Annotated in this window: 43 protein-coding genes and 1 pseudogene (2 of these 44 cut by a window edge); 34 read left to right on the top strand and 10 right to left on the bottom strand. The window is 54.3% G+C overall.

Features of this window, described 5'->3' with window-relative positions; translation table 11 throughout:
• The 7 genes from ACOBR2_RS21425 to ACOBR2_RS21395 all read left to right on the top strand — a co-directional run.
• On the top strand, positions 1-1,228 hold the 3' end of the coding sequence (locus ACOBR2_RS21425; protein WP_420240067.1) for a Tn3 family transposase. 1,859 nt of this gene lie to the left of the window's left edge; the window shows 1,228 of its 3,087 coding nt (coding positions 1,860-3,087); its start codon lies off the left edge, out of view; the stop codon is at positions 1,226-1,228.
• 28 nt (positions 1,229-1,256) lie between these two features.
• Positions 1,257-3,002: an oligogalacturonate lyase family protein gene (locus ACOBR2_RS21420; RefSeq protein WP_420240078.1), complete on the top strand. Its 1,746-nt coding sequence runs from the start codon at positions 1,257-1,259 to the stop codon at positions 3,000-3,002.
• A 261-nt stretch (positions 3,003-3,263) separates the two neighbouring features.
• Entirely contained in the window at positions 3,264-5,510 is a 2,247-nt protein-coding gene (locus ACOBR2_RS21415; RefSeq protein ID WP_420240077.1) for an RHS repeat domain-containing protein, read from the top strand.
• 32 nt (positions 5,511-5,542) lie between these two features.
• Positions 5,543-6,037, top strand: coding sequence for a hypothetical protein (locus ACOBR2_RS21410; RefSeq protein WP_420240076.1), 495 nt, complete (start codon positions 5,543-5,545; stop codon positions 6,035-6,037).
• Between the two features lie 528 nt (positions 6,038-6,565).
• Positions 6,566-6,958, top strand: coding sequence for a hypothetical protein (locus tag ACOBR2_RS21405; RefSeq protein ID WP_420240075.1), 393 nt, complete (start codon positions 6,566-6,568; stop codon positions 6,956-6,958).
• A 19-nt stretch (positions 6,959-6,977) separates the two neighbouring features.
• Positions 6,978-7,979: a thioredoxin domain-containing protein gene (locus ACOBR2_RS21400; protein ID WP_420240074.1), complete on the top strand. Its 1,002-nt coding sequence runs from the start codon at positions 6,978-6,980 to the stop codon at positions 7,977-7,979.
• Positions 7,976-9,898: an oligogalacturonate lyase family protein gene (locus tag ACOBR2_RS21395; RefSeq protein ID WP_420240073.1), complete on the top strand. Its 1,923-nt coding sequence runs from the start codon at positions 7,976-7,978 to the stop codon at positions 9,896-9,898. Before ACOBR2_RS21400 ends, ACOBR2_RS21395 begins: the two co-directional genes overlap by 4 nt.
• Before the next feature lie 108 nt (positions 9,899-10,006).
• On the opposite strand, the gene ACOBR2_RS21390 is transcribed toward ACOBR2_RS21395, so the two are convergent.
• Positions 10,007-10,138, bottom strand: a complete 132-nt coding sequence (locus ACOBR2_RS21390; protein WP_420240137.1) for a transposase domain-containing protein — start codon at positions 10,136-10,138, stop codon at positions 10,007-10,009.
• A 78-nt stretch (positions 10,139-10,216) separates the two neighbouring features.
• Here ACOBR2_RS21390 and tnpA point away from each other — a divergent pair, with 78 nt between their 5' ends.
• The 3 genes from tnpA (at position 10,217) to ACOBR2_RS21375 (ending at position 11,781) form a co-directional block, all read left to right on the top strand.
• Positions 10,217-10,657, top strand: coding sequence for an IS66-like element accessory protein TnpA (tnpA, locus tag ACOBR2_RS21385; protein WP_420240072.1), 441 nt, complete (start codon positions 10,217-10,219; stop codon positions 10,655-10,657).
• On the top strand, positions 10,654-10,833 hold the full coding sequence (tnpB, locus tag ACOBR2_RS21380; protein ID WP_420240071.1) for an IS66 family insertion sequence element accessory protein TnpB: 180 nt from the start codon (positions 10,654-10,656) through the stop codon (positions 10,831-10,833). Before tnpA ends, tnpB begins: the two co-directional genes overlap by 4 nt.
• Before the next feature lie 294 nt (positions 10,834-11,127).
• The gene (locus ACOBR2_RS21375; RefSeq protein ID WP_420240070.1) at positions 11,128-11,781 is read left to right on the top strand and encodes a hypothetical protein; all 654 of its coding nucleotides are present in this window, start codon (positions 11,128-11,130) and stop codon (positions 11,779-11,781) included.
• Here the strand turns inward: ACOBR2_RS21375 and ACOBR2_RS21370 are convergent.
• The 3 genes from ACOBR2_RS21370 to ACOBR2_RS21360 all read right to left on the bottom strand — a co-directional run bounded on the left by ACOBR2_RS21370 (position 11,751) and on the right by ACOBR2_RS21360 (position 16,172).
• Positions 11,751-12,368 (bottom strand): hypothetical protein, encoded by a 618-nt coding sequence (locus tag ACOBR2_RS21370; protein WP_420240069.1) that lies wholly within the window; start codon positions 12,366-12,368, stop codon positions 11,751-11,753. The two genes, ACOBR2_RS21375 and ACOBR2_RS21370, sit on opposite strands and share 31 nt — an antisense overlap.
• A 95-nt stretch (positions 12,369-12,463) precedes the next feature.
• Positions 12,464-12,964 carry a hypothetical protein gene (locus ACOBR2_RS21365; protein ID WP_420240068.1) on the bottom strand — a complete coding sequence of 167 codons (501 nt, stop codon included), beginning with the start codon at positions 12,962-12,964 and terminating at the stop codon, positions 12,464-12,466.
• 121 nt (positions 12,965-13,085) lie between these two features.
• Entirely contained in the window at positions 13,086-16,172 is a 3,087-nt protein-coding gene (locus ACOBR2_RS21360) for a Tn3 family transposase (RefSeq protein WP_420240067.1), read from the bottom strand.
• A 458-nt stretch (positions 16,173-16,630) separates the two neighbouring features.
• On the opposite strand from ACOBR2_RS21360, the gene ACOBR2_RS21355 reads away from it, so the two are divergent.
• The 11 genes and pseudogenes from ACOBR2_RS21355 to ACOBR2_RS21305 all read left to right on the top strand — a co-directional run bounded on the left by ACOBR2_RS21355 (position 16,631) and on the right by ACOBR2_RS21305 (position 29,342).
• Complete coding sequence (locus ACOBR2_RS21355) at positions 16,631-18,310, top strand: Mu transposase C-terminal domain-containing protein (RefSeq protein WP_420240066.1); 1,680 nt, start codon at positions 16,631-16,633, stop codon at positions 18,308-18,310.
• A 2-nt stretch (positions 18,311-18,312) separates the two neighbouring features.
• A complete protein-coding gene (locus ACOBR2_RS21350; RefSeq protein WP_420240065.1) occupies positions 18,313-19,221 on the top strand; it encodes a TniB family NTP-binding protein in 909 nt (302 codons plus the stop codon).
• Positions 19,218-20,424, top strand: a pseudogene (locus tag ACOBR2_RS21345) (TniQ family protein). The gene ACOBR2_RS21350 and the pseudogene ACOBR2_RS21345 overlap by 4 nt, the downstream one beginning before the upstream one ends.
• A 79-nt stretch (positions 20,425-20,503) precedes the next feature.
• Positions 20,504-21,115, top strand: a complete 612-nt coding sequence (locus ACOBR2_RS21340) for a recombinase family protein (protein ID WP_420240064.1) — start codon at positions 20,504-20,506, stop codon at positions 21,113-21,115.
• A 146-nt stretch (positions 21,116-21,261) separates the two neighbouring features.
• Positions 21,262-21,825 carry a recombinase family protein gene (locus tag ACOBR2_RS21335; RefSeq protein ID WP_420240063.1) on the top strand — a complete coding sequence of 188 codons (564 nt, stop codon included), beginning with the start codon at positions 21,262-21,264 and terminating at the stop codon, positions 21,823-21,825.
• Between the two features lie 167 nt (positions 21,826-21,992).
• Positions 21,993-22,370 carry a type II toxin-antitoxin system RelE/ParE family toxin gene (locus tag ACOBR2_RS21330; protein ID WP_420240136.1) on the top strand — a complete coding sequence of 126 codons (378 nt, stop codon included), beginning with the start codon at positions 21,993-21,995 and terminating at the stop codon, positions 22,368-22,370.
• On the top strand, positions 22,351-22,686 hold the full coding sequence (locus ACOBR2_RS21325) for a helix-turn-helix domain-containing protein (RefSeq protein WP_420240062.1): 336 nt from the start codon (positions 22,351-22,353) through the stop codon (positions 22,684-22,686). The genes ACOBR2_RS21330 and ACOBR2_RS21325 overlap by 20 nt, the downstream gene beginning before the upstream one ends.
• A 619-nt stretch (positions 22,687-23,305) precedes the next feature.
• Complete coding sequence (locus tag ACOBR2_RS21320; protein ID WP_420237743.1) at positions 23,306-23,956, top strand: PadR family transcriptional regulator; 651 nt, start codon at positions 23,306-23,308, stop codon at positions 23,954-23,956.
• A gap of 14 nt (positions 23,957-23,970) precedes the next feature.
• Positions 23,971-25,485, top strand: coding sequence for a methyltransferase domain-containing protein (locus tag ACOBR2_RS21315; protein ID WP_420237744.1), 1,515 nt, complete (start codon positions 23,971-23,973; stop codon positions 25,483-25,485).
• A 170-nt stretch (positions 25,486-25,655) separates the two neighbouring features.
• Positions 25,656-26,291, top strand: coding sequence for a recombinase family protein (locus tag ACOBR2_RS21310; RefSeq protein WP_420240059.1), 636 nt, complete (start codon positions 25,656-25,658; stop codon positions 26,289-26,291).
• A 54-nt stretch (positions 26,292-26,345) separates the two neighbouring features.
• Positions 26,346-29,342 carry a Tn3 family transposase gene (locus tag ACOBR2_RS21305; RefSeq protein WP_420237746.1) on the top strand — a complete coding sequence of 999 codons (2,997 nt, stop codon included), beginning with the start codon at positions 26,346-26,348 and terminating at the stop codon, positions 29,340-29,342.
• A 715-nt stretch (positions 29,343-30,057) separates the two neighbouring features.
• Here ACOBR2_RS21305 and ACOBR2_RS21300 read toward each other — a convergent pair.
• A complete protein-coding gene (locus tag ACOBR2_RS21300) occupies positions 30,058-32,439 on the bottom strand; it encodes an RHS repeat-associated core domain-containing protein (protein ID WP_420240058.1) in 2,382 nt (793 codons plus the stop codon).
• Between the two features lie 619 nt (positions 32,440-33,058).
• Between ACOBR2_RS21300 and ACOBR2_RS21295 the strand changes: the two genes are divergently transcribed.
• From ACOBR2_RS21295 to ACOBR2_RS21270, 6 genes are all read left to right on the top strand, one after another.
• Positions 33,059-33,481, top strand: coding sequence for a recombinase family protein (locus ACOBR2_RS21295; protein WP_420240061.1), 423 nt, complete (start codon positions 33,059-33,061; stop codon positions 33,479-33,481).
• Complete coding sequence (locus ACOBR2_RS21290; RefSeq protein WP_420240060.1) at positions 33,465-33,608, top strand: helix-turn-helix domain-containing protein; 144 nt, start codon at positions 33,465-33,467, stop codon at positions 33,606-33,608. Before ACOBR2_RS21295 ends, ACOBR2_RS21290 begins: the two co-directional genes overlap by 17 nt.
• A gap of 310 nt (positions 33,609-33,918) precedes the next feature.
• Complete coding sequence (locus tag ACOBR2_RS21285; RefSeq protein WP_420237743.1) at positions 33,919-34,569, top strand: PadR family transcriptional regulator; 651 nt, start codon at positions 33,919-33,921, stop codon at positions 34,567-34,569.
• 14 nt (positions 34,570-34,583) lie between these two features.
• Positions 34,584-36,098, top strand: coding sequence for a methyltransferase domain-containing protein (locus ACOBR2_RS21280; RefSeq protein WP_420237744.1), 1,515 nt, complete (start codon positions 34,584-34,586; stop codon positions 36,096-36,098).
• A gap of 170 nt (positions 36,099-36,268) precedes the next feature.
• Positions 36,269-36,904: a recombinase family protein gene (locus ACOBR2_RS21275; RefSeq protein WP_420240059.1), complete on the top strand. Its 636-nt coding sequence runs from the start codon at positions 36,269-36,271 to the stop codon at positions 36,902-36,904.
• 54 nt (positions 36,905-36,958) lie between these two features.
• Positions 36,959-39,955 carry a Tn3 family transposase gene (locus ACOBR2_RS21270; RefSeq protein WP_420237746.1) on the top strand — a complete coding sequence of 999 codons (2,997 nt, stop codon included), beginning with the start codon at positions 36,959-36,961 and terminating at the stop codon, positions 39,953-39,955.
• Between the two features lie 715 nt (positions 39,956-40,670).
• Here ACOBR2_RS21270 and ACOBR2_RS21265 read toward each other — a convergent pair.
• Positions 40,671-43,052 carry an RHS repeat-associated core domain-containing protein gene (locus ACOBR2_RS21265; RefSeq protein ID WP_420240058.1) on the bottom strand — a complete coding sequence of 794 codons (2,382 nt, stop codon included), beginning with the start codon at positions 43,050-43,052 and terminating at the stop codon, positions 40,671-40,673.
• A 619-nt stretch (positions 43,053-43,671) separates the two neighbouring features.
• Between ACOBR2_RS21265 and ACOBR2_RS21260 the strand changes: the two genes are divergently transcribed.
• Positions 43,672-44,220 carry a recombinase family protein gene (locus tag ACOBR2_RS21260; RefSeq protein WP_420240057.1) on the top strand — a complete coding sequence of 183 codons (549 nt, stop codon included), beginning with the start codon at positions 43,672-43,674 and terminating at the stop codon, positions 44,218-44,220.
• Here ACOBR2_RS21260 and ACOBR2_RS21255 read toward each other — a convergent pair.
• Positions 44,197-45,207: a PDDEXK nuclease domain-containing protein gene (locus ACOBR2_RS21255; RefSeq protein ID WP_420240135.1), complete on the bottom strand. Its 1,011-nt coding sequence runs from the start codon at positions 45,205-45,207 to the stop codon at positions 44,197-44,199. The genes ACOBR2_RS21260 and ACOBR2_RS21255 overlap by 24 nt on opposite strands.
• 72 nt (positions 45,208-45,279) lie before the next feature.
• On the opposite strand from ACOBR2_RS21255, the gene ACOBR2_RS21250 reads away from it, so the two are divergent.
• The 6 genes from ACOBR2_RS21250 (at position 45,280) to ACOBR2_RS21225 (ending at position 52,934) form a co-directional block, all read left to right on the top strand.
• On the top strand, positions 45,280-48,006 hold the full coding sequence (locus ACOBR2_RS21250) for a DEAD/DEAH box helicase (protein WP_420240056.1): 2,727 nt from the start codon (positions 45,280-45,282) through the stop codon (positions 48,004-48,006).
• A gap of 3 nt (positions 48,007-48,009) precedes the next feature.
• Entirely contained in the window at positions 48,010-49,128 is a 1,119-nt protein-coding gene (locus ACOBR2_RS21245) for a hypothetical protein (protein ID WP_420240132.1), read from the top strand.
• 111 nt (positions 49,129-49,239) lie between these two features.
• Positions 49,240-49,551: a helix-turn-helix domain-containing protein gene (locus ACOBR2_RS21240; RefSeq protein WP_420240131.1), complete on the top strand. Its 312-nt coding sequence runs from the start codon at positions 49,240-49,242 to the stop codon at positions 49,549-49,551.
• Positions 49,523-50,752: a type II toxin-antitoxin system HipA family toxin gene (locus ACOBR2_RS21235; RefSeq protein WP_420240134.1), complete on the top strand. Its 1,230-nt coding sequence runs from the start codon at positions 49,523-49,525 to the stop codon at positions 50,750-50,752. The genes ACOBR2_RS21240 and ACOBR2_RS21235 overlap by 29 nt, the downstream gene beginning before the upstream one ends.
• 122 nt (positions 50,753-50,874) lie before the next feature.
• Complete coding sequence (locus tag ACOBR2_RS21230; RefSeq protein WP_420240130.1) at positions 50,875-52,002, top strand: endo-1,4-beta-xylanase; 1,128 nt, start codon at positions 50,875-50,877, stop codon at positions 52,000-52,002.
• Positions 52,003-52,166: 164 nt separating this feature from the next.
• A complete protein-coding gene (locus tag ACOBR2_RS21225) occupies positions 52,167-52,934 on the top strand; it encodes a glycosyl hydrolase 53 family protein (protein ID WP_420240129.1) in 768 nt (255 codons plus the stop codon).
• A gap of 6 nt (positions 52,935-52,940) precedes the next feature.
• On the opposite strand, the gene ACOBR2_RS21220 is transcribed toward ACOBR2_RS21225, so the two are convergent.
• The 3 genes from ACOBR2_RS21220 to ACOBR2_RS21210 form a co-directional block, all read right to left on the bottom strand.
• On the bottom strand, positions 52,941-55,937 hold the full coding sequence (locus tag ACOBR2_RS21220) for a Tn3 family transposase (protein WP_420237746.1): 2,997 nt from the start codon (positions 55,935-55,937) through the stop codon (positions 52,941-52,943).
• Positions 55,938-55,991: 54 nt separating this feature from the next.
• On the bottom strand, positions 55,992-56,627 hold the full coding sequence (locus ACOBR2_RS21215) for a recombinase family protein (protein WP_420240059.1): 636 nt from the start codon (positions 56,625-56,627) through the stop codon (positions 55,992-55,994).
• Positions 56,628-56,797: 170 nt separating this feature from the next.
• A protein-coding gene (locus ACOBR2_RS21210) for a methyltransferase domain-containing protein (RefSeq protein WP_420237744.1) crosses the window boundary here: on the bottom strand, positions 56,798-57,671 show its 3' portion. The gene runs 641 nt beyond the window's last position; the window shows 874 of its 1,515 coding nt (coding positions 642-1,515); the start codon falls outside the window, past its right edge; it ends in the stop codon at positions 56,798-56,800.

Genomic DNA, 57,671 nt, shown 5'->3' with positions numbered 1-57,671 from the left:
CCGTTACGTGAAACAGGAGGCCGATCCGCGTCATCTCCTTGCCTGCATCGTCGCCATGGGAACCAACATGGGCCTCTGGAAGATGGCGGAGGTCTCCGGCCTCAGTTACTCGGCGCTTGTGACGACGGCGCGCAATTTTCTGCGGGCGGAGACGCTGCACGCGGGCAACGACGAGATTGCTAACGCCACTGCCAAGCTATCCATGTTCGACCAATACGACATCGGTGATCTGAAGCATTCCAGCAGCGACGGCCAGCGCATCGAAACCCAGATCCACACCATCAATGCCCGGCACGGCAGCAAATACTTTGGATTGCAGAAAGGTGTGAGCTCCTACACGCTGGTCGCCAACCAGGTGCCTTGCAACGCGCGCATCATCGGGACGCACGAGCACGAGTCGCACTTCGTCTTCGACATCCTGCACAACAACACGACCAACATCCGCCCGAAACGGCATTCCACCGACACCCACGGCACCAACCAGGTGAACTTCTTCTTGTTGTTCTTTGCTGGCTACCAATTCGCGCCGCGGTATCGCGACCTGCACAAGAAGATCGCCAGTCTGGTCGGCTTCCAGCATCCGAACCACTATGCCCACTACCTGATCAAGCCGGCGCGGAAAACCTTCGATGCGTTGATCGTCAAGGAATGGCCTAACATCCAACGTATCCTGGCATCTCTTGCACAAAAGGATGTAACCCAGGCGACGGTCGTGCGCAAACTGAGTTCCTATGCCCGTCAAAACCAGACCAAGAAGGGGCTCTGGGAGCTGGACAACATCCTCAGAAGCATCTACATCCTTGACTTCATCGACAATTCCACTCTGCGGCAGAGCGTGCAGAAGGCGCTCAATCGCGGCGAGGCTTACCACCGGATGCGGCGCGCAATCTCCTATGTCAACTCCGGCAAATTCCGCGTGAAGACCGAAGCGGAGCAGCAAATTTGGAACGAATGCTCGCGGCTGATCGCCAACGCAATCATCTACTACAACACCCTGCTCCTCTCGCGGGTATACGAGCAGAAGCTGGCAGCAGACGACTTGGAAGCGGTCAAGGTTCTCAAGAGCACTTCACCCGTTGCTTGGCGCAACGTCAATCTAATCGGCAACTTCGACTTCACGACCAGTTCGACGCCGGTCGATATCGAAGCCCTGGCTGCACGTTATCAAAATGAAGATTTCTGGCGACTCTCCATGCAGGAAGAAGATGAGGAGGGTCCAGAACGGTAGTCGAAGCCAATTTTACCTTTTCGAGGGGTTGGGCAAAAATAGCCATATTCCTGGTTCTAAAGGACTTTATTTTAACTATACTGCTTTTACTCAAGACGGCAAGGAGATGGTATATGCAGCAAACCATAGCATCTATGTCGTCAATATTCATTCCAGAGAATCTCGGCTTCTTGTAAGCGGAAGCGTGAAATCCGTAATAGTCGATAAAAACTCTCTGAAAGCGTATTTTCAGAAAACGGACGATACACGTGTTTATTCAGTGAATGCAGTCACCGGAGAAATACTAAAAGTTGCGGACTTGCCGTACAAAAATGTCACGATACATTCTGTCAATGCAGATGGAACTTTGTTGTCAGGAACTTATACGGAGGGTGAGGGGGAAGAATACCATGAGATTACTTTGCCAAAGGGAGTTCTCCCGACAGAGTCGGCTAAGGCGAGCGTTCGCAGCGAATCTAAAATAGGGATGGTGCTATTCACTCTTAATTTGTCTAGCCAAAAAGTAAGGCCGATATTGCACTCGACAGATTGGTTGGGGCATGTCCAATTCTCGCCGAGGGACCCTTCCTTGCTCCTGTATTGTCATGAGGGGCACTGGGAAGATGTTGATCGTATATGGACGATAAAAGCAGATGGAACTGGCAATACTCTAGTCCATAAACGCGCGCAGCCGATGGAAATCGCAGGACACGAATTCTGGGATGAGGACGGAAAAACTGTATGGTATGATTTGCAGGTTCCTATGGGAAAGACGTTCTTCCTGGCTAGCTATAATACCCAGACCGGTGAGCGCAGGCACTACCAGATGGACGCAAACCAGTGGTCGATCCATTTTAATGGGGAAGGATCGAGCGGTATATTCTGTGGAGACGGTGGCGATTCCTCTAAAGTCGCAAAAGCTGCCGATGGAAAGTGGATCAATTTGTATCGCCTGAAATTGAGTGGTGATCAGGGCGAAGATGCCAATGGATACTTTACCAAAGGCACGATTGAGTCTAGACATCTTGTCAATCTATCTAGTCATAAATATAGCCTTGAGCCAAATGTTCGGTTTAGTCCGGATCATCGTTATGTAATATTTTCTTCCAATATGTATGGTGCGACATATTTGTTTTCAGTTGATACTCATTCAACGCGAAAATCTTCCTCGTGGAGACCATTTGCACCGTTGTTAGAGAGCAAGCTCTCTGGTGAAAAGACCGCTATTCAGGTCGTCGATCAGGATCAAAAACCAGTGTCGGGAGCTATTGTAACGATCAAGAATCTTGAAAGCACGCATGGCGCTCAGGTTTATAGTACTGGCGATGACGGTAAGATTCAGTCAGTAGATTTTTATCATGGGCTATTTCGCTTTATGATCGTATGCCCGCACGGAGAATGTGCAAATACGGTTCACGAGGTCGCTGCAGAGCAGATTCAAGGAAAGACTCTTAGTCTTCAGGCTAATGCAAAATCATACGTCAGTGAGTATGTGGCGAACAGCTCGTCCAAAATTTTTCTTACCGTTTTAAATAATAAACGCGAGCCTCTTTCAGGAGTCCGTGTTCTTGTGCGTACAGGAGATGCTGCGCAAGAGGTTTGGGGCAAGACTAACGAGAAGGGTATCTACGAGTTCGCCCCTTATTCCGATCCTGCGACGGTGGTCATCCTCCATAAAAAAATTGCACATAAATATGTCGTTTCTTCAAATTGCTCTAGTGCCAACAGTCAAGAGGCCAATTCTCTAGGCTGTATTGATTCGAGCACGGCAGGTACAGTGATTCTACCCGAATAGGGATGAGCTATTGTTGATTTTTCGTGAATGGAGAAAAGATGCATGGCTTTACGCTATGCATCTTTTTTTATTCACATATCCCTCAATGTAAATAATTAACGCCGCAACAAAGCGAAAAGCATGAAAAAATTCTTGTATTTTTGAGAAAGGATTCGTATGATTGGTCCACCGTTTCGCATGTACATATTTTGAATGTGAAATTGACCTCTTGCTGGCCATGGCAGAGGCAGTTTGTGCGAAAACGTTTTGTGGGGGGATGTAATGTACTGTGCGGGCCGGAGCACTGTTCTTGTTCTCGCTGTTTTTACAGGTTCATATGCATATAGTCAATTGCAGGCTCCTGTAGCTGCGCCGGCAATTACAGGCCAATCCACGCGCTTGTCGACATGGGCAAATGACAAATCAAGTGGACGAGCACGGCAAGGACGAATGGGAAGTAAAGATTCAGTCCGCACCTATGATGCCCACAAGCGCCTTGTAAAGGTCATGGAGCCTGGGCCAGACGGTCAATTAACAGTAGAGACGGATTATCAATGGAGTGACACAGGAAAGCTTCTACAGGTCGTTCAGCATGGATCAAATGATGATGCAGAAAGAGTGCGCACTTTTAAATATGATTCGCAAGATCGTCTAATTTACGAAACTAGCCCAGAAGGTGGGACAAATACATATACATATGACAATAAGTACATGCTTACTAAGACAAATGCTCGAGGAATCATAACAACCTACACTCATGACAGTAATGGAAACCTAGTTAAGAAGAAGTACTCAAATGGAGATCCATCTGCCATCTATGTTTATGATGATTCAGGAAAGATGACTGAGTCGTATCTTGAGACGGTCAAGGGGCGTCTAGCAGAAAAAACGTATCACTATAATGAACAAGGGAAACTTGATAGTGTGACACAAAAAATTGATGTAAAGCATAAAGTTTCATTTACCTATGACAGTGAAGGAAACGTCGCAAGCATTACATATCCTGATGGCTATGTTGTACGCCAGTCGTGGGGTTCAAATGGGCATATTGAATCAATTGAAAACCAAACAGGAACATCTATTTTATCTGGTGCGCAATATAATTCCGACAATAATCTGATATATGCGAAATTCGGAAATACCATGGCAGCAAATATTGAATATGTAGATACTGATAATATCTACAGCTTAAAAATAAGCAAAAATGGTGACAATATTCAATACAAAAAATACAGCTACACCGCAGATGGAAGTGTTTCTCAAATAGACGATTTATTGCGTCCGGAAAATGGATTTACATACACGTATGACAGCCTACAGCGCGTCATAGGCTACAAGAGCGCAGATGAACATTACAAGCAGGTTTATGGGTATGATGCGTTTGGCAATATGTGTACTTCATCGCCATGTATATACAGCGCATACAATCAATTATTTGAAAAGCAAAAAATAAGATATGACGCATCTGGCGATATGACTAGCGACGGTCGGCACAGCTATTCGTATGACGCCGAAGGAAGAATCATTAACGTTGATAGTGGTTCAACTAAATATCTATACTCTGCGGAAGGGTACAGAATTCAAAAGCAGTCTGGCAAGAACCTTGCCGAGGAAATCTGGGTAGGAAATCAGCTGCTAGCTGAGATGCAACAGGATAAAACGTGGACAGACTATGTGTATGCAGAAGGAAGGCGTGTTGCGGCGATACGCGATTCCAAGGCTACGTACTATGTGTCAGATCCGCTTGGCATAATGCGGATGGAATTATCTGCTTCAGGTGAGATTCTTGCGCAAAGTGCAATGACTCCGTATGGAGTTCCACTCAAACGACAATCTGATGCGGAAGAGATTCCATTTACCGGCGGTGAGCAATATGACCCAGAAACAGATCTATATAGCTATCTTTATAGAAGCTATAACCCACTAATTGGTCGATGGATGTCGCCCGATCCTTCCAATGAAAAATATGCTACATTGCGTAATCCACAGACACTCAACTTGTATTCTTATGTTATCAATGATCCGCTGAAATATATTGACGATTTAGGGTTATCATCAAATACGTTTTCATGCGAAAGGCTGTTAGATTTTCTAGAAAGCATCAGAGATGGCGTAAAAAATGCAGTGGATGCATATAATTACGCAAAACAAATTGCCAATGCTAGATATTGGGTAAATGCCGCTAGAGTAGACAATGCATTAAGGTGTAATGCTGACTATATGATAAACGCGGATAATGATGCTACGCTAGTGAATGCTCGATATATGATGGAATATGCCAAAGCGTCTCAGTCTGTTATATCTTTTGCGTACGATATATATCAAAGTGTAATGACCGCTGAAGTCCCAGATAAGGTTTTTAATGCACTGTATGCAGATGTCGTAAGTAACACTCTAAATGTAGCTACGTCGTATGCAACAACATCTATTAATGACAGCGTCAATACGGCAACTCAAAATTACCTAAGTGCTCTTTCGGCACATATAGCTACGTATCACGATAATGGAGATCCCCCAACGGGAAAATAGTGCGCAGAAAATCAAGCATTTAGGAGATGGAGATGAATTGTAAAATGGTAAAATCGGTGAAATTTCTGCTTGTAATAGCATGTTTGCTGTTCGGCGGCACTCTGGCATATGGCATTGGAAATGCGGCTATTTCGATATTTATGCACGTTGTGCGCGGGTCAAAAGTGTACGTAGGTGAATACTCAATGAATCTTCCTCTCCTGTGGAGAGTTACAAACGTTACTCCAAAAGAAAAGATCTTAATGATCTCAAAGGCAGAATTCGGAACATATAAAGGACCGTTTATTTTAGTTTCGGTTATGAATGACAAAAGCTATTTATTGCATAACATTGGGAATAATAACTATACGAAATATATCGCTCAATTTCCGGTTGTAGTTCGCGGCGATAAAATGAATTTTTATTGCAGAAATGTTGTCGACCATCATCTTTATTGTGTTAGTGATTATCTCGTTGTTCATTTTGATTATATTGGAAACAACCCTCAGAAAGATGATGCCTACTCGATATTGAGGTCGATTCAGTAGCTTCGCGTGAAATGTGATGTTAATCAATGTGTCGCATGCAAATGCATATTGATGGAGGTAGCTTGATGGGTGGAGAGAGAATCATTTCAGGCAAGCAAAAAGTAATGCTATCGTATGTGCCGTTTCGCCTCATCATGCTAGTGACCATACTTGTGGCGTCGCGGGAAATGGTAATAGCGCAAGCATCTGTAGATGCAGACAGCACCTGTACATCTAGTGGAATTGCTCTTTCGTGCGAATGTGGAGATTGCTGTAGTGGATCTGTTGATGCTGATGGTCTGTGTGGCGTCAGCGATAACGGAGGGACGTGTGCTACAGATGATGATTGTTCAGGCGGTCTGTCTTGTATGAGTGGTACATGCGGATGCAGCGATGCATGCGATGATACGTCATGCCCAGGATATACGTGTGATAATTGCGGATCTAACTGCGGAGAGCCATGCTCAGGTAATAGTGACTGTGAAGATGGTTTTGTGTGTTTAGGTGACACGTGCGGGTGCGCCGATGTATGTGACGATACATCGTGCGATGGATACACCTATTGTGGTTGCAATGATGACCCTTGCAGATGCGATGGAGAGTGCGATGATGACTGCAGTGACGTTTGCAATAGTTCATCGTGCGTTGGATATACTTATTGTGCTTGTCATGACGATCCGTGTACTTGCGATGGAAACTGTAATGGGAGTGGTACTTGTAGCGACGTTTGTGATAGTTCATCGTGTACGGGGTACAGCTACTGCGATTGTAACGATGATCCGTGTACTTGCGATGGGGAGTGCGGTGATGGTAGCGATGGCGGTGGAGGAGATGGCGGTGGCGGCGGCGGCGGAGGTGGCGGCGGTTGCTATCCATATGAGTGTGGCCAGTATATCTGCGATTGATTATTCTGACCTCGCCATGTATTCTTTGCGCTCGTAAAAGCTATTGAGGAGTTGGTATGTTAAACAATGTTTTTTCGCAATTCTTCCTGGCATTGGCGGTTGGGATATCGTTTCTGACAAGCCTTAACGCACAGGCAAACAAGTGTACTATCCCTAGTGATAGTATACGCGCAAAGGTACTTGAATATGTCAGTGTGCGTTACAAAATAGCCTCGAAGGCCGATCTTACACTGATTGAAAATAAGCAGGCCAATGATGCTTGTTTCTGGATATTTAAATATCAAGCACCTCAAAGAGAAATATCTATATACCTCAGCCCAGATGGATCATACTTAGCGCCAACGCTATACGACATGCGGGTCGATCCGCGAATTGAAGAAGAGGCCAACAGGGAGCGGATTGCTAAAAGCCTGACGGTTGGTGCATCTCCAAGTATCGGGCCAAAAGATGCTGGCGTGACTATCGTAGAGTTTTCAGATTTTCAATGTCCATTCTGCAAACGCATGGCAGACATGCTCATGAAAGTAAATCAGGATGGAAAGGTAACCCCAACGCGCATTGTATACAAGTTTTTTCCACTCTCGATGCATCCATGGGCAATGGACGCGGCCAAGGTAGCGAAATGTGTGTCCATGCAAGATTCAGACGCATTCTGGAAAGTTCATGATTACATCTTTGCGAACCAGCAACAGTTGAATGCTGGTAACGTGAAGGATCGAGTTTCTAGTTTTGTCGTAGAGAATTTAAAGATCGATCAGGAGCAATATCATAGTTGCATTGAAAACGATTTGTCTCTTGGCCCGGTGAACAAGGATGTGAATTTAGGAAAAAGCCTCGGGGTCTCAGGCACACCAACCTTGTTTATTAACGGAATGATCTATCGCGGTATTAAGGACGTAACACAGTTGCAGAATATTATTGATGGAATATCAAAAAATCCATCTAAATCTTCTTCTGCTTCTGACAATGATCTTATTCATACGGGGAGACTCATTTCGTCTGCAACAACCGCACCTAAAAGAGCAAATGAGTGTGTCAGTAAGGAGAGAGTGCAATGAACAATATTTTTGCATCTTCCGCTCGATTTAGAATCAACCTATTTTGGCTTGTTTGCCTTGTTGCTGCCCAAGCACAAGCGATGTCTAGCCGTAGGGCAGCAAGTGAAATCCCCTCGCATTCGTGGATTGATCAAGCTACAGGGCATCGGATTATTCAACTGTCCGAACAGCCCGGCTCCAGGGGGCTTTATTTTAACAATAACGCGTTCACTCCTGACGGGAAGCAGATGGTCTATTTTGCAGAGGATGGTATCTATGTCGTCGATATGGCGACATTTAAATCTCATTTGTTGGCGTCAGGTTCAATAAGAGCCATCGTAATGGCTCGCAGGTCTTCGGCCGTTTACTACATGAAACACAATGACCAGGGAGTGTATAAAGCCAATATCTCTACCGGAGAATTGCAACGTCTTGGAGTCCTGCCTTCCAAGGCAACTATCAATACAATTAACGCTGATGACACTCTGCTTGCCGGTGCGTACATTGATACATCCGATCCAAATTTCACTATTCCAACCGTAGCGGACGGGATTAAGAACTCCAAGAAGGCATTGGAAAGAGTGCGCTTTGATTCGCATCCGCCGACGATTCTTTTTACCTTCAATATTCAAACCGCTGCTGTTTCTGCGATTCTGCATACCAATAACTGGCTAAATCACGTTCTCTTTTCTCCTACAGATTCTTCATTGTTGATGTACTGCCATGAAGGCCCATGGAATGAAGTCGATCGTATATGGACGATTCATGCTGACGGATCAGGGAATCAAACCCTTCATAAGCGAAGTCTGGATATGGCGAAAGAAACGGCCGGACATGAGTTTTGGGACCGTGATGGAAAGACAATATGGTACGACCTACAGACGCCCAAGGGGCAAGCGTTTTATCTGGCAGGCTACAACACTGCAACAGGAGAACGGCAGCGGTATCAGATGGACCGCGATCAGTGGTCTATTCACTTCAACGGAGATCTAGAATCCGGGGTATTTGCTGGGGATGGTGCCAGCGAGTATATGGCGGCAAGTTCTTCTAATGGGCAATGGATTCAGTTGTATCATTTGTACGGTGGCGCAAAAAATGAGAGGGGAAAGGTCCGCTTTAAAGAAGGTATTGTTGAATCGGAACAGCTCGTTGACCTGTCCAAGCACGATTACAACGTTGAGCCCAATATCCAGATTAGCCCAGATCACAAATACGTTATTTTCACATCGAGCATGCTTGGCCCCACATATGTCTTTGCTGTAGAAATTGCTCGAGCAGATCGGGCAAAGGGTGCAGCGAGAAAGCATGCCTTTGAGCCGTCGTCCTGGACAACAGGATCGAACACTGCGCAGGCGACAATTCAGGTAGTGGATTCATCCAATACTCCTATGTCTAATGCTCTCGTGATTGTGAAATCGCTGGATACAGGTGCGCAGGTAGGTCAATATCTTACCGGGCAGGATGGAACGACGCAGCAGATTTCTTTGGATAAAGATCTGCATCGCTTCACTATCGCTTGCCCAAATAATGCTTGTTCAACGACGATTCGAGAGATGTTTACGGCACCATCGCAAAACAAGATTACCCTGCATGCAAATACCCCATCTGCGATAGTGGCTTCTGCTGCAGTGGCGGAAGAAAAGAGAGCGGATAAAATGGTGATTGTTTTGCAAGATGCGAACCGCAATTCTGTTCCACAGGCGCCGTTTTTGGTGCGCACGAGTGACGCCATCAAAGAAGCCTGGTATAAAACCAGTATGAACGGAGCTGCGGCTGTTAAACTTCCGGCTGATCCGTCTGTTGTTACGTTTTTTGTCAACTGGAAGCACTATGCTTACAAGTTTTCCTCATCGTGCGGAACGACTACGAGTGATGATCCAGAGGTTATTGGCTGTATCCAGACCGGTTCTACAGCAACTGTGATATTGCCTGCGCGCTAGTGTTTTGTGCTTCGAACGTAAGCGTCATCCGCAGGCCGTATTGCGGGGGAGCTCATCTTGTGAATCGAGATCTCAAGTGTCCACGTATTTTTAAGTGGACACATGAGATCAGGCGGGGTTGGTCAGAGATTCCGAGAAGTTCCAGGGCAGAAGTTCGGAGATACGCGAGATAGGCCAATCCGGAATCTTTTCAAGGACGCGCTGCAGATAGAGTTCCGGCTCAAGTAAGCGTCGACGTATGGCCGTCTGGACGAGTCTGCATGCGGATGGGCATTCTTGATTGCAGGGCGGCAGAAGCTGTCCAGCGAAAGGGCGTCCATGGATACAAGCTCACAGGCTATTGCTGGTACGAAAACGACACGGCGGTACCGCACACAGGCAGAGCGTCGTCGGATTGTAGAGGAGACTCTATCCGCCGGGGTATCGGTGGCAACGGTGGCGCGGTCGCATGGGGTGAACGCCAACCAGCTCTTTCATTGGCGTAAGCTCTATCATGCCGGGATTTTGGATCAAGCACCCAGCGCAGCCTCGGTCAGCGAAGTGCATCTATTGCCGGTGGTGGTCCACGACGAGTCTGGCGCAGATGAACAAGACACGTCTGCACAGGAAGAAAAGTCGACGGTGCCTCCAGTTGCATCCATGGCGGCGTCCTCAGCGGCAGCAGTGCATATTGAGTTTCCCGGTCGTGCCTTCGTGAGCGTGGTTGGCAGTGCCGATTCAGCGGTGATCCGTGCCGTGTTGGAGAGCCTGCGAGGATGATTCCCGCCAACACGCAGATATGGGTTGTCGCCGGAGTGACAGACATGCGGCGAGGTTTCACTGGGCTGAGCGCTATGGTACAGACAACGCTTCAGCAGAGTCCTTTGGGCGGTCAGGTTTTTGTTTTTCGCGGCCGCCGAGGGGATGTAATCAAGTTCACCCCCGGTAAGGATTAGTGCGGAATTGTCACACTCGTTGTGTGAAACGAGACCAATTGGGCGTCAGCGCGCTCCTGCTGATAGGGTGTGCCACAAACGGTCGTTTTTGCCCACACGATTCGAGACTCTCATTCCTGCGAAATCATTGAGTTTTTAACGAAACCACGAACAACCCCTTTCTGGCACACTGGCTCCAACAAGATCAAAACCCCTGCATGGCCGACCAGCTGAGAGTGAAGCTAAACGACTTCGAGTTGGATCAAAGAAGTAGGATGTAATGGTCGTGTTTTCTCGTGCAAGGTGAAATTTCCAATGAAATCCATTGCTCTGTCCTTTGTACTGATTCTCGGCTGGGTGCCGATCTGTATCGCACAGAACAAGCCCACTGAAGCCTGCCGCTTTCCATACGACGGCTGGGTCACGCCGCCAGAACAGAAACTGCTCATCGCGGAGGTGGCCCAGCGCGCAACGCGACTGGCGTTTTGCGAATCCAAGAAAGGCTGCGTTGCCTCTTCCGCCGCGCCGGGAACGCCGATCCTGATCTATCGGGAGAGCGGAGACTGGACGTGCGGCTACTTCTCTACCTCCACCTACGGTGGGCCGGCGTGGATTCGCACGGCTGAGTTGCGCGTTGTTCCATCTAACCCGCAACCGCCCTTAAAGGTATGGGAGGGGATCTGGGTAGGTGGCGAGGACCGGGTTGCAATCCGCGCTGGGGAAAAGCCAGGCATGCTGCGCTTGGAGGGCAGTGCTCAATGGAAGGGAGCCGGCGACAATGCGCATTTCGGTGATATGAAAGGCACGGCTACGCCCGACGGCAACCGGCTGCACTTTGTCGAGAGTGGGCCCGACAGCTGCATTATCGATATGACGCTGCTGGGCCACTATATCGTCGCCAGCGACAATGGACTTTGCGGAGCCCTGAACGCCCGCTTTCAGGGCATCTGGAAGCGCACCGGGCCGTAGCTTCTTCTCCTCGCCGGTACCTCAATTCGACAAAATGCTCCTGCGGCCTGAGTGAGTGTGACAATCCAACATGAATCCTTACCGTGGGTGTACATGTGGTAGCTGTCGTAAAAATCAGACAAATCGATGACCGAGCGTTCATGCGTCACATGGCCGCTGATCTTGTTTCGCATCTTCCGAAATCTTTCCGCGAATTCCGGGGGAACCTTCTCTGGAAGATCGCTAATATGATTCTCCCAAGCCGGAGCAGTTCCATTAAGTATCGCTTGACGCCTGCCAGTCAGGATGCGCTGGGCACAGCCGCCGATGTAACGATCTTTCAGGCTCGCATCCAGCGGCACGGTATCGCCTCTGTCTCTTGCCACCGCACCGAGTATGAATTCGTAGAGATGATGGATGAAACGCGCATAAGCATTGTAGGTTTTGTAAGCTATCAGGCGTGTTTCGTCGGCGGGTGCTGGAGTAGCCCCTCCGGCCTCAGCTTGCGCCCGCATGATCATGACGGTTCCATACGTCTCGAAATCCTTAAACGCATCTTCGCAACGCAAAAATTCATGCTTGAGCGCAACACAATGCGCCGTATCCATTGCATCTCCAGGCTTGAATTTCATGAATGCCTACGATCGGAATACGTGTAAAAGTAGCCACAGCATGGTTTCAAATACAGTTCACTACAGCTAGGTTAAGACAAGAAGCCTATCCCCGTGGGTCGATATGTCTTGCCTTTGGTTAATACTTCGAGGCTAGCGGTTGCTATCCTTTCGAATGCCTCATTGTAGCTACCGATTTGGTTTGATGGAATTCGCCACTCCTTATTTTCGAACCCAGTTTTGAGCAATACGTCTTTCTCGTCTTCCTTGAGCATGATTGCGAAACCATACCAAAGCGAAGGGAATACACCAGGCTTGGACAGAGTGATTGCTAAACCGAGGTGCCAATACCCGTCTTCCTCACAAAATTGGATGGCACCCATCTCTGTGTAGTCCGCGCCTTCTTCTGCGGGTAAATATCGCACCTCATTATCGACTTTCTTTAGCCACTTGATTCGGTCATCTGGGATACCGATGTATTGAGTTAGACCTTTAGTAAACTTTCCGAAATAGCCATAGCAACGATCTTTCATTTCATTCCAATCCCGTTGCTTACCCATTACTACTTCCCGCATTTCTTCGTATTTCGTCACGTGGGCGGAGCTCCTTACTACGCGCATTGAATTGTATTCCATCGTCCCCTAAATAAAGATGACGATATGCCTATATAGGCTATTTTTGCCCAACCCCTCGAAAAGGTAAAATTGGCTTCGACTACCGTTCTGGACCCTCCTCATCTTCTTCCTGCATGGAGAGTCGCCAGAAATCTTCATTTTGATAACGTGCAGCCAGGGCTTCGATATCGACCGGCGTCGAACTGGTCGTGAAGTCGAAGTTGCCGATTAGATTGACGTTGCGCCAAGCAACGGGTGAAGTGCTCTTGAGAACCTTGACCGCTTCCAAGTCGTCTGCTGCCAGCTTCTGCTCGTATACCCGCGAGAGGAGCAGGGTGTTGTAGTAGATGATTGCGTTGGCGATCAGCCGCGAGCATTCGTTCCAAATTTGCTGCTCCGCTTCGGTCTTCACGCGGAATTTGCCGGAGTTGACATAGGAGATTGCGCGCCGCATCCGGTGGTAAGCCTCGCCGCGATTGAGCGCCTTCTGCACGCTCTGCCGCAGAGTGGAATTGTCGATGAAGTCAAGGATGTAGATGCTTCTGAGGATGTTGTCCAGCTCCCAGAGCCCCTTCTTGGTCTGGTTTTGACGGGCATAGGAACTCAGTTTGCGCACGACCGTCGCCTGGGTTACATCCTTTTGTGCAAGAGATGCCAGGATACGTTGGATGTTAGGCCATTCCTTGACGATCAACGCATCGAAGGTTTTCCGCGCCGGCTTGATCAGGTAGTGGGCATAGTGGTTCGGATGCTGGAAGCCGACCAGACTGGCGATCTTCTTGTGCAGGTCGCGATACCGCGGCGCGAATTGGTAGCCAGCAAAGAACAACAAGAAGAAGTTCACCTGGTTGGTGCCGTGGGTGTCGGTGGAATGCCGTTTCGGGCGGATGTTGGTCGTGTTGTTGTGCAGGATGTCGAAGACGAAGTGCGACTCGTGCTCGTGCGTCCCGATGATGCGCGCGTTGCAAGGCACCTGGTTGGCGACCAGCGTGTAGGAGCTCACACCTTTCTGCAATCCAAAGTATTTGCTGCCGTGCCGGGCATTGATGGTGTGGATCTGGGTTTCGATGCGCTGGCCGTCGCTGCTGGAATGCTTCAGATCACCGATGTCGTATTGGTCGAACATGGATAGCTTGGCAGTGGCGTTAGCAATCTCGTCGTTGCCCGCGTGCAGCGTCTCCGCCCGCAGAAAATTGCGCGCCGTCGTCACAAGCGCCGAGTAACTGAGGCCGGAGACCTCCGCCATCTTCCAGAGGCCCATGTTGGTTCCCATGGCGACGATGCAGGCAAGGAGATGACGCGGATCGGCCTCCTGTTTCACGTAACGGCCCAGGACGTGGGTAAAGGCACTCAGAAAGTTGGTCTTTTCGGCGACGAATCGCAAGAGGTCAGCAACACCAATACCCGGCAAATGGCCATAAAACGGACTATTGATGGGCTCTTCTTCTGTGGGATAGATCAGCGTCCAACGGCGCTTATCGCCGGTGCCGGTGATCTTGATATGTTTGTTCTCGCCGTTCTCGATGCGCCGATTGACGTGCTCGTACTTTTCTTCCAGTTCTGCGCGCAGGGTGGCAAGCGTTTCCTCGATCGGTGCCAGCAGAACAGGAGAGCCAATCTCGCGCAGCACGGCATCCTTGTCTTTCCAGCGCTCGGCACTGATCAGATCGTCCTCAAAGCTGCGAAAATCGTTACTGTCGCGGATGTACACGTTGCCTGCCTCCAGCGCATTGCGTAGCTGACGATAGACAAGGAATTCGTAGCGATCAACCTCCAGACGCTTGTCTTTGCGCTTCTCGGCCGCAGTGTACATATAGCGCAGCGCCCCTTTGGCAATAACGCCTGTCGGGAAATCGGCAGGAGGTACCTGCCGAAGTGATTTGCCATCGCGGAGAAGACTCTGCAAGAAGGCTACCGCTTCGAGCAGCGGCGCATCCTCGACCAAGCCCGCGAAGTCCAGGTTGCAGAATAGATGCCTCAGGTTGAGCTTGAACTTAAAATGGAGAGTGCCATAGTAGGCCCATTCGAACGCGGTCCTGTCGAACTCGATCTTCCGCATATACTCGGAAACCTGAACGAAGCGTTCGGGATTGAGTAAGGAGAACGCCTTCTGCCTGACCATGGAAAATGGAGTCCAGTCCGCAATGGATGGGTCAAGAAACAGGTTCAGGACCTGCCCGCCAGCTTTCAGATTGGTGCTCGCTTCCGTTATCGCTTTCACGGCGGCTGCCTCGGCCGCGAGCTTGGCCTCCTGCTCGTATTGATGAATGAGATGAATGAAGGCCTCGATCAGGTTGTCGTTTATCTGGCGGAAGCGGTGCGCGGCGAAACACAACAGATACAGGCGGACCGTTGGGGTGGCCATCCGCTGTAGCTTGTAGACGGTGTAGAACTGGACCAGCGAGGCATAGTACTTCACACTCTCTTTGGACAAGCCAGCCGCTGCCAAGAAATTATGGCCGAACTCAAATAGCGGCTGGAAGAACTTGCGGCGCTCCACCTCCTGGCGCAACTCTCCATAGCTGAAATCCTTCGGCTCGTGCTTGAGCAAGCTGATTTGGTACATGCCCTCGCCGGCCTCGATCAGCGCCTTGAGTTGCCGCTCGACTTCCGGGGTCAGTGCTCGGTCGAGCAAGCCGGTCATTCGCTGGAGTTCGCTGGAGACAGTCTGCCCAACCATATCTTGCAGGTACGTGTACCCTGGGGTGACGATGCGTTGATGGGCCAGATACTGCAGGGCTTCGCGCAGAATGAAGATGGGCTGCGCCGACAGCATCGCAACTCGCTGCGCCTTCTGTTCGAGGTCTTCCTTGGCGGCGGCAGTGCATAACCGATAGTCGAAAAGCTTGAGAATTACCTGCTGTTGCTCCAGGCGTGTCGGTTTGGAGATCGCCTTGATTTCACTCCTATCCCGCGTCGGAAAATAGCGGCGGAGGATATGTTCCAGATCGTCTGCTATTGCATCGAGCGAGTAAACAAAGAACTGCCGCTTAGCCTTGAAGTATCCAAGCTGAAGGACGAGATGAACCGCCACCGAGATGGTAAATACGCCGTCGGCCAACTCGCGTTCCGTCGGGCTCAGATCGAAGTAAAGGCGGCGGTCATCTTCCGAGAAGCGTGGCAAACCATAAAGATCATCGATCTCCTGTGCGGTCAGGATGGACAGGCGACGGGAGTCAGAGGCCATGCGCGAGTGACTTTCGGCGAGTGCAAAAAATGCACTTTCTGCACGGCAATTGGAAATTGCATTTCATGGTGCTGAAGATGTCATTGAAATCGGTCATATTCATGCGGTCTGGGACGGAGATGACCCGGATTCCATAGGGCTAACATGGCGAAGTGCCGCGCGGAAAATCAGGCGTTTGAAAGCGGTCTCTTCGATCATCGACTCCGGCATCCCTCCCAGATCCACATCTTCCCAACCATACATAGTGCTTACTATGAGCGGCCAGCCGTACTTGGCAATGTACGGCTCTCTCAATAGGGCAAGGTCCAGTGAGGGTGTCATTTTCAGAAGACGACTGCACCAATATCTAGGGTTTACCGCCTGTAGTGCAGGCGACTCCTGACAGCTAAATTTCAGAAGTCATGTGCACCAAACTCCTCTATGCTCAATACTCATATGCACCGAAGTGAGGTGTGGGCATGGCATCCGATTCACCACCAATCACTGAGCGAGGGGTAGCCACCCTGTCGGCCGCAGTATGGAATGTGGCTCGGCACAGGGCAGAGATCATCGGCGAGCTGGCAGCGCTCGAAGAGGTCGGTCATCAGGCGGCCGATGCCGCCGCTCAAACGCTTGGCCTATCCCGGCGTCAGGTTTATGCCCTGCTCTGCCGATTCCGGCAAGGCGAAGGTCTTGTGACGGATATGACGCCAGGGCGATCCGACGGCGGCAAAGGAAAAGGGCGTTTGCCGGAATCGGTTGAGAGCATCATCCGCGAACTGCTCAAGAAGCGGTTCTTGACCAAGCAAAAGCGCAGTCTGGCGGCGTTCAGCCGCGAAGTTGCGCAGTTGTGCAAAGCGCAAGAGCTGCCCGTGCCTGCACGCAACACATTGGCTTTGCGGATAGCCCGTCTCGACCCGGTAAAAACCATGCGCAGCCGGGAAGGCCGGGATGCCTCCCGAAAACTGCAAGGCGCTGGCGGTGTGCCTCCCGCAGTTGCCGAGCCGCTGGAGCAAGTGCAGATCGATCACACGGTCATCGACGTGATCGTCGTGGACGAGCGCGACCGTCAACCGATTGGCCGCCCATACCTGACCATCGCCATTGACGTATTTACACGCTGCGTACCGGGCATGGTGGTTACGCTGGAAGCTCCGTCCGCCGTTTCGACCGGCCTGTGCCTCGCACATGCCGTCAGCGACAAACGTTCCTGGCTGGAAGGTTTGAACGTGGAGACGGACTGGCCGATGGGAGGCAAGCCCAGGCAGCTTTATCTGGATAATGCGGCCGAGTTCAAGAGCGAAGCCCTGCGCCGTGGTTGCGAACAGCATGGCATCCGGCTGGACTATCGTCCGCCCGGACAGCCGCACTATGGCGGCATCGTGGAGCGGATCATCGGCACGGCGATGCAGATGATCCACGACGAACTGCCGGGAACGACCTTCTCGAATCCCGATCAGCGCGGGGAGTACGCGTCCGAGAAGATGGCCGCCCTGACGCTGCGCGAGTTGGAACGATGGCTCGTGCTGGCCGTCGGCACCTACCACGGCTCGGTGCATGGCGGTCTGCTCCAGCCGCCTGCCGCAAGCTGGGCCGCGGCCGTGGCTCGTGTCGGCATGCCGGGCGTCGTCACCCGGCCCACCACGTTTTTGGTCGATTTCCTGCCCGTCATTCGCCGCACTCTAACCCGCAGCGGCTTTGTCATCGACCACATCCATTACTATGCAGACGTGCTCAAGCCGTGGATCGCGCTGCGCGACCGCCTTCCCACCTTTCTGATCCGTCGCGACCCGCGCGACATTAGCCGCATCTGGGTGCTGGAACCGGAGGGGCAGCACTATTTGGAAATTCCCTACCGCACCCTGTCGCACCCTGCCGTCACCCTCTGGGAGCAACGCCAGGCGCTGGCGAAATTGCGTCAGGCTGGCCGCGAACAGGTTGACGAGTCGGCGCTGTTCCGCATGATCGGGCAGATGCGCGACATCGTGACCACCGCCAAGAAGGCCACACGCAAGGCGCGGCGCGATGCGGATCGCCGCAAGCACCTCAAAGCGTCGGCCCCGCCTGATAAGCCCGTTCCGCCAGACTCGGGCATCGCTGATTCGCAGACCGAAAGACAGTCGCCAGCCCAACCGTTCGACCAGATCGAGGAGTGGTAGCCGTGGACGAATATCCCATCATCGACTTGTCTCATCTGCTGCCAGCCGCACAGGGAGTGGCCCGGCTGCCAGCGGACGAGCGCATCCAACGCATTCGTGCTGATCGTTGGATTGGCTATCCGCGCGCCGTTGAAGCATTGAATCGTCTGGAGGCTTTGTATACATGGCCAACCAAACAACGGATGCCCAACCTTCTGCTGGTTGGCCCAACCAACAACGGCAAGTCTATGATCGTCGAGAAATTCCGGCGCACCCATCCAGCCAGTTCCGATGCGGACCAGGAACACATCCCGGTGCTGTGCGTACAGATGCCATCCGAACCGTCTGTGATTCGCTTCTATGTTGCGCTACAGGCCGCCATGGGAGCGCCGTTGCGCCCACGTCCGCGGTTGCCGGAAATGGAGCATCTGGCGCTGGCGTTGCTGCGAAAAGTCGGCGTACGCATGTTGGTAATCGACGAACTGCACAACATCTTGGCCGGAAACAGCAGCAACCGGCGCGAGTTCCTCAACCTGCTGCGTTTTCTCGGCAACGAATTACGCATTCCATTGGTTGGGGTCGGCACGCGCGATGCGTATCTCGCCATCCGCTCGGACGACCAGTTGGAAAACCGCTTCGAGCCGATGATGCTGCCTCCGTGGGAGGCCGACGAGGACTGTTGTTCGTTGCTGGCCAGCTTCGCCGCGTCGCTCCCGCTGCGGCACCATTCCCCAATCGCCACGCCGGATATGGCCCTCTATCTGCTCACACGCAGCGAGGGGACCATCGGCGAAATGGCGCACCTGCTCATGGCGGCGGCCATCGCCGCCGTGGAAAGCGGCGAAGAGGCCATCAACCATCGCACACTCAGCATGGCCGAATACACTGGCCCCAGCGAGCGGCGCAAACAATTCGAGAGGGAACTGATGTGACGCCCATGCCGCGCTGGCCCCTGCATCCGGCACCCAGGGAAGGCGAAGCCTTGTCTTCGTGGCTCAACCGCATCGCCGCTTGCTATCAGATGGACATACGCGACCTGTTGGAACACGATCTCGGTCACGGCCAGATCGATGACCTGGATACCGCGCCACCGATCTCCCTGCTGACACTGCTGGTTCAACGAAGCGGCGTCGATCTGGATCAACTGCGCTGTATGAGCTTTGCCGGCTGGGTGCCGTGGCTGCTGGATAGCCTCGATGATCGTATTCCGGTCGCTCTCGAAACCTATGCCTTCCAACTATCCGTATTGCTTCCGAGATTTCGCCGTAAGAGGAGATCGCTCAAAAGCTGGCGCGCGTGGCTGTCCGGCCAACCGATCCATCGTGCGTGCCCACGCTGCCTGAATGATCCGGCAAATCAAGCCATGCTGCTTGTGTGGAAGCTGCCCTTGATGCTGAGTTGCCCTATACATGGTTGTTGCCTGGAATTCTATTTGGGAATCCCCGGACATTTTTTCGGATGGGAGCACACCGGTTCTTCACCACGCATGGCCACCAACGCAATTGCGGCGATGGATCGGCGCACCTGGCAGGCACTGACGACTGGCTATGTCGAGTTACCGCGCAGGCGCATCCATGCCGGTCTTTGGTTCCGGCTGCTGCGCACCTTGCTGGAGGAACTGAACACCCCGCTATCGCAATGTGGGTCTTGCGGTGAAAGTATCCGCTCGGTTTGGGAACGCTGCGGACACCCTCTGCGTGCTGGACAAAGTATGTGGCGCTCCTATGAAGTTCTGGACTCTGCCGTGCAGTTGCAAATGCTGGAGGCTGCCGCCACCGCAATTCACCTGATCGAATCGGGAGAGTTGGCTCCACGCGGAGAACAGGCAGAGTTGTTCTTGCAAGAGCCGCAGATCGAATTCACCACCGGCTTGCCAGCCGATATGCAGCAGAAGAAACTTATCAACCACTGGCAGAAAGCCATGCAAGCGATCAACGAAGCGATTGTCGCAGCGCGGCGCGACCCTGAGACCGCGCGTTCTTTGTTCGCGTTAGCATCCTACGGACGGCGAGATCCCGCGTCTCTCGAGCATTTGCGCACCATGTTTTTCGAGATGCGAATTCCTCTGGATTTTTTGTCACATTATGACTCCAATGAACCCTTTTTCATGTCATAAGTTAAATAACGGGTTATGAGACAGATTTCGACGGCCAGAACTTGCCGATTCATGCTGTCACGTAATCGAACGTATATGTGACACATCGGAGATGGCACATGCTAATTGGATACATGCGGGTATCAAAGGCGGATGGTTCCCAGGCTACCGACCTCCAGCGCGATGCGCTGGTTGCTGCCGGTGTCGATCCGGCGAATCTCTATGAGGACCAAGCGTCTGGCAGGCGCGAGGACCGCCCCGGCTTGGCAGCCTGCCTGAAGGCGCTACGCGAAGGGGATACGCTGGCCGTCTGGAAACTTGATCGACTGGGGCGCGACTTGCGTCATCTGATCAATACGGTTCACGACCTGACCGGGCGCGGCATCGGCCTGAAGGTGCTGACCGGACACGGTGCCGCCGTCGACACAACGACCGCCGCCGGAAAACTGGTCTTCGGCATCTTTGCCGCGCTGGCCGAGTTTGAGCGCGAACTGATTGCCGAACGCACGCGAGCAGGACTGGCCTCGGCGCGAGCACGCGGACGCAAAGGCGGCCGCCCGTTCAAGATGACGTCCGCCAAGCTGCGCATGGCCAAAGCTTCCATGGAAAGGACCGAAACCAGCGTCAGCGATCTGTGCAAGGAACTCGGCATCACACGGCAGACACTCTATAGGCATTTGTCACCGAAAGGCGAGTTGCGTGCGGACGGTGCAAAACTGTTGGCTGGATGAGTGCTATCGACTTCTGACATTTAGTGCAGTCATCTTCTGAAAATGACAGAGGGAAGGTCTAATCCCGTAAAATAGCTCTCACTGAAGTCGGTATTGTATTTTGATAGAAAGGCTATCACAATGTCTATGACTCTCGTGATGGAAAAATGATCGTCGGATACGCCCGCACTTCCACAGTGGATCAACACGCTGGCTTTGAAGCTCAATTGCGAGAACTCGCCGCGGCCGGCTGCGAAAAGACCTTTCAGGAGCAGGTCTCCTCGGTCGCCGACAGAATCCAACTTCGCTCTGCCCTGGAGTACGTCAGGGAAGGCGACATACTCGTCGTCTCCAAACTGGATCGGCTCGCACGTTCGGTTCTGGATCTGATGGCGATTCTCCAAACCTTGGAGAGCAAGCGGGTCGGGGTGCGGATTTTGAACCTCGGCATGGACACCCAGACTCCCACCGGCAAGCTGATGCTGACAATGCTGGGAGCGGTCGCCCAGTTCGAGCGGGAAATGATGCTGGAACGGCAGCGGGAAGGTATCGCCAAGGCCAAGTCGGAAGGGCGTTACAAAGGGCGCAAACCCATCGCGGAAGACCTGCGACACAACGTTCTGAAACTGGCCACCGAAGGGCTCACCCGGAAAGCTGTCGCATCACAGCTCGGCATCGGCGAAGCGACAGTCTATCGGATTCTGGCTACCAAGAGACCCCAGAATCCTTAACCGGACTTTTCGTCCAATTGTTCCAAAGACCCTGAGTTACCAGGATGGATATTTGCCTTATGGACCCCACTGGAATGCCAATTTTACCTTTTCGAGGGGTTGGGCAAAAATAGCCGGAGAGCAAAAATTAATACACGATCTTATACCATTACTGGTATAGTCGTATGGTGAGTTCTTCAGAAAAACCGCTGATCTGGCTCGGGAGCAGCAAGAAGGATTTGATGGCACTCCCCGTCGATGTACGGAAATTCTTTGGCCATAGCCTTCACTTTGCTCAAAACGGCGAGCAACACGAGGCCGCTAAGGTGTTGAAAGGTTTTGGCGGCGCCGGAGTTCTGGAGGTCGTCGAAGACGACTCAGGCGGGACTTACCGAGCGGTCTATACGATCAAGTTCAAAGAGGCAGTGTTCGTGCTGCACTGTTTTCAGAAAAAGAGTAAGAGCGGTATCTCGACGCCGAAGAAAGACATGGACATCATTCAGGCTCGGCTGAAAGCAGCCGAAGCCGTGGCGAAGGAGCTACGACATGGCAAAGCGAATTCCTGACAGTATCGAAGTAGAAATGAGTTCCGGCAATGTGTTTGCCGATCTTGGGCTTCCCGATGCAGAGCAACTCAAGATCAAGTCCGGCCTGGTCATTGAAATCAGCCGGGCAGTGCGGCGTTTTGGCCTCACCCAGGAAGAAGCCGGTCGCCGGATGGGCATTTCACAGGCAAAGGTATCTGGATTGATGCGCGGTGATTTTTCGAATCTTTCAGAACGTAAGTTGATGGAATGTTTGAATCGCCTGGGCTACAACATCGAAATTAAATTAATTCCCGCAGCCGATTCTGTGGGTCATCGAACTTTAGCCGTGGCCTGACAGGACTATTGGCAATAGAAAAGAAGCCGTCCCCTTCCTCTTCAACGGGAAGGGGTTTGCTTTTTGGCGGGGTGGGTTTGGGAGGGGCGCTCAACGCCCTCCCAATGGGTGTGAGCGAAGCGAACTGACCGCCTCATGGGCGCACCTTTTTGTTCTATTCCGATCATTTGGGATTTTTCAACAGGTTCAGGTAAAGCAACTATAGGAAAAGGACTATAGGTTTAACTATAGGATTCTCCTCCAAAGTGGCCGTGGCCTATCTCCTCCAAAGTGGCCGTGGATTCATCCTCCAAAGTGGCCGTGGATAATTTGCAGAATCAACAGGGTTTTCCTCTTCACATTGAATGCCCTATGTCGTGGTGAGCAGCCGCCGCGCAATGGGCGGTGGACTGTTGTAGAGGGTGGGGTTTGAGGCGCAGTGGAACGGAGAACCGGGTTAAGCAAGCTCAGAACCCAGACAGCGTAGCTGTATGCGTTTCGACGCCAAACTCTCCGACAATCTCATTTCGGCGGCTTTGAAGGCGCGATTTGAAGCAGCTCACTGATCGGAGAGACCACTCCCCAATAAGAAAATGAATTTTCTTGAGCTTTATATCTGTTAGATATATCTTGAAGATGTATGAAGCACAATAGAACCGCCTATGTCATCCTCGGCATGCTCTCTATCGAACCCAACAAATCTGGTTACGATCTTCACAAGGCAATTGAAGAGAACTTCGGCAGTTTTTGGGGTGAGAGCTACGGGCAAATCTATCCGACCCTGAAGCAGTTGGCAGCAGAAGGCTTGATTCTGCCCAGCAAGTCGACCTCTGGCCCGGGCAAGCAACGGCAGGAGTATACGCTGACCGATACTGGGCGTCTCTGTCTCCGCGAGTGGCTGTCTCAGCCCTTTCAGAACGATCCACCGCGTAATGAATTCATGCTCAAGTTGTTTTTTGGCCGTGAGGCGACGCCAGGCGTGGCACTCGAGCACGTGCGTGAATTGCAACGCAGGAACCAACAGTCGATGGCCATGTTTGAAGACATTGAGAAAGCCGCCAATCAGCAGCAATCGCAAAACCCTCACCTGCCCTACTGGATGCTGACCCTGAACCTTGGCATGGCCATGACCCGCGCCGCGCTCGAATGGGGCGAGTCGGCGATTGCCCAACTCACTGCGATGGAAGCCGTCGGAATTACGCCCGCTCAGCAAACAGAAACGATCACGAAGAGTCCTGATCAACTCGTGAAAATTGCACCCCGGACGCACAAGCCTCACGCACTTTACTAAAGGAGAACCGCAAGATGCCTTCCACCATTCGTTCTGACCGCTCCTCTCAGATTGTTGCCTGGGCCGTCGTCAGCCTCTTCATTGCCGGCAATTTTCTCTCCGTGGTGGGCGCGTGGACCGGCCCGATCACGGGCGTCTGGTTTGTCGGTACGCAGAAGCCGCGCCGGGGTTTTCTCTGGCTGCTCGCAATCACCTTCTTTCCTGGTCTCGTCGTCAACTGGCGCAAATTTCCACTCAACGCTCCGGAGCAAGCAATGGGCTACTTGGTATTGGCCTTGCTAACGGCCGTGCTGGCCATTTTACCCCTGACCTTTCACCGGCTGGTCAGTCCCCGTCTGGCGGGATTTTTCTCCACGCTGCCGTTTCCGCTGGCGACGGTTGCCATCCCCGCGCTTGTTGTCGCACTGCACGCTGGCGTGGTTCCACAGGCCGGACCGAAGACGGTTCTTATAGCTTGGTTTGCAGCCACGCTAGTATGGATGTGGAACCGCGAATCGCGCGCCACGACCGCCTTCCTCGGCGCAGGCTTCGTTCTTGCCATGGCCCTCGAACTGATCGGTCGCTTCACCGGCGTCGCGCTGCCCATGGCCTTCCGAAACAGTACAATCGCCGGTTACGCCTGCTTCGGAGGCGCGTTGTTCCTAGCCGTTTGGGCGCTCTTTCATCCCCTCCCCGAACGCAGTTGGGCTGATCGGCGCGAGGCTGTTGCTCGACTGCAAAGCCCCTTTACCGGAGAGACATTGCAAGTGGCCGGCGAACCGGGGGATGAGGCGTTGGTCAGTAATGCAGGCGAAAGCTTCCCGGTACTGAGCGGCATTCCGAGATTTCTCAAGCCACAAGATCTTACCGGCGACAACGGCAAATACAACCACCTATACGAACTCATCGGCGGATTCTACAACGACATTCAGCGCGTATATAGTCCGCTCAAAGGATTCGACCTGGAGGATTATTTTCTCAGTTACATGCGTCTGCTGGAGGTCAAGCCCGGCGATTCGGTGCTGGAGACTTCGGTGGGCACCGGACTCAACTTCAAATATCTGCCCCACGGGGTCAAACTCTCCGGCCTCGATCTGTCGCCCGAGATGCTGGCAAACTGCCAAGTCAATCTGCGCCGCTGGGGGATGGATGCTGATCTTTTCCTCGGCAATGCTGAGACGCTTCCCTTTGTAGATGCCAGCTTCGATGTGGTGTTTCATGTTGGCGGCATTAACTTCTTCAACGACCGCGCCCAAGCCATCCGAGAGATGATTCGCGTCGCCAAGCCAGGAAGTCTCCTGCTCATCGCCGATGAATCCGAAAAGCATGTAAAGGAAGTTTATGAAAAAGGGCTCGGTAGCTTTTACAAGAACCGCAAGGAACCGGTCAGCGCTCCCATTAGTCTTGTGCCGCCCGAGATGCAAGAAGTGCACCTCGAATCGCTGAAGAACGGCATGTTCTACGCGCTGACCTTTCGAAAACCCAGAGAGGGCGATTCGGGAGATGCTGCGTTGGAAGTGGATAAGGTCGACTGTTCGTGTGGGGTGTGATCGTTGTGCAGAAATTTTCCGCTGTTATTCAGAGAACAGCTTCCCAAGCCTGCCAGAGGCCAAGAAGGATAGCCAAATTGCCGATGGCCAAATAGATATGGCTTTCGTGCTTCTTGGCCTCATGGTTTAGAGTTGGTCAATTGATGTATACCCAACTTGGCCAAGCTCCTATGAGAATCGCTCGCCTCTACCTGCGCGTCAGCACCGACGAGCAGGATCTCACTCGTCAATCAGACATCGTGGAAAGCACCCGTGCGGCTGGTTACTATGTCGCCGGAGTCTACCGCGAGAAGGCCTCGGGTGCTCGCGCCGACCGACCAGAACTGCTGCGCATGATCGCCGACCTGCAACCCGGCGAGGTGGTCGTCGCCGAGAAGATCGACCGGATAAGCCGACTGCCTCTGGCCGAGGCCGAACAGCTCGTGAGCAGGATCAGGGGCACAGGAGCGAAGCTGGCGGTGCCGGGGTTGGTCGATCTCTCCGACATTGCGGCCGATGCCGATGGTGTCGCAAAAATCGTTCTGGAGACTGTTCAGGATCTGCTTTTGAAGCTGGCCTTGCAAATGGCCCGCGAAGACTATGAGATCCGCCGCGAACGGCAACGTCAGGGCGTCCAGCTTGCCAAAGCGGCAGGCAAATACGCCGGTCGCGTGCCAGATACTGCGGCCCACCAACGCATTGTTGCGCTTCGCAGCAGGGGCCAAACCATCAAGCGAACAGTCGAGTTGACTGGGTGCAGCGCCAGTCAGGTCAAACGCATATGGGCGATGCATCTGGCGAACTCCAAAGTTGTTGGTGGTGCGTAGGGAGTGATGTCCTCTTGTTGAATCTAAGAGTTCCCGACAAGGAAGGAAAGAACGATGCCCGTCGGTTTCCTCTCAGCAGAACAGCGCGAGAACTACGGTCGTTATACCGGAGTGCCGTCGTCTCAAGACCTCGCCCGCTACTTCCATCTGGACGATGCCGACCATGCTCGGATCGCAAAAAAGCGCGGTGACCACAATCGGCTCGGTTTCGCCGTACAACTAAGCACGGTGCGTTACCTCGGCATCTTCCTGGACGATCCGATGACAGTGCCGGGCGCAGTACTGCACACGCTGGTCAAGCAATTACACCTCGATCCTATGAATGGCACATCAGCCTACAGCACAGGTGAGCAACGCTGGCTACATGCGGCGGAGATTCGAGAGTCTTACGGATACGTTGAGATTACCGAGCAGCGTGCGGCATTTCGCCTTACCCGCTGGCTCTATGCACTCTGCTGGACTGGTACCGACCGGCCAAGCGTGCTATTCGAGCGAGCAATCACCTGGTTGGTGATGCATAAGGTGCTGCTGCCCGGTTGTAGCACCTTGGAACGCTACATAGCGCGATTGCGAAGCCGGGTAGAGGAAAGACTGTGGCGCTCGCTTGCCAGCGGCGTTGGCTTTGAACAACAGAAGAGGCTGGAGAATCTGCTGGTCGTGCCTGCAGGTACTCGCAGTTCACAACTTGATCGCCTGCGCGCTGGCCCTTTGACGGTCAGTGGTCCATCGCTGGTCAAGGCTCTCCTGCGACTGCGTGCGGTGCGTGACTTGGGCATCGTGCTGCCGTCAGTAGCGCGGATACCAGCGATCCGAATGGCAGCATTGGCGCGGTTCGCAGGAGCTGCCAAGGTCAGCGCAGTGCTTCGTTTGCCGAATCAACGCCGCTTGGCCACTCTGGTCGCCTTCGTGTATTGTCTCGAAGCCACGGCACAGGACGACGCATTGGAAGTACTGGAAGCTCTGCTGCGTGACTTGTTCGGCGATGCCATCAAGGCCGACAAGAAAGCACGCCTGCGCACACTGAAAGATTTGGATCAAGCCGCAGCTACGCTGGCTTGTGCCTGCGAGATGATGCTCGACCCCAACTTGCCGGATACCGAGGTGCGCGCCAAGTTGTTTGAGAAGATTCCACGCGACACACTTACCCTGGCACTTCACGGGGTGAACACCCTGATCCGGCCCGCCGACGATGTTTATTACCGGGAGCTGGATGCCAAGTACAGAACGGTGCGCCGTTATCTGCCAACCCTGCTCGAACACATGCACTTTGACGCGAACGTCGCGGGCAGACCGGTAGCCGCCGCCATCGATTGGCTACATGCCAATATCGCAGTGAAAAAGCCGGACTCGGACGCCCCGCTCGAAGTTGTGCGCAAGCCCTGGCAGCGACATGTTCTGCGCGAAGACGGAAGTATTGACTTCCATGCCTATACATTCTGTGTGCTGGACGAATTGCAGACCGCGCTCAAGCGGCGCGACGTATTCGTGCCACAGAGCTGGCGCTTTGCCGATCCCCGCGCCGGCCTGCTCGACGGCGCTGAATGGGAGGCCACTCGGCCGATCATATGCCGGACCTTGGGACTGACGGCAGACCCCACACCGACACTGAATGCCTTGTCCGCTGAGCTGGACCGCACCTATCGTGTCGTGGCAGCCAGACTGCCGGACAATCCAGCAGTACGCTTCGAAACAGTCGGAGATAAGAACGAACTGATACTCAGTCCCTTCGATAAGCTGGACGAGCCCGCTTCATTAATTGAGTTACGCAACAAAGTGGCCAGCATGTTGCCCCGTGTCGATCTGCCGGAATTGATTCTGGAGATTGCCGCGCGGACCGGCTTTACGGATGCCTTCACCCATATCTCGGAGCGCACGGCACGGGCAACCGACCTGCACATCAGCCTCTGCGCGGTGTTGATGGCGGAAGCCTGCAATACAGGGATCGAGCCGCTGATTCGTGGCGATGTGCCGGCGCTTCAGCGCGACCGTCTGTCTTGGGTAGACCAAAACTACATCCGCGACGACACACTGACGGCAGCCAACGCCATGCTGGTAGCGGCGCAAAGCCGTCTTGCGTTGGCCAATCTGTGGGGCGGTGGAGAAGTCGCTTCTGCGGATGGCATGCGCTTCGTGGTTCCGGTGCGAACTGTACATGCCGGGCCCAACCCGAAATACTTCGGCATCGGCCGTGGCGTCACCTGGTACAACCTGATGTCGAATCAGTTTTCAGGACTGAACGACATAACAGTGCCCGGCACGCTACGCGATAGCCTGATCCTGTTGGCCGTGGTTCTGGAACAGCAGACCGAATTGCAACCCACGCAGATCATGACCGACACTGGCGCCTACAGCGACGTGGTGTTCGGTCTGTTCCGCCTGCTCGGCTACCGCTTCTGCCCGCGTCTGGCCGACGTTGGCGGCTCACGGTTCTGGAGGATAGATCAGAAGGCCGATTACGGTTCGCTCAACTCAGCCTCAGCGCATCACATCAGTTTGCAGAAAATTGCACCGCATTGGGACGATATGCTCCGTTTGGCTGGCTCGCTCAAACTCGGCCGGGTGCCAGCCACCGGCATCATGCGTACACTCCAGGTTGGCGACCGGCCTACCCGGCTGGCGCAGGCCATTGCAGAGTTCGGTCGTATCGATAAAACCCTGCACACGCTGACCTATATTGACGACGAAGCCAAGCGCAGAGCCACGTTGACTCAACTCAACCGCGGCGAAAGCCGTCACAGCGTTGCTCGTGCAGTCTTCCATGGCAAACGCGGCGAACTACGCCAGAATTATCGCGAAGGCCAGGAAGACCAACTGGGCGCACTTGGTCTGGTACTCAATATGATTGTGCTTTGGAACACCATCTACATCGAGGCCGCATTGAATCAACTGCGAGCGGATGGATGCCCCGTGAAGGACGAAGATGCCTGCCGTCTATCGCCACTGCAACACGAAAACATCAACATGCTGGGTAGGTATTCATTTTTGATGCCGGATGCCGTGGCCAAAGGAGAATTGCGGCCACTGCGCAATCCAGAGGACGCCAACTCGTGAAAATCCTTAACCCGGTTTTCCGTTCCACTGCGCCTCGAACCCCAAGTTGGGTGCCGCTCTGGGGCATGAGGTCTCGCACCAAAGTGCGCTTGCACCGGAGATGAAGCCAGAACAGAAGCAGGAGCAGGCCGTCACGCCACAACACGAGATCGCGCCGGAGATCGAACAGAGCTATGACATCGGCTTGGGACTTTGAGGGGAGCAAGGAACTGGAATAGAGCACCGGCTTAGAAAGCCGGTGCTCTATCCGGGCAGGCGTTTTCGTAGAGCCACGTTTTGAAAGGCCGGTGCTCTATCGCGAAAGTTCTATTCGGGTTTAACTCGGGGATGGCTTCCTGAGTACAAGCCGTCGGGTAAGTCCGACCACCACTTGCAGAGGCTCGCGAGTGAAAAGCAAACCTCCGGAAGAACGAACCCAATAAAGTAGTCTCGAGTCCACACAGGCGCAACCAGTGTGATACGGAACCATAAGCCAAGCGCAACCAGACCGATAACAGCGGCTAGGCATGTAGCGATCTTTTTCCAGCGTGTAAAGCTGAGCACTGTCACACCTGCCGCAAACAGAGTGAGCAGAACAGACCGTATACCAATGGGGCTAAATGGCGACGCTACCAAGGGGAGAATGAAGAAAGTTGTGAAACCCCGATACATCACGTATGCGACCATCATCATGCTTGAGATGACAAATATCACACTTTTCATTTGTTGTTTCCTCTTATTGTGCAGCTGTACCTGGGTACAAGAATTTGAAATCTCCTATCATCCAGTAGTAGATGTAGTCTGCGCCCGCAATTTTCCCAATCAGACTTTTAGCGCCATTCGCTAGCGCTTGATTACAGGCGGTCAAGCCATTTACCTGCGCCGAAGTTAAGGTTACACTGCCCGGAGATACGTTTGCTGACGCTTTTACACCTATTTGTGCATAGCAGTCATCGTGTACATGGCAATAATGATCTAGTTGGTTTACTTCGACTCCTCCTCCACCCGGACCGCAGTAATGAGTTCCGAAAAATCGTTCATTTGGATCTCCCCAGTTTGCATAAGCTACGCCGAAGTCGAGAAGTTCCGCGATGCTAGCTACGGTGTATTGCAAGATATTTGATGAATCTAGAGATCCGTTATTTGAACCATTATCTATGTTCTGGGGAAGACCTACGTAATAGTCACCATTGGCGTTCTGGTAAATGATATTTCCATCTGGGTCGTGTGCAATTGGGTTATATCCAGGCGGTGGCGGATCATTCGGATTTGGCGGAATGGGGTTATCTACTACCGGAGATGATCCGCCATCTCCGCCACCGCCATCTCCGCCACCGCCATCTCCACCACCGCCATCTCCACCACCGCCATCACCGCCACCGCCATCACCGCCACCGCCATCACCGCCACCACCGCCACCACCGCCATCTCCGCCTTGCTGATCTCCGCAGCTATCGCACTGCATTAGACCTAGTAAGTCCGTATACTTTAAGGGGTTATTTGCGACGTAGGTATAGAGGTTAAGTGTTTGTGGGTTCTTCAAGTTGGCGTAGCGTTCGCCGGAAGGATCGGGAGACATCCAGCGGCCTAACGCAGGATTATAGCTGCGGTATTTGTAGCTATTGAGGCCCGTTTCAGGGTCGTACTGCTCGCCGTTTGTGAACGGAATCGCTTGAGCGGCAGAGGAATGAATGGTTTGCCCAAAGGGAGAAACATCGCTTTGGGCAATGACTTCACCTGACGCAGAGAATTCTGTTCGTGTGGTACCGAGTGGATCGGCAACGTAATAGGTTACCCCAGTTCCGCGTATTGCCGCGATGCGCCTTCCCGCAGCGTACAGGTAGTCCGTCCAGGTGCCATTGGCGGCGCGTTCTGCCAGAAGGTCGTTCCCTAAGCGCACTTCTTCCGTAACGGCCTTGCCAATTCTCTTTTGGAGGCGATCTCCTTCTGCAGAGTAAACATAGCGGATGGCCCCGTTGTCGACCTGAGAAATTCTCCCTTCGGCATCGTACTGGTACTGATGTGAACCGTCGAAGGTCATCTCACCGGCCTGATCGTAGGTGAGGCCGGAATCAGCGCCGATGCGGTTCGAGGCATCGTAGGTCTGTGCGAATGGAAGGTCGTCCTTCAAATCGATATTGCCGAAGGCATCATAGTTGTAACCGTGCTTTAACTCTCGTTTGGGTTCCGCATATCCAGAGACGCGAAGCAGATTGTCGTAGCTATAGGCAAGGGTACTTGCAGGATTGAGCGCGTCCTTGAGGCGGGCGATACTTCCGTCCTTTGTGTAGGAAAAATGCTTGTCGAGAACGAACTGGTCTCCCCACCGTAGAACGCGAAGATTGCGTAGATTTCCCTGGCGATTGAAGATGGTTTCAACTGTCAGGTTGTTTCCCAATTGAGCGCTTTGCAACGCGTTTGATGCGCTGAACTGCGCTTTGGACAGATATACCGTTCCATCCTCATCTGTAATCGAGCTGAGTTTTCCTTTGTCATCTCGGAGCAAAAGAACGACACGCCCGTCTGGATAGTGAATTTCATTCGTATGTCCTGAGGTATCGTACGTGAGCGAAACGTGGTAGTTATTCTTTCCTTGCTGGATCAGATGATCCAATGTTCCTTGGTCATTGTAAAAATAGGTGCGTTTTGCGCGAGGACCGCTAGACGTGTCGAGATAAGACGCGGAAAGCTTTCCCGTCTTGTCGTCATAGACATAAACGACCGATGGATCACCGTTGGAATACTGCTTTCCTACCAGGTTTCCCTTCTGGTCCCATGTGTAACTGGTGATAATACCGCGCGCATCGGTTTTTGTGACGATCTTTCCGTCCTGCCGGTAGGTGTAGGTGGTCACGCCGCTTTCTGGACTTGAGGAAGAGATCAGACGGTTCAGCTTGTCGTAAGTAAAAGTACGAATGCGTGGCGTATCGCCCTTTTGGCCGTGCTGCACAATCTGTGTCAGCGTACCTTGGGCATTCCTTGTATATTCGGTCTCGATGGTCAGATTGCCGTCTTGGTCTGGCTCGAGGATCTTGGTAAGCCGTCCTTGCGCGTCGTAGGTTCGTTCAACTTTCGAGGAACCTGCGTGAAACTGCCGAGCACTTCCCACTGCTTTCATGTGTGCCCATGTGGATGATGAAGCCCGCGTATGAATGCTGCTCTGTAAAGTAACTGTTGTGCCGGATGAGCTTTGCCCTTGCGCTACAGCACAGAGAAAAGCAAATAAAAAAAAGAAAATCCAGACAGATACAGCTTTACCGCAAAAAAAACTTTGTCTTAGTCATGAAAGAGTCTCCTTGTGCGTCGGTTAAACCGGCGAGGTGCGGTGGTCCCTGTTCAGTTCGTCGTCGAGGCGGTGGGAATGCGCAGGAGTAAAACAAGAATATTTCTTGTCTGGGAAGTATCTCCGGTGACTTGGTGCTTGTCAATAGTTAATGGCATAAGGACGTCCAGGTAACCATGCAAGTTTACTATTTATGCAATAAGTCAACGCCGTGCAAGGACGAATGGACAAGGAGCGATCCGGGATAGATCAGGTATGGGCATTTCAAGTACAAGATCGCGTGTTTTGTTGGGTGTACAAATCCAACGTTTAGGCTCTGTGCGTGTTCCTTGATCTCTTTCCCTTGTTTTATTCATGCTGGCTTTGGGTCACAAATGGTAAGTTTTGACCCACGACCGCCGCGCCGTGTTTTCAAGGGCTTGCATGGGTCAAATATCAAGGCCATAATTAAACCATGAAATACGGCTATGCCCGCGTATCGACTGACGACCAGAGTACAGCCTTGCAGCTCGCGGCCTTGAAGCGGGCCGGATGCAAGACGTTTTTCAAGGACCAGGGCCTGTCAGGAGCCACGACCAAGCGCCCTGCCCTGCTCCGTTGCCTCAAGTCATTGCAGGACGGCGACACGCTCATCGTCTGGAAACTTGACCGCCTGGGCCGCAGCTTGCGCGACCTGATTGCCATGCTCGACGACCTCAAGGAGCGCGGCGTCAAATTCCGTTCCCTCACCGAGCAGATCGACACCGAGACGCCGACAGGCCGGGCCATGTGGCAGATGATTGGCGTACTGGCCGAGCTGGAGCGCAGCCTCATCAGTGAACGGACCCGCGCCGGGGTGAAGGCCGCGCAGCGCCGGGGGCGTGAAATTCGGACGTAAGCCGAAATTGACCCCGCAGCAGATCGCCCACGCCCGCAAGCTGATAGACCAGGGCGAGGACCGGCAGAAGGTTGCCGACCTCTTCAAAGTCGGGCGGAAGACCTTATACCGGGCGCTTGCGGCGTGAGACGGCCTTGGGCTTGCGGATGCCCTCGTCTTCTTCGTTGGCATTCTGGTTGTACAACTCATTGAGCTTGCCTTGGAGTAGTTTCTTGTCCGGTGGGGTTTGAGGCGCAGTGGAACGGAGAACCGGGTTAAGCAAGCTCAGAACCCAGACAGCGTAGCTGTATGCGTTTCGACGCCAAACTCTCCGACAATCTCATTTCGGCGGCTTTGAAGGCGCGATTTGAAGCAGCTCACTGATCGGAGAGACCACTCCCCAATAAGAAAATGAATTTTCTTGAGCTTTATATCTGTTAGATATATCTTGAAGATGTATGAAGCACAATAGAACCGCCTATGTCATCCTCGGCATGCTCTCTATCGAACCCAACAAATCTGGTTACGATCTTCACAAGGCAATTGAAGAGAACTTCGGCAGTTTTTGGGGTGAGAGCTACGGGCAAATCTATCCGACCCTGAAGCAGTTGGCAGCAGAAGGCTTGATTCTGCCCAGCAAGTCGACCTCTGGCCCGGGCAAGCAACGGCAGGAGTATACGCTGACCGATACTGGGCGTCTCTGTCTCCGCGAGTGGCTGTCTCAGCCCTTTCAGAACGATCCACCGCGTAATGAATTCATGCTCAAGTTGTTTTTTGGCCGTGAGGCGACGCCAGGCGTGGCACTCGAGCACGTGCGTGAATTGCAACGCAGGAACCAACAGTCGATGGCCATGTTTGAAGACATTGAGAAAGCCGCCAATCAGCAGCAATCGCAAAACCCTCACCTGCCCTACTGGATGCTGACCCTGAACCTTGGCATGGCCATGACCCGCGCCGCGCTCGAATGGGGCGAGTCGGCGATTGCCCAACTCACTGCGATGGAAGCCGTCGGAATTACGCCCGCTCAGCAAACAGAAACGATCACGAAGAGTCCTGATCAACTCGTGAAAATTGCACCCCGGACGCACAAGCCTCACGCACTTTACTAAAGGAGAACCGCAAGATGCCTTCCACCATTCGTTCTGACCGCTCCTCTCAGATTGTTGCCTGGGCCGTCGTCAGCCTCTTCATTGCCGGCAATTTTCTCTCCGTGGTGGGCGCGTGGACCGGCCCGATCACGGGCGTCTGGTTTGTCGGTACGCAGAAGCCGCGCCGGGGTTTTCTCTGGCTGCTCGCAATCACCTTCTTTCCTGGTCTCGTCGTCAACTGGCGCAAATTTCCACTCAACGCTCCGGAGCAAGCAATGGGCTACTTGGTATTGGCCTTGCTAACGGCCGTGCTGGCCATTTTACCCCTGACCTTTCACCGGCTGGTCAGTCCCCGTCTGGCGGGATTTTTCTCCACGCTGCCGTTTCCGCTGGCGACGGTTGCCATCCCCGCGCTTGTTGTCGCACTGCACGCTGGCGTGGTTCCACAGGCCGGACCGAAGACGGTTCTTATAGCTTGGTTTGCAGCCACGCTAGTATGGATGTGGAACCGCGAATCGCGCGCCACGACCGCCTTCCTCGGCGCAGGCTTCGTTCTTGCCATGGCCCTCGAACTGATCGGTCGCTTCACCGGCGTCGCGCTGCCCATGGCCTTCCGAAACAGTACAATCGCCGGTTACGCCTGCTTCGGAGGCGCGTTGTTCCTAGCCGTTTGGGCGCTCTTTCATCCCCTCCCCGAACGCAGTTGGGCTGATCGGCGCGAGGCTGTTGCTCGACTGCAAAGCCCCTTTACCGGAGAGACATTGCAAGTGGCCGGCGAACCGGGGGATGAGGCGTTGGTCAGTAATGCAGGCGAAAGCTTCCCGGTACTGAGCGGCATTCCGAGATTTCTCAAGCCACAAGATCTTACCGGCGACAACGGCAAATACAACCACCTATACGAACTCATCGGCGGATTCTACAACGACATTCAGCGCGTATATAGTCCGCTCAAAGGATTCGACCTGGAGGATTATTTTCTCAGTTACATGCGTCTGCTGGAGGTCAAGCCCGGCGATTCGGTGCTGGAGACTTCGGTGGGCACCGGACTCAACTTCAAATATCTGCCCCACGGGGTCAAACTCTCCGGCCTCGATCTGTCGCCCGAGATGCTGGCAAACTGCCAAGTCAATCTGCGCCGCTGGGGGATGGATGCTGATCTTTTCCTCGGCAATGCTGAGACGCTTCCCTTTGTAGATGCCAGCTTCGATGTGGTGTTTCATGTTGGCGGCATTAACTTCTTCAACGACCGCGCCCAAGCCATCCGAGAGATGATTCGCGTCGCCAAGCCAGGAAGTCTCCTGCTCATCGCCGATGAATCCGAAAAGCATGTAAAGGAAGTTTATGAAAAAGGGCTCGGTAGCTTTTACAAGAACCGCAAGGAACCGGTCAGCGCTCCCATTAGTCTTGTGCCGCCCGAGATGCAAGAAGTGCACCTCGAATCGCTGAAGAACGGCATGTTCTACGCGCTGACCTTTCGAAAACCCAGAGAGGGCGATTCGGGAGATGCTGCGTTGGAAGTGGATAAGGTCGACTGTTCGTGTGGGGTGTGATCGTTGTGCAGAAATTTTCCGCTGTTATTCAGAGAACAGCTTCCCAAGCCTGCCAGAGGCCAAGAAGGATAGCCAAATTGCCGATGGCCAAATAGATATGGCTTTCGTGCTTCTTGGCCTCATGGTTTAGAGTTGGTCAATTGATGTATACCCAACTTGGCCAAGCTCCTATGAGAATCGCTCGCCTCTACCTGCGCGTCAGCACCGACGAGCAGGATCTCACTCGTCAATCAGACATCGTGGAAAGCACCCGTGCGGCTGGTTACTATGTCGCCGGAGTCTACCGCGAGAAGGCCTCGGGTGCTCGCGCCGACCGACCAGAACTGCTGCGCATGATCGCCGACCTGCAACCCGGCGAGGTGGTCGTCGCCGAGAAGATCGACCGGATAAGCCGACTGCCTCTGGCCGAGGCCGAACAGCTCGTGAGCAGGATCAGGGGCACAGGAGCGAAGCTGGCGGTGCCGGGGTTGGTCGATCTCTCCGACATTGCGGCCGATGCCGATGGTGTCGCAAAAATCGTTCTGGAGACTGTTCAGGATCTGCTTTTGAAGCTGGCCTTGCAAATGGCCCGCGAAGACTATGAGATCCGCCGCGAACGGCAACGTCAGGGCGTCCAGCTTGCCAAAGCGGCAGGCAAATACGCCGGTCGCGTGCCAGATACTGCGGCCCACCAACGCATTGTTGCGCTTCGCAGCAGGGGCCAAACCATCAAGCGAACAGTCGAGTTGACTGGGTGCAGCGCCAGTCAGGTCAAACGCATATGGGCGATGCATCTGGCGAACTCCAAAGTTGTTGGTGGTGCGTAGGGAGTGATGTCCTCTTGTTGAATCTAAGAGTTCCCGACAAGGAAGGAAAGAACGATGCCCGTCGGTTTCCTCTCAGCAGAACAGCGCGAGAACTACGGTCGTTATACCGGAGTGCCGTCGTCTCAAGACCTCGCCCGCTACTTCCATCTGGACGATGCCGACCATGCTCGGATCGCAAAAAAGCGCGGTGACCACAATCGGCTCGGTTTCGCCGTACAACTAAGCACGGTGCGTTACCTCGGCATCTTCCTGGACGATCCGATGACAGTGCCGGGCGCAGTACTGCACACGCTGGTCAAGCAATTACACCTCGATCCTATGAATGGCACATCAGCCTACAGCACAGGTGAGCAACGCTGGCTACATGCGGCGGAGATTCGAGAGTCTTACGGATACGTTGAGATTACCGAGCAGCGTGCGGCATTTCGCCTTACCCGCTGGCTCTATGCACTCTGCTGGACTGGTACCGACCGGCCAAGCGTGCTATTCGAGCGAGCAATCACCTGGTTGGTGATGCATAAGGTGCTGCTGCCCGGTTGTAGCACCTTGGAACGCTACATAGCGCGATTGCGAAGCCGGGTAGAGGAAAGACTGTGGCGCTCGCTTGCCAGCGGCGTTGGCTTTGAACAACAGAAGAGGCTGGAGAATCTGCTGGTCGTGCCTGCAGGTACTCGCAGTTCACAACTTGATCGCCTGCGCGCTGGCCCTTTGACGGTCAGTGGTCCATCGCTGGTCAAGGCTCTCCTGCGACTGCGTGCGGTGCGTGACTTGGGCATCGTGCTGCCGTCAGTAGCGCGGATACCAGCGATCCGAATGGCAGCATTGGCGCGGTTCGCAGGAGCTGCCAAGGTCAGCGCAGTGCTTCGTTTGCCGAATCAACGCCGCTTGGCCACTCTGGTCGCCTTCGTGTATTGTCTCGAAGCCACGGCACAGGACGACGCATTGGAAGTACTGGAAGCTCTGCTGCGTGACTTGTTCGGCGATGCCATCAAGGCCGACAAGAAAGCACGCCTGCGCACACTGAAAGATTTGGATCAAGCCGCAGCTACGCTGGCTTGTGCCTGCGAGATGATGCTCGACCCCAACTTGCCGGATACCGAGGTGCGCGCCAAGTTGTTTGAGAAGATTCCACGCGACACACTTACCCTGGCACTTCACGGGGTGAACACCCTGATCCGGCCCGCCGACGATGTTTATTACCGGGAGCTGGATGCCAAGTACAGAACGGTGCGCCGTTATCTGCCAACCCTGCTCGAACACATGCACTTTGACGCGAACGTCGCGGGCAGACCGGTAGCCGCCGCCATCGATTGGCTACATGCCAATATCGCAGTGAAAAAGCCGGACTCGGACGCCCCGCTCGAAGTTGTGCGCAAGCCCTGGCAGCGACATGTTCTGCGCGAAGACGGAAGTATTGACTTCCATGCCTATACATTCTGTGTGCTGGACGAATTGCAGACCGCGCTCAAGCGGCGCGACGTATTCGTGCCACAGAGCTGGCGCTTTGCCGATCCCCGCGCCGGCCTGCTCGACGGCGCTGAATGGGAGGCCACTCGGCCGATCATATGCCGGACCTTGGGACTGACGGCAGACCCCACACCGACACTGAATGCCTTGTCCGCTGAGCTGGACCGCACCTATCGTGTCGTGGCAGCCAGACTGCCGGACAATCCAGCAGTACGCTTCGAAACAGTCGGAGATAAGAACGAACTGATACTCAGTCCCTTCGATAAGCTGGACGAGCCCGCTTCATTAATTGAGTTACGCAACAAAGTGGCCAGCATGTTGCCCCGTGTCGATCTGCCGGAATTGATTCTGGAGATTGCCGCGCGGACCGGCTTTACGGATGCCTTCACCCATATCTCGGAGCGCACGGCACGGGCAACCGACCTGCACATCAGCCTCTGCGCGGTGTTGATGGCGGAAGCCTGCAATACAGGGATCGAGCCGCTGATTCGTGGCGATGTGCCGGCGCTTCAGCGCGACCGTCTGTCTTGGGTAGACCAAAACTACATCCGCGACGACACACTGACGGCAGCCAACGCCATGCTGGTAGCGGCGCAAAGCCGTCTTGCGTTGGCCAATCTGTGGGGCGGTGGAGAAGTCGCTTCTGCGGATGGCATGCGCTTCGTGGTTCCGGTGCGAACTGTACATGCCGGGCCCAACCCGAAATACTTCGGCATCGGCCGTGGCGTCACCTGGTACAACCTGATGTCGAATCAGTTTTCAGGACTGAACGACATAACAGTGCCCGGCACGCTACGCGATAGCCTGATCCTGTTGGCCGTGGTTCTGGAACAGCAGACCGAATTGCAACCCACGCAGATCATGACCGACACTGGCGCCTACAGCGACGTGGTGTTCGGTCTGTTCCGCCTGCTCGGCTACCGCTTCTGCCCGCGTCTGGCCGACGTTGGCGGCTCACGGTTCTGGAGGATAGATCAGAAGGCCGATTACGGTTCGCTCAACTCAGCCTCAGCGCATCACATCAGTTTGCAGAAAATTGCACCGCATTGGGACGATATGCTCCGTTTGGCTGGCTCGCTCAAACTCGGCCGGGTGCCAGCCACCGGCATCATGCGTACACTCCAGGTTGGCGACCGGCCTACCCGGCTGGCGCAGGCCATTGCAGAGTTCGGTCGTATCGATAAAACCCTGCACACGCTGACCTATATTGACGACGAAGCCAAGCGCAGAGCCACGTTGACTCAACTCAACCGCGGCGAAAGCCGTCACAGCGTTGCTCGTGCAGTCTTCCATGGCAAACGCGGCGAACTACGCCAGAATTATCGCGAAGGCCAGGAAGACCAACTGGGCGCACTTGGTCTGGTACTCAATATGATTGTGCTTTGGAACACCATCTACATCGAGGCCGCATTGAATCAACTGCGAGCGGATGGATGCCCCGTGAAGGACGAAGATGCCTGCCGTCTATCGCCACTGCAACACGAAAACATCAACATGCTGGGTAGGTATTCATTTTTGATGCCGGATGCCGTGGCCAAAGGAGAATTGCGGCCACTGCGCAATCCAGAGGACGCCAACTCGTGAAAATCCTTAACCCGGTTTTCCGTTCCACTGCGCCTCGAACCCCAAGTTGGGTGCCGCTCTGGGGCATGAGGTCTCGCACCAAAGTGCGCTTGCACCGGAGATGAAGCCAGAACAGAAGCAGGAGCAGGCCGTCACGCCACAACACGAGATCGCGCCGGAGATCGAACAGAGCTATGACATCGGCTTGGGACTTTGAGGGGAGCAAGGAACTGGAATAGAGCACCGGCTTAGAAAGCCGGTGCTCTATCCGGGCAGGCGTTTTCGTAGAGCCACGTTTTGAAAGGCCGGTGCTCTATCGCGAAAGTTCTATTCGGGTTTAACTCGGGGATGGCTTCCTGAGTACAAGCCGTCGGGTAAGTCCGACCACCACTTGCAGAGGCTCGCGAGTGAAAAGCAAACCTCCGGAAGAACGAACCCAATAAAGTAGTCTCGAGTCCACACAGGCGCAACCAGTGTGATACGGAACCATAAGCCAAGCGCAACCAGACCGATAACAGCGGCTAGGCATGTAGCGATCTTTTTCCAGCGTGTAAAGCTGAGCACTGTCACACCTGCCGCAAACAGAGTGAGCAGAACAGACCGTATACCAATGGGGCTAAATGGCGACGCTACCAAGGGGAGAATGAAGAAAGTTGTGAAACCCCGATACATCACGTATGCGACCATCATCATGCTTGAGATGACAAATATCACACTTTTCATTTGTTGTTTCCTCTTATTGTGCAGCTGTACCTGGGTACAAGAATTTGAAATCTCCTATCATCCAGTAGTAGATGTAGTCTGCGCCCGCAATTTTCCCAATCAGACTTTTAGCGCCATTCGCTAGCGCTTGATTACAGGCGGTCAAGCCATTTACCTGCGCCGAAGTTAAGGTTACACTGCCCGGAGATACGTTTGCTGACGCTTTTACACCTATTTGTGCATAGCAGTCATCGTGTACATGGCAATAATGATCTAGTTGGTTTACTTCGACTCCTCCTCCACCCGGACCGCAGTAATGAGTTCCGAAAAATCGTTCATTTGGATCTCCCCAGTTTGCATAAGCTACGCCGAAGTCGAGAAGTTCCGCGATGCTAGCTACGGTGTATTGCAAGATATTTGATGAATCTAGAGATCCGTTATTTGAACCATTATCTATGTTCTGGGGAAGACCTACGTAATAGTCACCATTGGCGTTCTGGTAAATGATATTTCCATCTGGGTCGTGTGCAATTGGGTTATATCCAGGCGGTGGCGGATCATTCGGATTTGGCGGAATGGGGTTATCTACTACCGGAGATGATCCGCCATCTCCGCCACCGCCATCTCCGCCACCGCCATCTCCACCACCGCCATCTCCACCACCGCCATCACCGCCACCGCCATCACCGCCACCGCCATCACCGCCACCACCGCCACCACCGCCATCTCCGCCTTGCTGATCTCCGCAGCTATCGCACTGCATTAGACCTAGTAAGTCCGTATACTTTAAGGGGTTATTTGCGACGTAGGTATAGAGGTTAAGTGTTTGTGGGTTCTTCAAGTTGGCGTAGCGTTCGCCGGAAGGATCGGGAGACATCCAGCGGCCTAACGCAGGATTATAGCTGCGGTATTTGTAGCTATTGAGGCCCGTTTCAGGGTCGTACTGCTCGCCGTTTGTGAACGGAATCGCTTGAGCGGCAGAGGAATGAATGGTTTGCCCAAAGGGAGAAACATCGCTTTGGGCAATGACTTCACCTGACGCAGAGAATTCTGTTCGTGTGGTACCGAGTGGATCGGCAACGTAATAGGTTACCCCAGTTCCGCGTATTGCCGCGATGCGCCTTCCCGCAGCGTACAGGTAGTCCGTCCAGGTGCCATTGGCGGCGCGTTCTGCCAGAAGGTCGTTCCCTAAGCGCACTTCTTCCGTAACGGCCTTGCCAATTCTCTTTTGGAGGCGATCTCCTTCTGCAGAGTAAACATAGCGGATGGCCCCGTTGTCGACCTGAGAAATTCTCCCTTCGGCATCGTACTGGTACTGATGTGAACCGTCGAAGGTCATCTCACCGGCCTGATCGTAGGTGAGGCCGGAATCAGCGCCGATGCGGTTCGAGGCATCGTAGGTCTGTGCGAATGGAAGGTCGTCCTTCAAATCGATATTGCCGAAGGCATCATAGTTGTAACCGTGCTTTAACTCTCGTTTGGGTTCCGCATATCCAGAGACGCGAAGCAGATTGTCGTAGCTATAGGCAAGGGTACTTGCAGGATTGAGCGCGTCCTTGAGGCGGGCGATACTTCCGTCCTTTGTGTAGGAAAAATGCTTGTCGAGAACGAACTGGTCTCCCCACCGTAGAACGCGAAGATTGCGTAGATTTCCCTGGCGATTGAAGATGGTTTCAACTGTCAGGTTGTTTCCCAATTGAGCGCTTTGCAACGCGTTTGATGCGCTGAACTGCGCTTTGGACAGATATACCGTTCCATCCTCATCTGTAATCGAGCTGAGTTTTCCTTTGTCATCTCGGAGCAAAAGAACGACACGCCCGTCTGGATAGTGAATTTCATTCGTATGTCCTGAGGTATCGTACGTGAGCGAAACGTGGTAGTTATTCTTTCCTTGCTGGATCAGATGATCCAATGTTCCTTGGTCATTGTAAAAATAGGTGCGTTTTGCGCGAGGACCGCTAGACGTGTCGAGATAAGACGCGGAAAGCTTTCCCGTCTTGTCGTCATAGACATAAACGACCGATGGATCACCGTTGGAATACTGCTTTCCTACCAGGTTTCCCTTCTGGTCCCATGTGTAACTGGTGATAATACCGCGCGCATCGGTTTTTGTGACGATCTTTCCGTCCTGCCGGTAGGTGTAGGTGGTCACGCCGCTTTCTGGACTTGAGGAAGAGATCAGACGGTTCAGCTTGTCGTAAGTAAAAGTACGAATGCGTGGCGTATCGCCCTTTTGGCCGTGCTGCACAATCTGTGTCAGCGTACCTTGGGCATTCCTTGTATATTCGGTCTCGATGGTCAGATTGCCGTCTTGGTCTGGCTCGAGGATCTTGGTAAGCCGTCCTTGCGCGTCGTAGGTTCGTTCAACTTTCGAGGAACCTGCGTGAAACTGCCGAGCACTTCCCACTGCTTTCATGTGTGCCCATGTGGATGATGAAGCCCGCGTATGAATGCTGCTCTGTAAAGTAACTGTTGTGCCGGATGAGCTTTGCCCTTGCGCTACAGCACAGAGAAAAGCAAATAAAAAAAAGAAAATCCAGACAGATACAGCTTTACCGCAAAAAAAACTTTGTCTTAGTCATGAAAGAGTCTCCTTGTGCGTCGGTTAAACCGGCGAGGTGCGGTGGTCCCTGTTCAGTTCGTCGTCGAGGCGGTGGGAATGCGCAGGAGTAAAACAAGAATATTTCTTGTCTGGGAAGTATCTCCGGTGACTTGGTGCTTGTCAATAGTTAATGGCATAAGGACGTCCAGGTAACCATGCAAGTTTACTATTTATGCAATAAGTCAACGCCGTGCAAGGACGAATGGACAAGGAGCGATCCGGGATAGATCAGGTATGGGCATTTCAAGTACAAGATCGCGTGTTTTGTTGGGTGTACAAATCCAACGTTTAGGCTCTGTGCGTGTTCCTTGATCTCTTTCCCTTGTTTTATTCATGCTGGCTTTGGGTCACAAATGGTAAGTTTTGACCCACGACCGCCGCGCCGTGTTTTCAAGGGCTTGCATGGGTCAAATATCAAGGCCATAATTAAACCATGAAATACGGCTATGCCCGCGTATCGACTGACGACCAGAGTACAGCCTTGCAGCTCGCGGCCTTGAAGCGGGCCGGATGCAAGACGTTTTTCAAGGACCAGGGCCTGTCAGGAGCCACGACCAAGCGCCCTGCCCTGCTCCGTTGCCTCAAGTCATTGCAGGACGGCGACACGCTCATCGTCTGGAAACTTGACCGCCTGGGCCGCAGCTTGCGCGACCTGATTGCCATGCTCGACGACCTCAAGGAGCGCGGCGTCAAATTCCGTTCCCTCACCGAGCAGATCGACACCGAGACGCCGACAGGCCGGGCCATGTGGCAGATGATTGGCGTACTGGCCGAGCTGGAGCGCAGCCTCATCAGTGAACGGACCCGCGCCGGGGTGAAGGCCGCGCAGCGCCGGGGCGTGAAATTCGGACGTAAGCCGAAATTGACCCCGCAGCAGATCGCCCACGCCCGCAAGCTGATAGACCAGGGCGAGGACCGGCAGAAGGTTGCCGACCTCTTCAAAGTCGGGCGGAAGACCTTATACCGGGCGCTTGCGGCGTGAGACGGCCTTGGGCTTGCGGATGCCCTCGTCTTCTTCGTTGGCATTCTGGTTGTACAACTCATTGAGCTTGCCTTGGAGTAGTTTCTTGTCCGGAAGCATTGTCTGATATTCGGCGATCAGCGCCGGAGACAGCGTACGGTTCAGGGCATATTCCACGACCTTATCCTCTTTGCTGGCGCACAGCAGTACGCCGATGGAGGGCTGTTCATGCGCCTTGCGCACGTCGCGGTCGAGAGCCTCCAGGTAGAAGCTCAACTTGCCGAGATATTCCGGTTCAAACCGAGTCACCTTGAGTTCCATAGCGACCAGGCAGTTAAGGCCGCGATGAAAGAAGAGCAGGTCCAGCGCGAAGTCTCGCGTACCCACTTGCAACGGATACTCGGAACCGACAAAGCAGAAGTCTCGGCCAAGCTCCAGCATGAAATCTTTCATGTGGTCGAGCAATCCACGGTGGAGGTCGTTTTCGGTATGCTCCTGCGGCAAGCCGAGAAATTCGACGGAGTAGGCGTCCTTGAAAATGCTCGCCGCCTCTGGGTGTATTTCTGTCACCGACGGTGAGACTTTTACCGGGGAGAGCACGGTGTGCTCAAAGAGAGCAAGGTTGAACTGCCGCTCCAACTGGCGGCTTGACAACCGCTCCCGTATCGCCATCCGCAGATAAAATTCGCGTTCCTCGGGTCGTTTGCTCTGGCCGAGGATGATGAGGTTGTGCGTCCATGACAATTGTCGTGGCAGTGCCGCGACAATTGCATCGCTGTGGTATGTTTCATATAACTGCTTCATTATGAACAAGTTGGATCGCGTAAAACCGCGTTGCCCCGGCTGCGTCTTGGCAATGTATTGAGCCAGTTGTGGCACCACGCCTTCGCCCCACTCGGCGGTTTCGATCTTGCGACTGATGTACTCGCCTACCTGCCAGTAGAGATCTATCAACGTGGTATTGACGGCCTGAAATGCCCGTTGCCGAGCGGCTGTAATGAGGCCAATTAAACCTTTTCGTGGGGTTGAAAAAAAATAGCCTCTTTGAGTTTTGCTGGATGACGCTGATAGCTTCTATCTATGGATCCGGCTCAACTTGCTCCTGTTCTGACTCCGCATGGTCACCTCTCTCTGGCAGAGGAAGAAGGCGCGACTCCATTGGACGCGCAGCTTGTGCAACGGCTGCGGGAGTCATTCACGCGCGGCACCGGCCATGGACTGCTGCAACTTGGTGCCGGTGAGGTGGGAACGGCGCTGCCCGCCGTCTTTTCCTATTGGCGGGAGTTTGCCGCCCGCTACGTGACCACGCTTTGCGCACACCGCGATGCGCACTCCGACACTGCGGCGGACCCTCACCACATGTCGCCGGTTGCGCCGCCAGCGGATGCCGAGTTGGAGGGTTTGGCCATGGTCGCGCCGTTGATGACCGGGGCCGAGTATCTGACTGCGGATGTTTTACGCGCGCTGTGGTTGGAGACAGACAAGGCCTTGCAGGCGGAGTTCACGGAAGCCAGCAGCGGAGTGCCAGAGTTCGGCATTCAGGCATTTCTGCGGCAGCGCAATCCGGCCTGGAATCTGGTCGGCCGGGTCTGCTTTCATCTGGCGGAAAACCGCGGCGATGATGAATCACCTTTTGCCTTTCTGGCCACCTACACCGCACGGCTCTCGGCCCACTCCAAAGCGCAGCATCTTCCGCTGGGGCAGGCCCTGCGTGAGTATGAGGGCTCGGCCGATCGTTTGCTCTCCCTGCTGCTTCCCGTGCAAAGGGCTGCGGAAAGCTGCGCATGGCTGAAGGAGATGGTCGATACAGGCGACATTTTTCATCCCTTGCGCTGGACGCCGGCCGATGCTGCGCAATTTTTGCGCGACTGCCCGCAGCTAGAGCAGGCGGGCATCGTGATTCGCATGCCGGCCACGTGGTCCGCTCATCGTCCGTCGCGCGCCAAGGTTTCCGCCAAGGTGGGCAGCTCGGTGCCTTCGCTGCTGGGGCAGGATGCGTTGCTCGATTTCCGAATGGAAGTAACGCTCGACGGTGAAACGCTGACGGCAGCTGAGATTCGCAAACTGCTGGCCGGAACCGAGGCGCTGGCGCTTGTACGCGGGCGTTGGGTTGAGGTGGATCGCGAACAGCTTAGCCGCGTGATGGACCGCTTCAGTGCGGCGGAACGCGCGGCCGCCCGCGACGGCCTCAACTTTGGCGAAGCCATGCGCCTGCTGGCCGGAGCGCAGATTGAGCCCGGCGACGTTGCCGCCGAGGTGGAAGCCGATTGGGCGCAGGTGACGGCCGGCGACTGGCTGGCTGAAACCCTGAAGGCGCTGCGCCGGCCGGAGGCTCTGGAGGCGATTGACCCCGGCACCGCACTGCAGGGAACGTTGCGACCTTATCAGCAAGTGGGCGTGCGCTGGCTTTATCTGCTGGCCAAGCTGGGGCTGGGCGCTTGCCTGGCCGACGATATGGGATTGGGCAAAACCATTCAGGTGCTTTCGCTGCTGTTGGTGCTCCAGCAGCAATCCAGCGGCAGGCCCAGCCTGTTGGTGGTTCCGGCTTCGCTGCTGGCCAACTGGGCCTCGGAGTTGGAGCGCTTTGCGCCCAGCCTGAAGGTGAAGATTGCGCACACCTCGGCGGCTTCCAGCGAAGAGCTGAAAAATATGCAGGCAGAAGCCCTGACCGGCGTGGATGTGGTGATTACAAGTTATGGCTCACTGCTGCGCCTGCCCTGGCTTACCGAAACCAACTGGCGTCTGGCGGTGCTCGACGAAGCGCAGACCATCAAGAATCCCAACTCCAAGCAGACCCGCGCCGCTAAAAAGCTGAAAGCAGGCTCGCGTTTTGCGCTGACCGGCACGCCGGTGGAAAACCGCCTGGGCGACCTATGGTCCATCTTCGACTTCATTAATCCCGGCCTGCTCGGTTCGCCCAAGGAGTTTAGCAAGTACACCAAGCGCCTGGCCGAGCGCAAACACAATCCCTATGGGCCGCTGCGCGAGTTGGTGCGGCCGTATATTCTGCGCAGGCTGAAGACCGATAGAGCCGTCATCGCCGACCTGCCGGACAAGACCGAAGTGAAGGCCTTCTGCCAGCTCAGTCGCAAACAGGCGGCGCTCTATGAGCAGACGGTTACAGCCCTGGCGGAGCAGCTGAACTCCGCCGAAGGAATGCAGCGCAAGGGCTTGGTGCTGTCATTCCTGATGCGCTTCAAGCAGATCTGCAATCACCCCTCGCAATGGCTGGGCGATGATGCCTGGAGCGAGGCCGACAGTGGCAAATGGGCGCGGCTGCGCGACATTGCCGAAGTGATTGCGGCTCGCCAGGAAAAGGTGCTGGTCTTTACCCAGTTCCGCGAAATGACGGCCCCGCTCGCATCTTTTCTGGGCTCCATCTTTGGGCGGCCGGGGTTGGTGCTGCATGGCGAAACACCGGTGAAAAACCGCAAGGAACTCGTGCGGCGCTTTCAGGAAGACGAAACCGTGGGCTTTTTTGTGCTTTCGTTGAAAGCCGGCGGAACCGGACTGAATCTGACCTCGGCCTCGCATGTGATTCACTTCGATCGTTGGTGGAATCCGGCGGTGGAGAATCAGGCCACCGACCGCGCCTTCCGCATCGGCCAGAAGAAGAATGTGCTGGTACACAAGTTCGTCTGCAAGGGTACAGTGGAAGAAAAGATCGATCAGATGATCGAGTCCAAGCGGCAGGTTGCTGAGGATATGTTGGAAGGCGACTCCGGCCTGCTGCTGACCGAAATGAAGGACGACGAGTTGCTCAGAATGGTGGCGCTGGACCTCAGTGCGGCGCTCAAGGAGACATAAGAAATGTACGGTGGATTCAGTTGGGCGCCCTATGTGTCGGTGGCGGAGCGTCGGCTCAACGCACTGCGCAAGCAGGAAAGCCTGCGCCAAAAAGGCCAGCAGGTTTCTCCGGTGAACATCGAGGGCCGCGCCATAGCAAAAACCTTTTGGGGCAAGGCATGGTGCGACAATCTTGAATCCTACAGCGATTATGAAAACCGCCTGCCCCGCGGACGAACCTATGTGCGCAACGGCTCGGTGCTTGATCTTCAGATTGCTCCGGGGCAGATCAAGGCGCTTGTCAGTGGATCGATCATTTACAAGGTTGAAGTCAAAGTCCATCCGGTTGCGCAGCCGCGCTGGCAGTCGATCTGCACGGACTGCGCGGGTTCCATCGATTCGCTGGTTGAGCTGCTGCAAGGGAAGCTCTCCAAGGGCGTGATGGAGCGCATCTGCCAGCAGCAGAGCGGACTGTTTCCGTCTCCCAAAGAGATCGAACTCGCCTGCAATTGCCCGGACTGGGCGGAGATGTGCAAACACATTGCGGCGGTTCTCTACGGCGTCGGCGCTCGTCTGGATCAGCAGCCGGAACTGCTCTTCCGTCTGCGTGAAGTGGACGAGAAGGAACTGCTGGCCAGCGCGGGCAAATCGCTTTCCAGCGCGAAGAAAACACCGTCATCCGCTAAGATTCTCGATGGAGAAGACCTCTCCAAACTCTTCGGGCTGGACATGGCTGAACCTGACTCCGCGCTGCCGACCAAAACAGTTCGCGCCAAGACCGTTCGTACCAAAACTGTTCGCGTCAAAACTGTTCGCACCAAGGACGCTCAGGTGCAAGCTGTGCCCGCGAAAAAATCGAAGCCTGCCAACGCAAAAACCAAGCCGCGGCAAAAGGCCGCAAAAGCCGTGGGGAAGAAAGTGTCTGCCGCGTCAGCGAAGGGCACGGCGAAAAAGAAATCAGTTGCGGCGCCTGCAAAATCCCAGTCGGCCAAAACGGCTGCGCCCAGGAAGGCTGCCGGAAACTCCACGGCAAAACGCGCAACCTCTACCAGGAAGAGCTCCGTTGCCACAAAGAAGAAAAAGATCGCGGTCGTGGCAGAAAAAGCCAAGCCAACAAGGAAGACCCAAACGGTACGCTTTTGAACCATCGAAGTGCCGTGGGCCCACAAGGTTACAGCGGGTTCAGATTGAATCTGGAACTTTTTGTGGTCAAACATACCACTAAACTGCCCTATATATTAGGTTAATTGATAGTTGAAATCAATTTTACCTTGTATATTAGGTTTTATGTTGTCGCTATTCTCGATAGGCGAGCAGATCGCCGTCCAGCGCAAGTTGCTTGGCCTCAGCCAGGCCGCGCTTGCGAAACAGGCAAAAATTGGGCATTCCACCCTTGACGCGCTGGAGAATGGTCGCATCGGAGAGCTTGGCTTCTCCAAAATTGCCAGACTCCTGTCGGTTCTCGGACTGGAACTGAAGATTCAGGAAGCAGCGGGACGTCGCCCCACGCTGGAGGAACTCATGGAAGAGGGTCGTGATGATCAAGATCTGGACCGACAGCGCTGAGGCTGGCTTGCTCGACCGTTCCGGCGAGCGTGGTAGCACCTTCCTGTACCTGCCCGAAACCATCGGCACGCGAGCAGTTTCAGTCACGATGCCGGCGCGCCTTGCGTCGTGGGAGGTGCGTTTTGGTTTAGCTCCCATCTTCGAAATGAATCTTCCAGAAGGCGTGCTGCGCGAGCGGTTACGGCTTGATTTTGCGAAAGTCACCGGCACCTTCGACGATTTTGATCTTCTGGGCATCGTGGGCCGTTCTCAGGTCGGCCGCATACGCTACACCGGACAGAAAGAAAAGCTGGAGGAGGATGTCCCTTTCCAGTCTGTTGATGAGATTCTGGCGCGGCGGCGCGGTGGCGATCTGTTTCGTTCTCTCGTCGAGCGCTTCGCCTCTTTCTCTGGTATTAGCGGTGTCCAGCCCAAAGTGTTGGTTCGGGATGAAAAGGCCTTCGCGCCCCATAGAAGTGAGACGCGGCTGTCGCAAAGCTATCGGGGTGCGACGCATATCGTGAAATTCTGGGAGCCGAACGAATATCCGCAACTGGCGGCGAACGAGTATTTTTGCCTGAAGGTTGCCGCAAAATGCGGGCTTGACGTGCCCCATTTCGCGCTTGCTGAGGATGCGGATGCACTGGTTATTGACCGTTTCGATCTTCGTCCTGATGGGACGTATCGCGGCTTTGAGGATTTCTGCGTACTCAATGCCAAACGCACCGATCAGAAATACAGCGGCAGTTACGAAACTTCTATTCTGAAGCGGTTCCAGCAGTTCGCAAATTCGCCGCATGTCTATGCCGACCTCGAAAAGCTCTTCACGCTTATCGCTCTTAACTGCGCACTGCACAATGGCGATGCGCATTTGAAGAACTTTGGAATTGTCTACGACGATGTACTCGGAGAAGCACGCCTGGCTCCGGTCTATGATCTTGTGACGACCTCAGTCTATTTGCCAAGAGACAGTATGGCGCTGACGCTTAACGGAAGCACTCGATGGCCCTCTGCAAAGGAACTTCAACGGCTTGGTGAAACGCGCGCCGGGGGCACTCCGTCCCAGGTAAAAAACATTCTGAGACTTATCGCGGAAGCAATCCATAGCACTTCCGCAGAGATGCGCGCCTACATGAAGGAGCATCCGGACTTCGCGGAGATTGGTGGTCGCATTCTTCTGGAATGGGAGAAGGGCACGGCTCTTTCGCTTCAGTCTTCCTGAGCAAGTATCCAGCTGCGCGCTGGACCGGTTCGTGCCGGCCTTGCTAAGCGAGCGGCTCTCCAATTGGTGTAGCTCTTGTCAACATGCGGGAGCGTGCGGGTATTCTCATTGCGGAGGAATTTATGTTGCAGCGGCAGTTCGTAATTCTTACTTCAGTTTTGGCAGCGGCCATGGCCATTCCTGCGCAGGAGTCTACTTCGCTCAAGGACGCTTATCGCGGCGATTTCTACATTGGAGTGGCTCTCAATGCAAATCAGATCACGGGAACGGATGTGCATGGCGCGCAGATTGCCGTGGAACAGTTCAATGCAATCTCACCGGAGAATGTACTCAAGTGGGAGAAAGTTCACCCACAGCCGAACAGCTACGACTTCAAGTTGGCCGATCAGTACGTGGATTTTGGCACGCGTCATCATATGTTCATTCTTGGTCATACACTGGTCTGGCATTCTCAAACGCCATCTTGGGTATTTCAGAATGAGCAGGGCGGAACGATCAGTCGTGAGGCTCTGCTGCAGCGCCTGCACGATCACATCTTCACCGTCGTGGGCCGCTACAAGGGGCGCATTCAAAGTTGGGATGTGGTCAATGAAGCACTCAATGACGACGGCACGCTGCGCGAATCGAAGTGGAAGCAGATCATTGGTCCGGAATATCTGATCTATGCCTACAGGTGGGCGCATGAAGCTGACCCCGCGGCCGAACTCAACTACAACGACTACAATCTGGAAAATCCTGCCAAGCGTCAGGGCGCACTCAGGTTGATCAAAACGCTGCAGGCAAACGGCATCCATATAGCGGTGGTTGGCATTCAGGGGCACGACAGTTTGACGTGGCCTTCCATGAATCTTGAAGAGCAGACCATTGAAGATTTCGCCGCTCTGGGCGTGAAAATTGCTATCACGGAGTTAGATCTGGATGTGTTGCCCAGTGTTTCGCAGGCGACTACTGCCGATGTTTCCTACCACGTAGAATCAGACCCCAAGTTGAATCCATACGTCCATGGATTGCCCGAGTCCGTGCAGAAAAAATTGACGGAACAGTATGCGAATCTTTTCAGGGTCTATCTGAAGCACAAGAACGTAATGAGTCGCGTCACGCTATGGGGCGTGGCCGATGCGGATTCCTGGCGCAATGATTGGCCCGTTCAAGGCCGTACAAGCTATCCGCTGCTGTTTGACAGGGAAGATAAGCCGAAGCCGGCTTTTTATGCCGTGCTGCAAGTGGCCAGCGAGGTGCCACACAAGTAATAAACGGCTTGATTAGCAGCTTCCATCCGGCACCGGTCCTTTGTGCGCAGAAAATCGCGCGCCACTCCGACTTTGGACGGATTACAGGGGATATGTTTGTCTCCTAGCATGCTCCAGAACCAGAAAAGGGCATGTGAAAAGGGGAAAACAGTACGATGCGGCCAATGCAAAAACAGCTTTTCTCCGCAGAAATGCTGGTTCTGGCTGCGGCTCTTCTGTTGTCTGGATGCGGAGACAGCGCGAGCTCGGTGGCCAGCTCCAGCACGAGTACTAGCACAAGCACGAGCACGGGAACTGGATACGTGGCAGGGGCAGATACCAGCTCGCTTGCCATTCGCGGTGCCGATGTCGGGTGGTCAACGCAATTAGCCTCCATGGGATACGTGTGGGAAGACCAGACGCAGACGCAGCTTTCCGACCTGCAGATCCTGAAGAATCATGGCGTCAATCTGATCCGCATCCGCACCTTTGTGAATCCGTCCATTGTGGCTGGCACGCTCGGCGTCGGCAATCTGAATCAGGCCGGAAGCATCGCGCTGGCGCAGGAAGCGGCGGCGATGGGATTCCAGGTCATGATTGACTTTCATTTGAGCGATACCTGGGCCGATCCCGGCCATCAGGCACCGCCCGCAGCCTGGGCCAATGATAACTACGCCGAGCTGTTGACGGATGTTTCCAGCTACGTGACCGGCTTTATGCAGGCTCTTGCCGCTGACAATATTTATCCGCAGTATGTGCAGATTGGCAACGAGATTGATCCGGGCATGCTCTTGCCCATTGGCAGCACGAGCAATCCAACCCAGTTGGCAGGATTGATTAACGCCGGGTATAGCGCGGTGAAGGCAGTGAGCCCGACGTCGAAGGTGGTGATTCACACTTCAGTGGTGGACAACTTGGGGTTCGAGGCGCAGTGGAACGGAAAACCGGGTTAAGGATTTTCACGAGTTGGCGTCCTCTGGATTGCGCAGTGGCCGCAATTCTCCTTTGGCCACGGCATCCGGCATCAAAAATGAATACCTACCCAGCATGTTGATGTTTTCGTGTTGCAGTGGCGATAGACGGCAGGCATCTTCGTCCTTCACGGGGCATCCATCCGCTCGCAGTTGATTCAATGCGGCCTCGATGTAGATGGTGTTCCAAAGCACAATCATATTGAGTACCAGACCAAGTGCGCCCAGTTGGTCTTCCTGGCCTTCGCGATAATTCTGGCGTAGTTCGCCGCGTTTGCCATGGAAGACTGCACGAGCAACGCTGTGACGGCTTTCGCCGCGGTTGAGTTGAGTCAACGTGGCTCTGCGCTTGGCTTCGTCGTCAATATAGGTCAGCGTGTGCAGGGTTTTATCGATACGACCGAACTCTGCAATGGCCTGCGCCAGCCGGGTAGGCCGGTCGCCAACCTGGAGTGTACGCATGATGCCGGTGGCTGGCACCCGGCCGAGTTTGAGCGAGCCAGCCAAACGGAGCATATCGTCCCAATGCGGTGCAATTTTCTGCAAACTGATGTGATGCGCTGAGGCTGAGTTGAGCGAACCGTAATCGGCCTTCTGATCTATCCTCCAGAACCGTGAGCCGCCAACGTCGGCCAGACGCGGGCAGAAGCGGTAGCCGAGCAGGCGGAACAGACCGAACACCACGTCGCTGTAGGCGCCAGTGTCGGTCATGATCTGCGTGGGTTGCAATTCGGTCTGCTGTTCCAGAACCACGGCCAACAGGATCAGGCTATCGCGTAGCGTGCCGGGCACTGTTATGTCGTTCAGTCCTGAAAACTGATTCGACATCAGGTTGTACCAGGTGACGCCACGGCCGATGCCGAAGTATTTCGGGTTGGGCCCGGCATGTACAGTTCGCACCGGAACCACGAAGCGCATGCCATCCGCAGAAGCGACTTCTCCACCGCCCCACAGATTGGCCAACGCAAGACGGCTTTGCGCCGCTACCAGCATGGCGTTGGCTGCCGTCAGTGTGTCGTCGCGGATGTAGTTTTGGTCTACCCAAGACAGACGGTCGCGCTGAAGCGCCGGCACATCGCCACGAATCAGCGGCTCGATCCCTGTATTGCAGGCTTCCGCCATCAACACCGCGCAGAGGCTGATGTGCAGGTCGGTTGCCCGTGCCGTGCGCTCCGAGATATGGGTGAAGGCATCCGTAAAGCCGGTCCGCGCGGCAATCTCCAGAATCAATTCCGGCAGATCGACACGGGGCAACATGCTGGCCACTTTGTTGCGTAACTCAATTAATGAAGCGGGCTCGTCCAGCTTATCGAAGGGACTGAGTATCAGTTCGTTCTTATCTCCGACTGTTTCGAAGCGTACTGCTGGATTGTCCGGCAGTCTGGCTGCCACGACACGATAGGTGCGGTCCAGCTCAGCGGACAAGGCATTCAGTGTCGGTGTGGGGTCTGCCGTCAGTCCCAAGGTCCGGCATATGATCGGCCGAGTGGCCTCCCATTCAGCGCCGTCGAGCAGGCCGGCGCGGGGATCGGCAAAGCGCCAGCTCTGTGGCACGAATACGTCGCGCCGCTTGAGCGCGGTCTGCAATTCGTCCAGCACACAGAATGTATAGGCATGGAAGTCAATACTTCCGTCTTCGCGCAGAACATGTCGCTGCCAGGGCTTGCGCACAACTTCGAGCGGGGCGTCCGAGTCCGGCTTTTTCACTGCGATATTGGCATGTAGCCAATCGATGGCGGCGGCTACCGGTCTGCCCGCGACGTTCGCGTCAAAGTGCATGTGTTCGAGCAGGGTTGGCAGATAACGGCGCACCGTTCTGTACTTGGCATCCAGCTCCCGGTAATAAACATCGTCGGCGGGCCGGATCAGGGTGTTCACCCCGTGAAGTGCCAGGGTAAGTGTGTCGCGTGGAATCTTCTCAAACAACTTGGCGCGCACCTCGGTATCCGGCAAGTTGGGGTCGAGCATCATCTCGCAGGCACAAGCCAGCGTAGCTGCGGCTTGATCCAAATCTTTCAGTGTGCGCAGGCGTGCTTTCTTGTCGGCCTTGATGGCATCGCCGAACAAGTCACGCAGCAGAGCTTCCAGTACTTCCAATGCGTCGTCCTGTGCCGTGGCTTCGAGACAATACACGAAGGCGACCAGAGTGGCCAAGCGGCGTTGATTCGGCAAACGAAGCACTGCGCTGACCTTGGCAGCTCCTGCGAACCGCGCCAATGCTGCCATTCGGATCGCTGGTATCCGCGCTACTGACGGCAGCACGATGCCCAAGTCACGCACCGCACGCAGTCGCAGGAGAGCCTTGACCAGCGATGGACCACTGACCGTCAAAGGGCCAGCGCGCAGGCGATCAAGTTGTGAACTGCGAGTACCTGCAGGCACGACCAGCAGATTCTCCAGCCTCTTCTGTTGTTCAAAGCCAACGCCGCTGGCAAGCGAGCGCCACAGTCTTTCCTCTACCCGGCTTCGCAATCGCGCTATGTAGCGTTCCAAGGTGCTACAACCGGGCAGCAGCACCTTATGCATCACCAACCAGGTGATTGCTCGCTCGAATAGCACGCTTGGCCGGTCGGTACCAGTCCAGCAGAGTGCATAGAGCCAGCGGGTAAGGCGAAATGCCGCACGCTGCTCGGTAATCTCAACGTATCCGTAAGACTCTCGAATCTCCGCCGCATGTAGCCAGCGTTGCTCACCTGTGCTGTAGGCTGATGTGCCATTCATAGGATCGAGGTGTAATTGCTTGACCAGCGTGTGCAGTACTGCGCCCGGCACTGTCATCGGATCGTCCAGGAAGATGCCGAGGTAACGCACCGTGCTTAGTTGTACGGCGAAACCGAGCCGATTGTGGTCACCGCGCTTTTTTGCGATCCGAGCATGGTCGGCATCGTCCAGATGGAAGTAGCGGGCGAGGTCTTGAGACGACGGCACTCCGGTATAACGACCGTAGTTCTCGCGCTGTTCTGCTGAGAGGAAACCGACGGGCATCGTTCTTTCCTTCCTTGTCGGGAACTCTTAGATTCAACAAGAGGACATCACTCCCTACGCACCACCAACAACTTTGGAGTTCGCCAGATGCATCGCCCATATGCGTTTGACCTGACTGGCGCTGCACCCAGTCAACTCGACTGTTCGCTTGATGGTTTGGCCCCTGCTGCGAAGCGCAACAATGCGTTGGTGGGCCGCAGTATCTGGCACGCGACCGGCGTATTTGCCTGCCGCTTTGGCAAGCTGGACGCCCTGACGTTGCCGTTCGCGGCGGATCTCATAGTCTTCGCGGGCCATTTGCAAGGCCAGCTTCAAAAGCAGATCCTGAACAGTCTCCAGAACGATTTTTGCGACACCATCGGCATCGGCCGCAATGTCGGAGAGATCGACCAACCCCGGCACCGCCAGCTTCGCTCCTGTGCCCCTGATCCTGCTCACGAGCTGTTCGGCCTCGGCCAGAGGCAGTCGGCTTATCCGGTCGATCTTCTCGGCGACGACCACCTCGCCGGGTTGCAGGTCGGCGATCATGCGCAGCAGTTCTGGTCGGTCGGCGCGAGCACCCGAGGCCTTCTCGCGGTAGACTCCGGCGACATAGTAACCAGCCGCACGGGTGCTTTCCACGATGTCTGATTGACGAGTGAGATCCTGCTCGTCGGTGCTGACGCGCAGGTAGAGGCGAGCGATTCTCATAGGAGCTTGGCCAAGTTGGGTATACATCAATTGACCAACTCTAAACCATGAGGCCAAGAAGCACGAAAGCCATATCTATTTGGCCATCGGCAATTTGGCTATCCTTCTTGGCCTCTGGCAGGCTTGGGAAGCTGTTCTCTGAATAACAGCGGAAAATTTCTGCACAACGATCACACCCCACACGAACAGTCGACCTTATCCACTTCCAACGCAGCATCTCCCGAATCGCCCTCTCTGGGTTTTCGAAAGGTCAGCGCGTAGAACATGCCGTTCTTCAGCGATTCGAGGTGCACTTCTTGCATCTCGGGCGGCACAAGACTAATGGGAGCGCTGACCGGTTCCTTGCGGTTCTTGTAAAAGCTACCGAGCCCTTTTTCATAAACTTCCTTTACATGCTTTTCGGATTCATCGGCGATGAGCAGGAGACTTCCTGGCTTGGCGACGCGAATCATCTCTCGGATGGCTTGGGCGCGGTCGTTGAAGAAGTTAATGCCGCCAACATGAAACACCACATCGAAGCTGGCATCTACAAAGGGAAGCGTCTCAGCATTGCCGAGGAAAAGATCAGCATCCATCCCCCAGCGGCGCAGATTGACTTGGCAGTTTGCCAGCATCTCGGGCGACAGATCGAGGCCGGAGAGTTTGACCCCGTGGGGCAGATATTTGAAGTTGAGTCCGGTGCCCACCGAAGTCTCCAGCACCGAATCGCCGGGCTTGACCTCCAGCAGACGCATGTAACTGAGAAAATAATCCTCCAGGTCGAATCCTTTGAGCGGACTATATACGCGCTGAATGTCGTTGTAGAATCCGCCGATGAGTTCGTATAGGTGGTTGTATTTGCCGTTGTCGCCGGTAAGATCTTGTGGCTTGAGAAATCTCGGAATGCCGCTCAGTACCGGGAAGCTTTCGCCTGCATTACTGACCAACGCCTCATCCCCCGGTTCGCCGGCCACTTGCAATGTCTCTCCGGTAAAGGGGCTTTGCAGTCGAGCAACAGCCTCGCGCCGATCAGCCCAACTGCGTTCGGGGAGGGGATGAAAGAGC

It is taken from the genome of Telmatobacter bradus (genome assembly GCF_048629425.1).
Classification (GTDB): Bacteria; Acidobacteriota; Terriglobia; order Terriglobales; family Acidobacteriaceae; genus Telmatobacter; species Telmatobacter bradus.
This window is presented reverse-complemented; position numbering and strand designations above follow the sequence as displayed.

Bases quoted from the DNA above. Each gene is read 5' to 3' on its own strand.
- ACOBR2_RS21415 (WP_420240077.1), top strand. From the start codon at position 3,264: ATGTACTGTGCGGGCCGGAGCACTGTTCTTGTTCTCGCTGTTTTTACA.
- ACOBR2_RS21410 (WP_420240076.1), top strand. From the start codon at position 5,543: ATGAATTGTAAAATGGTAAAATCGGTGAAATTTCTGCTTGTAATAGCA.
- ACOBR2_RS21405 (WP_420240075.1), top strand. From the start codon at position 6,566: ATGGATACACCTATTGTGGTTGCAATGATGACCCTTGCAGATGCGATG.
- ACOBR2_RS21400 (WP_420240074.1), top strand. From the start codon at position 6,978: ATGTTAAACAATGTTTTTTCGCAATTCTTCCTGGCATTGGCGGTTGGG.
- ACOBR2_RS21395 (WP_420240073.1), top strand. From the start codon at position 7,976: ATGAACAATATTTTTGCATCTTCCGCTCGATTTAGAATCAACCTATTT.
- tnpA (WP_420240072.1), top strand. From the start codon at position 10,217: ATGGATACAAGCTCACAGGCTATTGCTGGTACGAAAACGACACGGCGG.
- tnpB (WP_420240071.1), top strand. From the start codon at position 10,654: ATGATTCCCGCCAACACGCAGATATGGGTTGTCGCCGGAGTGACAGAC.
- ACOBR2_RS21375 (WP_420240070.1), top strand. From the start codon at position 11,128: ATGAAATCCATTGCTCTGTCCTTTGTACTGATTCTCGGCTGGGTGCCG.
- ACOBR2_RS21370 (WP_420240069.1), bottom strand. From the start codon at position 12,368: ATGGATACGGCGCATTGTGTTGCGCTCAAGCATGAATTTTTGCGTTGC.
- ACOBR2_RS21360 (WP_420240067.1), bottom strand. From the start codon at position 16,172: ATGGCCTCTGACTCCCGTCGCCTGTCCATCCTGACCGCACAGGAGATC.
- ACOBR2_RS21355 (WP_420240066.1), top strand. From the start codon at position 16,631: ATGGCATCCGATTCACCACCAATCACTGAGCGAGGGGTAGCCACCCTG.
- ACOBR2_RS21340 (WP_420240064.1), top strand. From the start codon at position 20,504: ATGCTAATTGGATACATGCGGGTATCAAAGGCGGATGGTTCCCAGGCT.
- ACOBR2_RS21335 (WP_420240063.1), top strand. From the start codon at position 21,262: ATGATCGTCGGATACGCCCGCACTTCCACAGTGGATCAACACGCTGGC.
- ACOBR2_RS21325 (WP_420240062.1), top strand. From the start codon at position 22,351: ATGGCAAAGCGAATTCCTGACAGTATCGAAGTAGAAATGAGTTCCGGC.
- ACOBR2_RS21320 (WP_420237743.1), top strand. From the start codon at position 23,306: ATGAAGCACAATAGAACCGCCTATGTCATCCTCGGCATGCTCTCTATC.
- ACOBR2_RS21315 (WP_420237744.1), top strand. From the start codon at position 23,971: ATGCCTTCCACCATTCGTTCTGACCGCTCCTCTCAGATTGTTGCCTGG.
- ACOBR2_RS21310 (WP_420240059.1), top strand. From the start codon at position 25,656: ATGAGAATCGCTCGCCTCTACCTGCGCGTCAGCACCGACGAGCAGGAT.
- ACOBR2_RS21305 (WP_420237746.1), top strand. From the start codon at position 26,346: ATGCCCGTCGGTTTCCTCTCAGCAGAACAGCGCGAGAACTACGGTCGT.
- ACOBR2_RS21300 (WP_420240058.1), bottom strand. From the start codon at position 32,439: ATGAAAGCAGTGGGAAGTGCTCGGCAGTTTCACGCAGGTTCCTCGAAA.
- ACOBR2_RS21295 (WP_420240061.1), top strand. From the start codon at position 33,059: ATGAAATACGGCTATGCCCGCGTATCGACTGACGACCAGAGTACAGCC.
- ACOBR2_RS21285 (WP_420237743.1), top strand. From the start codon at position 33,919: ATGAAGCACAATAGAACCGCCTATGTCATCCTCGGCATGCTCTCTATC.
- ACOBR2_RS21280 (WP_420237744.1), top strand. From the start codon at position 34,584: ATGCCTTCCACCATTCGTTCTGACCGCTCCTCTCAGATTGTTGCCTGG.
- ACOBR2_RS21275 (WP_420240059.1), top strand. From the start codon at position 36,269: ATGAGAATCGCTCGCCTCTACCTGCGCGTCAGCACCGACGAGCAGGAT.
- ACOBR2_RS21270 (WP_420237746.1), top strand. From the start codon at position 36,959: ATGCCCGTCGGTTTCCTCTCAGCAGAACAGCGCGAGAACTACGGTCGT.
- ACOBR2_RS21265 (WP_420240058.1), bottom strand. From the start codon at position 43,052: ATGAAAGCAGTGGGAAGTGCTCGGCAGTTTCACGCAGGTTCCTCGAAA.
- ACOBR2_RS21260 (WP_420240057.1), top strand. From the start codon at position 43,672: ATGAAATACGGCTATGCCCGCGTATCGACTGACGACCAGAGTACAGCC.
- ACOBR2_RS21250 (WP_420240056.1), top strand. From the start codon at position 45,280: ATGGATCCGGCTCAACTTGCTCCTGTTCTGACTCCGCATGGTCACCTC.
- ACOBR2_RS21245 (WP_420240132.1), top strand. From the start codon at position 48,010: ATGTACGGTGGATTCAGTTGGGCGCCCTATGTGTCGGTGGCGGAGCGT.
- ACOBR2_RS21235 (WP_420240134.1), top strand. From the start codon at position 49,523: ATGATCAAGATCTGGACCGACAGCGCTGAGGCTGGCTTGCTCGACCGT.
- ACOBR2_RS21230 (WP_420240130.1), top strand. From the start codon at position 50,875: ATGTTGCAGCGGCAGTTCGTAATTCTTACTTCAGTTTTGGCAGCGGCC.
- ACOBR2_RS21225 (WP_420240129.1), top strand. From the start codon at position 52,167: ATGCAAAAACAGCTTTTCTCCGCAGAAATGCTGGTTCTGGCTGCGGCT.
- ACOBR2_RS21220 (WP_420237746.1), bottom strand. From the start codon at position 55,937: ATGCCCGTCGGTTTCCTCTCAGCAGAACAGCGCGAGAACTACGGTCGT.
- ACOBR2_RS21215 (WP_420240059.1), bottom strand. From the start codon at position 56,627: ATGAGAATCGCTCGCCTCTACCTGCGCGTCAGCACCGACGAGCAGGAT.